Origin of the sequence: Dokdonia pacifica (genome assembly GCF_900188275.1) — a bacterium.
Lineage (GTDB): Bacteria > Bacteroidota > Bacteroidia > Flavobacteriales > Flavobacteriaceae > Dokdonia > Dokdonia pacifica.
Genome location: NZ_FZNY01000002.1, coordinates 403,700 through 461,370 on the forward strand (window position 1 = coordinate 403,700; position 57,671 = coordinate 461,370).

A 57,671-nucleotide genomic window follows, 5' to 3' on the forward strand; every position below is an offset into this window, starting at 1 on the left:
TTTTTCCTAATTGCGCCAATAGATCATTGATACGTAGTAAATCATTTTCTTTAATAGCTTCGGTCAAATCTGTAATAATACCTAGTACTGATCCTGGGTAGAATTGTGTTGGATGTGCGGTTAATACTATACGCACTTTAAACTCCTCTAGGTACTTTTGGAGCGTTTCTAATTTATTATCTGCAACAACTGCTTCCTTTAAACTACGCAAGGTTCCAATTCCGTCCATATTATTCACTTTCGCGAAAGCGGCATCTTCTATTGCATCAAACAATACGACTTGACGTTCTATATATTGAATAAAACGAAATAATAGATTAATTTGACTCTCTGGAGAACGTCTAGCTTGGTATTTTTCAAAAAATGTTTCGACAATAGTTGTTGGGTTATCACCTTTTTCAAATCCTTTTTGACAGGTCTCATGAAACAAGGGCAATAAAGCACCCGTTTTTGTAACAGCATCAAAGGGTAATGTCATAAATATACTATTGTAAATCTGATATTTAGACAGCACATTTTGAGTAAATCGTGTGATTTTGGGTTGAATTGACATAGCTAATGTATTTTTAAAGCAACTTTAAAATTACTAAAGGATGCGCAATTTAAATAGTGAATCTCTTCTTTTTACGAATAATACTTTTATTCGGTTTCTAATTGCTAAAACTTCAAAAAAAAGCGTTTAAAATACATATTCTGTATCCCGTATTTATTCAATAAGCAAGGCTTGCTTTAAGATCGTGACTGGATGTAATGCTATGCGCTTTGTTCCATCTTTAATTTGATGTCTACAACTTGTGCCATTGGCAGCTATAATAACCGTATCATCTGCTTTACGAATTGCAGGAAATAAGGTTTGTTCTCCCATCTGCATACTCACTTCATAATGTTCTTTTTCATATCCAAAACTACCTGCCATTCCACAACAACCTGAAGGAATAATCGTAGGCGTATAATTCACAGGAAGGTTGAGTATTGCAAATGTATGTTCAACAGATGATAACGCTTTTTGATGGCAATGAGCATGGATTTTAAGTGTTTTCGCTTCCGCGGAAAATTGCTCAGGACTAATATTTCCTAATTTGATTTCTTGATGTAAAAATTCTTCAATTGTATAAGAGTGTTTAGCAAGGCGTTTTGCCCCTTCTATATCATTAGCAAGTCGCAGATATTCATCTCTGAACGTCAATATTGCTGAAGGCTCTATACCAACACAAACTGTATTTTCTGAAACTCGATTTCTTAATTTAGCTACTGTTTTATTTGTAGCTCCTTTCGCATGATCTAAAAACCCTTTTGAAATATAGGCTCGCCCACTTTCTAAACCTTGAATACATTCTACTTCATATCCTAATCTTAAAAGTAATTCGAAGGTATCTTTTCCTATAGATCCATCGATATATTCTGTAAACTCATCTACAAAAAGCAACACTTTCTTTTCTGGTTTCTTCACATTCTTTGCATAAGGTAGAATCTTTGAAGAACTAAAAATCGAATCAGTAAATAAATCTAACTTAGGTAATGATCTTTGTTTTGCTATTTTAAAAATAGGTTTTATTAAAGATGAAAAAATAGGTAATAAACTATTATATAACCATGGCGCTTCTGCGGCAATACGATTTACTTGTGTTGTATTTGTAAAAAGTTTAGTTCGCAAACTAATTGTATGTGACTTTTGATATTGATATTCAAATTCTGCTTTTAATGTTGCCACATCTACATTACTAGGACATTCGCTAGCACAAGCTTTACAACTCACACAGAGATCAAATACTTCTTTGAGTTCTTCATGATCAAAAGGGTTTGATTTTTCTGATGTTGTTAAAAACTCTCGTAAAGCATTGGCTCTTGCTCTTGTGGTATCTTTTTCATTACGAGTGGCTCTATAACTAGGACACATCGTTCCGCCAGCACTGGGAAGCTTACGGCAATCCCCACTTCCATTACATTTTTCTGCAGATCGTAAAATACCTTCTTGATCATCAAAATTAAAAAGTGTTGTTATTTCAGGTTCTTCTCTATCTATTTCATAACGTAAAGACGTATCCATAGGTAGTGGATCAATGATTTTACCTTTATTAAATATAGACTGTGGATCAAATGTGTATTTGATTTTCCTTAGGAGTTCATAGTTCTTTTCTCCTATCATATAGGCAATAAACTCAGAGCGTACAATACCATCACCATGTTCTCCACTCATAGAGCCTTGATAGCTTTTGACTAGTTTGGCAACATCTGTTGTAATTTTTCTAAATAAAACAACATCTTCAGCTTTTTTTAAATTTAAGATAGGTCGCAAATGCAACTCTCCTGCTCCTGCATGTGCATAATAGACTGCTTCTTGTTCATAATCATCCATGATTTCTGTAAAGTCATCTATATAAGCTGCTAAATCTTCAAGTGCAACTGCAGTATCCTCTATACAAGCCACTGCCTTTCGATCACCTATAATGTTTCCCAATAAGCCCAAACCAGCTTTACGAAGTTCCATCGCTTGGTCTATTTGCTTCCCTTCTAATATTGGGTAGGCATAAGAAAGACCAGAAGCTTCGATATCATTTACTAAAGCATTTGCTTGTAGCCGAGCTTTTTCAATAGTGGTATCTCGAACTTCTAGGGTAAGAATAGCAGCAGGATCTCCTTCTATAAAAAATCTATTCTTTAATTGTGTTCTATTATTTTTTGTGCAGTCTAGAATTACCTTATCCATCATCTCACACGTATATAAGTCATGATTCATGGTAAGTGAGACTGCTTTTAGACATTCTTGAAGGGTTTCAAAATGAGCGGCAACAAGAACTCCATGAGCTGGAGGTAATTCATCTAACTGAAGTGTAATCTCTGTGGTAAATGCAAGTGTCCCTTCACTACCTGCCAATAAAGAGCAGAGATTAAATAGGCTTCCATCTTCTGTAAATGGTTGTTGATGTATAAGCGCATCTATAGCATACCCTGTATTGCGTCTATGTATTTCGGGTTTAGGAAATTCTTCACGAATTTGGTGTTGTATTTCAGGTACTGAAAGTGTTTCTTTTAGTGTTTTATAGATACTCCCTTCTAGAGTGGTTAATTGGCATTTTTCGCGAAAACGGGTGTCAGATAAAGATTCAAATACCACTTCACTCCCATCACTGAGAACTGTTTTTAATCGAATCACTTTATCTCGGGTTACTCCATATTTTATAGAAGTAGTTCCTGAGGAATTGTTACCAACCATTCCTCCTATCATACATCTATTTGCTGTAGAGGTATTGGGTCCAAAAAATAATCCGTGTGGTTTTAAATATTCATTTAATTGATCTCGTATTACTCCTGGTTGTACGGTTACTTGTTGTTTTGCTACATCTAGATGAATAATATCTGTAAAATGTTTAGAAACATCTACTACAATACCATCTCCTACACATTGTCCAGCCAGAGAGGTTCCCGCGGTACGAGGAATGAGGGTAATATTATTTTTTGAGGCAAAAAGAACCAAACGCTGTATATCTCTCGTATCTCTTGGGTACGCTACTGCTTGAGGAACTTTTCTATATACCGATGCGTCTGTTGCATACATATGCAAATGCAACGCGTCTGTATGAAGTTCTCCTGAAAGTTGGCGCGATAATTGTTTAAAGAGAATATCCATATAATCAAAAATACATCAAAATTTTATGGTGTATCCTACGTTATATGAAGAAGACAAACTAATATCAATTTAAAACTCAACTTTATGAAGAAGACGCTTTTTAGTTTCTTATTATTTTTAGGATTTGCAGCTATGGTTCAAGCTCAAGAAATTTCTCCCAATGCCATAGGTATTCGCGTAGGAGATAACGATGGATTTGGAACAGAGGTTAATTATCAACGTGCATTAGGAGATAGTAATCGTTTAGAATTAGGACTTGGATGGCGTAGTGCTACCAATTTTGATGCGATACGTCTTACTGGACTATACCAATGGGTATGGAATCTGGATGGTAACTTTAATTGGTATGCTGGTGTAGGAGCCGCAGTTGGATCTTTTGATTTTGAAGATCGTTTTGTAGGAAATAGAGATTTAGATGAGCTTTTTGTGAATGCTGCAGGAACGATTGGTATAGAATACAATTTTGATATTCCCTTATTACTATCATTGGATTTTAGACCTGAAATAGGAATACTTAATGATATAGATGATAGCTTAGAGTTTGATATTGCGCTTAGTATTCGATATCAATTTTAATTAGAAAAAATGTATAAAAAACCGAGGCATATGTCTCGGTTTTTTTATGTGTTTTATAACTAGAGAATTAAACTTTCCCTACTAATACCTTTTCATACAACTCTTCATACAATGGTACGATATTTTGTATATCAAACTTTCTTGCTTCTCGCTTGGCATTCTTTTTAAATGTATTTAGTGTATCATCATCTTGTAGGATACGGATCGCATTTTGTGCCATATCTGCTATATTTCCAACGTTAGAAAGATATCCAGTAACGCCATCTATATTTACTTCTGGAATTCCTCCTGCTTTACTAGAAACCACAGGAACTTCATTTACCATTGCTTCTAATGCTGCTAATCCAAAACTCTCTGCTTCAGAAGGCAATAAGAAAAGATCTGAGAAGCACAATATCTTATCAATCTCATTACTATTACCTAGAAAACGAACTTTATCTTCTATCCCTAGTTCTTTCACTCGTTGCTCTGCTCCTTCTCTTTCAGGTCCTTCTCCCACCATCAGTAATTTTGCAGGTAATTCTAGTTGTACTCTATAAAAGACTTCGATAACGTCTTGAATACGTTTTACTTTTCTAAAATTACTTATATGGGTAATAATACGTTCATCTTCATTTGCCATCAATTCTCTTTGGCAATCAGTAAAGCCATTATTAGAACCATCTACATCAATAAAGTTAGGAACTACATCTATATGTCTTGTAATGTCAAAAAGACGCAATGTGTCTTGTTTTAGACTTTCAGAAACCGAAGTTACTACATCACTTTTATTGATACTAAAGCTTACGGCTGGGCGATAAAAAGGATGACTTCCAACCAGTGTAATATCCGTACCATGTAAGGTCGTTACCATAGGGATATGAATTCCTTCTTCTTTAAGCATTTCCTTGGCCATATACCCTGCATAAGCATGTGGTATTGCATAATGCACATGCAAGATATCAATACCTTGTTTTTTTATGATGCGCACCAATTTACTAGAAAGTGCTAGTTCATATGGTTGGTAATGAAATAATGGATAGTCAGGCACATTTACTTCATGAAAATGAATTTTCTCATTTAGCAATGCTAACCTTACAGGTTGTTTATAGGTGATAAAGTGGACTTCATGTCCTCTTTTTGAGAGCGCTATTCCTAATTCTGTAGCGACAACGCCACTACCTCCAAACGTAGGATAACAAACTATAGCAATTTTCATGTAGTCTTCTTTTTTTGCTTTCGCGAAAGCGTACTAGTCAATAATAGATTCATAAATCGCCTCTTGAATTCTAGTACGTAATCCCGACATGACTAATTTACGATTTTCCATTGTAGGAAAAGTGCGATTTGATAAAAATACGTACACAAGATCTTGTTCTGGATCTGCCCATGTATAGGTTCCTGTAAATCCGCTATGTCCAAAACTGGTCATCGAAACACAACCACAGGTAGGACCGCTTCCTGATAATTGAGGTTTATCAAAACCTACGCCTCGTCGCACATTCTTATCACAATACGTACAGGTATTAAATTCTTCTATGGTTTCTTTAGAGATATATCGTTTCCCTCCATAATATCCATTTTGGAGGTACATCTGCATGAGTTTCGCAACATCATTAGCATTACTAAAGAGTCCCGCATGTCCTCCAATGTTACTTTGCATTGCTGCTCCCATATCATGTACGTATCCTTGTACTCTTTGATTACGCCAATACGTATCATTTTCTGAAGGCACAATCGATTTTTTAGAGAAACGATCTAATGGCTTATAACCAGTTCTATTAGCGCCTAATGAACTATAAAAACGTTCTGATGTAAGTTTATTTAGATCTTTCCCATAGTAATCTTCTAAAAACTTCTTTATTAAATAGTATGGTAAATCACTATACTTATAAGAAAGACGTTCTCTTAAATCACTTTCTCCAATGCGTTTTATGATAGAATCTGTATAGTCACTTCTCAAGTATAACTCATCTGCTACTTTAATATTAAAATCTTTTGAATACGCTTTTCTATAGTACTCTTGAGAAGGTTTTTTTGTAACCGTATCCAAAGTAGCTAGATAAAAAGGAATCCATGCTTTAAAACGTGCATAATGCGATAATGCTTTACGTAAGGTGATATTAGATTTATTAGTTCCTTTTAATTCTGGAATCAATTCTCCTAAGGTATCGTCTAGCGTGATTGATCCTTGGCTTCGTAATTCCATTAGTAATGGTAAAGAAGCTAAAATTTTAGTCATAGATGCAACATCATACACATCATCAGGACGTACGCGTCGTTTTTTATTATACGTATGATATCCAAAACTCTTATTGTAAATTACTTTCCCTTTACGAGCAATCAGTACTTGTGCTCCAGGCATCATAGCTTGTGTAATACCAGAACGAACCAAAGCATCTACTTTCTTATTCAAACTATCTGAGCTTATTCCTACTTCTTCGGGGATTCCATAAGAGAGTCTACGTAAAGTTCCAGATTCAAATCCTGAACCTGCTTTTGTTTCTTTTAAAGAAACTGGAAGTTTTCCTTTACTAGGAATTGCTCCAAAAATAAGTTGTGCGCTTTTCTCTTGTGAAATCTTACTATTTTGATAACTATGTACAATGGCTTCTATATTGGTAGTAGACAATAAGTCTAACATTGCGTATGGACGCACAAAAAGGTCCAATACCACATCATTAGTACGTGCTATTTCATACAGCCACGTTTTCTCTTTGTCTGTAAAGGCATAAGATTTCCATGGATTGGCATTAGATCTATGAAATCCAACAATCACATAATTATATTTTTTAAGTTTTGTGATCATTTCATCTAGTGTATTTGCTTTTACATGAGACACATTGGTATATTTACGCATCTCTTTTAAGAAGTGATTACCGGAATCATCTCCTAAGGATACATACGCTATTTTCTTATTATCTAGATTCTTAACAGGAAGAATTGATTTTCCGTTTTTTGTAATGGTAAGCGCATTCTCTATAGCAGCACTATAAACGATATCATCTACTGTTGTATTTAAATCTGCCACTAAGTTTTCTGTTTCTACTGGCTTATAATTAGAAAGGCCTACCTTATATTTTGCATACAGAATCTTTTTTACAGAATGTGCCAAACGCTCTTCTGTGATCTCATTACTTTCAAGTGCTGCCTTAATTTTTAAGGCGGCCGACGGTACATCATTACTTATAAGAAGAATGTCATTTCCTGCTTTAAAAGCTGCAAGATCTATTTCGCCTGGTTCTTTAAAATTAGAAGCGCCTTTCATATTAAGGGCATCTGTAAAGATCAAACCGTGAAATTGCAAACTATCTTTCAAAACACTTGTCACCACAGTGGGTGAGATAGAAGTAGGATATCCATCTTCTGGAACAAGGTTAGGGACATTTAAATGTGCTACCATTACACTCGCAACTCCTGCTTCTATAATGGGTTTATAAGGATACATCTCTATATTTTTGAGACGATCTAAAGTAAAGTCTAATGTGGGTAGCGTTTTATGACTGTCTTGATCTGTATCTCCATGGCCAGGAAAGTGTTTTGCACTTCCTAAAACACCTGTACTGTGCATACCTTCTAAAAAGGCTATTGCTTTCTCGGTAACATTTACCTTATCTTCTCCAAAAGATCTGTTTCCTATAATTGGATTTGCTGGGTTTACATTAATATCTACAACAGGCCCAAAATTAATATGCACTCCTAATCGCTTACAATGCTCTCCTACGCGCGCTCCTACATCTTTAACAATACGGTTATCTTGTATAGCACCTAAGGTCATATTCCAAGGAAAAGCATAAGTACTATCTAATCGCATAGACAACCCCCATTCTGCGTCCATTCCAATTAATAATGGTGTTTTAGCTAACTCTTGAAACTCATTATTCAATTTGGCTTGTCGCATGGGACCACCTTTAGAAAAAATAATCCCTCCTATGTGTTGTTCTTTGATAAGAGCGCGAATCTTATCTACTTTTGCTTTTGGGTCACTAGAAAAAACATCTACCATAAACAACTGCCCAATACGTTGCTCTACTGTCATTGCAGTATACACGCTATCTACCCATGTACGTTGGGCTTCGATATCATTTGTATAAAGAGGATATGATTGTTGCGCTATAGCAACAAAAGGGATGTACAAAAAACTAAGTAAGAAAAGGTATTTCCTAAACTGCATATATCAAGAACTATTAAAAACGACTCATTAATTACTACTCGCCTCTTTAAAAACAATAATAATGCCATTAAGAAGTAAGTTGGGTGTCATACAAACTGAGTGTTAAAACACAGCTTGTATTACGAATTTACTAAGATTGTATACGCTTTCGCGAAAGCGTATAAAAAGTTAACAAAATATTATTAACCATAGATTATAGCGTCAAATGTGTTAAAAAAGTATTTCTGCAGGTAATAATTATATTGATTTAAATCATTGATGACAAAAGAGATCAAAAAATGTACCCCATAAAAAAGAACGACTTCTTGTGAGAGGTCGTTCTTTTTTATAATAGGCATTTCGGTTTGCATTACAATTGACTAGGATGATAGCCTATTTGCTGAAACCAATCCCAATTATCCCAATAGCATGTAATCTCTTCTATCAATCCTTGATCATTGATGTTTACTATAAATAAATGCTCCACATTATAGTACTTGCCTTTACTCGGAATCCCTAAGATTTCTTTGTCTTGCGTACCGCTTATGAAAACCTGAACTATAGCATTTCCTTGATTATCTATAGAAATATTTTTAATATCATTTGACAGATCTGGAAAAGAATTGATCAATGCAGAAGCGACTCCTTGCCATGTGTTTCCTTCAGTTCCTTTTATTTTTCCTTTTCCATTTTCTCCTAATGGTATATATCTAAACGTTCCTTTTTCACTTGCTAAAGCAACAGCTGCATCAATATCTTGATTTTTATATGCGTTAAAAAATGCTGTTGCAATCGTTTCTCTTTCTTCAATATCTATACTAGATGCTAATACAATTGTTTTTTGAGCAGCTGAAACAGAAGATTGTGGGTTTTGTCCGGTAACTAAATTTCCATCTACAACGACAAAGTTAGACCAATCTTCTTCTTTAATATAAATAGCTCCTTCTTCGATTAAAGCATCCTCCAATAAGAATGGAACTACATCACTCAAACCAACAGCATCTTCTTCTGTATTAGTAAAAGAAGTAAGTCGTTTTCCTTTTGAAAAAGGATTTCCATTTGTAGTTTTCACTCCTTTTAAAGCTACAACTCCATGACACACCAAACCAATAGGCTTCTCTTTTTTATTAAAATCAAGTATCAATCTAGCGATAGTATCATTATCACCTAAATCCCACATTGGACCATGACCTCCTGGAAAAAATAAAATATCATATTCTGATGGATTTATCTCAGTGATACTTTTAGTATTTCTAATAGAAGCTAGTGCGTTTTGATCTTTTGTGAATCTTCTAGTAAATGCTGTTTGCCATTCTTCTAATTCACTTTTAGGGTCTAATGGAACATCTCCTCCTTTTACAGAAACAATAGTCACTGAAGCTCCTTGATCTACATATTGATAATAAGGTCCCGCTAATTCTTCTAGCCAAACTCCAGTCTTTTCTCCTGTGTTACCTAATTGATTATGAGACGTTGTTACGATAAGTACATTTAAATTTTTCATCTTTTTGAATGTTTTATGATTAATTACATGGCAAAGATGCGATAGGACTGTACGTAAGATCGTTGACGTATGTTATGAAAAAATATTGATGTATGTTAAGATCATCCCTTAACGATGGTCTTTCTTATCCTAGATAGGCTTTCTGGCTTAACACCTAAATAGTTTGCTATCATATAATTAGGTATTCTTTGTTCTAGATTTGGATATGCGGTGAGAAAATCTAAATAGCGTTCACTAGTAGATTTATCTAAGGAAGATAATATTCTATTTTGAAGGGCTACAAAAGCAGAAGTGAGTTTTATCCTAAAAAAACGATCAAATTTCGGAATGTCAAGAAATAGATTTTCTAAGTCTTGTTTTTCTATTCCATATACTATAGACTCTTCAATACAATCTATATTTAATGTTGCTTTTCCTTCTTCAAAAAAAGCTTTAAAATCACTTATCCACCAATTTTCTTTTGCAAATTGAATAATATGCTCATCTCCATTATCATCAATTTCATAAGCTTTTAAACATCCTTTTGCTACAAAGTATTCATACGAAACAGTATCACCTTCTTGAATAAGGAATTGTCTTTTTCTTAATTTTTTACGAACAAGGACAGAGGTGAAACGTTCTATTTCTGTAGGATCTAATTGGATAACCTCTTCAATATGTTTTAAAATTTCCTCAAACATTCTTGATCTATAGTATCCAAAATAATTTTACTTTCTTAAAAAACGACTGTGCCAACTTTCAATGGCTGGTACTTCCCAATGATGAAGATATTCTTCTAGATTAGTCACTAGGTTATTAAAAACTACTGTTTTTTTACCTATTGCTCCATCCTTAGCCATTTTCTTGAAATCAACAAGAGGTTTGTAATGAATACGATCATTTTGATAATACGTGACATTCATTTTATCTAGTAAATCAACACCAAGATCTTCCTGTATTGCTTGAATAAAACGAACTTGACTATCTATGGAACATCCACTAGCAGATGCTTGTGATTGATCTAATGCAATAATGATAAATCTATTATATTTTATCTCAAACCCTGCTTGAAGACTAGCGCCATGGGCTGTCCAAGAGGTGAGAAATGTAGTAAGATCTTTACGTAACTGTGTTACTTGATCTTCTGTAAATTTCGTGTCACTTTGATATATCCATACTCTAGATTGAGTAGGAAGTGTATTAAAATCTGCTAGCATATACTAGAGTGTTTCTATTTTAAAACAGACTAAATGAATCGTACTTAAAATAACGATATAGAAGTCTGATTATGACAATTACGATAACAAGCCCACCAGGGATAGAAATAAAATCGATGATAGAAAATCTTTTTTTTCTATTGGAAGGTTTCATATAAATTTATTAAAGTTATAATTCGTCTGCAGAAGCAATCATTTCTGCAACATCTAATACTTCAATACTATCTTCTTTTTCCTTATTCTTCACACCATCTGTCATCATTGTATTACAAAAAGGACAACCTGCTGCGATAATATCTGGTTTTACTTCTAAAGCCTGCTCTGTACGCTCTACATTTACATCTTTATTACCAGGTTCTGGTTCTTTAAACATTTGTGCTCCTCCAGCTCCACAACAAAGGCCATTCGTTTTACATTTACGCATTTCTACAAGTTCCACTTCTAGTTTACGTAATAAATCACGCGGTGCTTCATAGACATTATTTGCTCTACCTAAATAACATGGATCGTGAAAAGTGATTCGTTTTCCTTTAAACTTACCTCCTTCTACTTTGAGACGACCATCTTCTAGTAATGATTTTAAAAACTGTGTATGATGTACTACTTCATAATTTCCCCCTAATGAAGGATATTCATTCTTGATGGTATTAAAACAATGTGGGCATGCTGTTACAATTTTCTTAACTTCATATCCATTAAGAACCTCGATATTCATAACAGCTTGCATTTGGAAAAGAAACTCATTTCCAGCTCGTTTAGCTGGGTCTCCCGTACAACTTTCTTCTGCTCCTAATACTGCAAAATCAACATTGGCTTTATTTAAAATACGAGCAAATGCTTTTGTTATTTTTTTTGCTCTATCATCAAAACTACCTGAACATCCAACCCAAAATAAAACTTCTGGTTGTTTGCCTTGAGCCATATATTCGGCCATGGTAGGTACTCTTAGTGGTTCACTCATAGTGTGTGTTTCTGCTTTAACGCTTCGCTCTCCTTGTGGTTGTAAAACTGCTTGCCGGCAGGCAGGTCTCACAAGTTTGATTTCGCGAAAGCGAAATTATTATCATTTAATCTTCAAAAACTTGAATGGTAACTTCTTTGTCTACTAATTCTGTAAATTTCCCTTTGTATCTAGTCGCTTTTACTAAATGGTTATCTATCCAATGGTAATTTCCTCCTCTAGGTTTTCCCATTAATAGACTGTGATATTTAAATCCGTGTTGTTTTAACCACGTTTCTGTATATCCTCTATGTTCTTCTGTACGAGAAGTAAAAAAGCAAATAATATGTCCTTGATCGTACCAGTTATTTAATGTTTTTAAAGCATCTGGATATACTTGTGCTGTAAGCATACGTTCTGGCTCTTCATTAGGAATATCGTCACAAATAGTTCCGTCTATATCTATGAGATAATTTTTCATTCCTTCTGGCAACACTGGACTTACGTGTTCTCCATCTTCTAACTTTTCACTTAATAATTTTTCTACGTCTTCCTTTTTCATCTCTTAGATTAATTGTTATTGATTGTTATTGATTGATTGAAAATCTTTTTTACTTATTCGTATATAATGAGCCTGTACGTGGACTCCTGTTTTTTTCAAATTAGGATTATTAAGATCCATTCTTGTTCGGAATAATGCTTCTTCAGATAGTGCTAATACTTGTTTTTGAGAACAATAATCACAGGTTATCTTTTGTACTTTTACCGAATCTATTTGTTGTTGTTTATTAAAATATACTCTTGTATAGACTTTAAATTGCAAACTATCTTTTCTCCAACTACGTTGTGCGCTCACTATAAAAGGAAAGCATAAAAAAAATAGTATGACAATTTGTTTAGCTTTCATTTATCCAATTGGCTCTATCCATTTGATTAAATGGCCATGGAGCCCCGTTATTTTCTATATTAGTCATCGCATTATTAAGATCACTAGGTGCTGCACTTTCTTCCATTACCATATAGCGACGCATATCTAAAATAATGCTTAATGGATCAATTCCAATAGGGCACGCTTCTACGCAAGCATTACAGGTTGTACACGCCCATAATTCTTCTTTACTTATATGATCATCTAAAAGTTGTTTTCCATCTGGTTGAAAGGTTCCATTCTGATCTATATTTTTACTTACTGTCTCCAAACGATCACGTGTATCCATCATAATCTTACGTGGAGATAATTTTTTTCCTGTTTGATTTGCTGGACATTCACTTGTACAGCGACCACATTCTGTACAACTATAAGAGTTCATAAGTTGTACCCAGTTTAGATCTAGTACATCACTAGCTCCAAATTTTTCAGGATCACCCTCTTCTTCTGCAGGTGCTGCAAATGGATCTGCATTAGGATCCATCATTAGCATTACTTCCTTGGTTACTGAATCAAGATTATTAAACTCTCCTTTAGGTTTAAGTTTTGCATACCATGTATTAGGAAAAGCTAATAAAATATGTAAATGTTTAGAATAGTATAGATAATTTAAGAATACTAAAATTCCTACAATATGTACCCACCATGCACTACGTTCAATAATAATAAGTGATGATGCTGACATCCCTTCAAATAAAGGAGCTATATATTGACTAATAGGAAAAGCACCTACTAAACCTCCTTGAGATGCATAATGGTCTGCTCCTATCGTTTGTAATTGTAAATCGGCAGCATTCATGACTAAGAAAAGTGTCATTAATACCATTTCAAAATAAAGGATTAGGTTTCCATCCATTTTAGGCCATCCTTTCATTTCTGGATTTAAGAAACGTTTTAGGCGTATTACATTACGACGAATCCAGAATATAATGACAGATACAAATACTAGAAATGCTAATATTTCAAAACTACCAATTAAGAAATCATAAAATCCTCCTAAGAAACCAAAGATCCTATGTGTTCCGAAAAGACCATCTATAATAATCTCTAATACTTCTATATTAATAATAATAAACCCAACATATACAACAACATGCAGTATTCCAGAAACTGGACGTTTTACCATTTTGTATTGCCCTAAAGCAATTTTCGCCATATTACGCCAACGTAATGGTTTATTATCTGTTCTATCAATGTCTTTTCCAAGTTTGATATTACGAAATAACTTCTTGATGTTTTTTGTAAAAAAACCAATCCCTAGAACAAGGATTATTAAAAATAGAATGTTAGGTATGTATTGCATAATCGTTAGTTAGTATTCCACCTAACGTAACGAATCTTTAGGCGGATTATACTCCTTTGGTTTTTTGCCAAACAGAGAGAAATGTACATATCGTTTAGGATTTAATCGCATATCCTCTAACAATAATTCCATCTGCTTAGTGGTACGCTCCAAATTTACATAAACTTGATCATCCTGCAAAAGCTTTCCAGCCGTTCCTTGTCCAGATTTAAGATTATTTGCGATTCCTTCAAAATCTGCCGCCAAGTTTTCAAAATTTGATACTAAAGCACCTATATCTACTTGAGAAAGTGAATCAGATAGCTTTACAAAATTGGTTGAAATCTCTTCAAAATTAGAAATTGTACCATTTAGCTTCTCTTTATTCTCTGCTAAAAGCCCATTTACAGATTGTGATGTCGTTTTTAATTCTCTAGAAATAGCAGAAAAATTTGCAATGGCATCTTTTAAATCCTTCTGTGTATTTTTGTCTAACACTGTATTTACAGATTTCACAAGAGAGTCTGTATCATTAATTGCAGATTCAATAACAGCTTGTAATGGCTCTAAACGCTCAGTAACAAGCTCCATAATACCATTGTCAATTTCTGAAGGAAGTATATCGCCATCTTTAGCTAATGGTCCATCATAACTAGGAACAATAGCAAGGTTTTTACCACTTATAAAACCAATACCATATACTTTTGCGATACTTTTATTAGAAAACTCAAAATCACTTACTACATCAAAGTGGACTTTTAGCTTCCCAGTTTTATCAGCAAACTTAATAGAAATCACTTTCCCAACGGTTAATCCATTTATAGTGACATTAGCTCCAGGTGTAAGACCTTCTACATTGTCATATAAGGCATAAAAATTTCTGTTTTTATCTAATAAATTCTGGCCTTTAAGATAGTTATAGCCTCCAATAACAATCACCAATGCAATGATTGCTAGTATTCCCGTTCTGACTTCTTTAGAAATTTTAAGCATATAGTGTTTTATACAAGAAACAAATGTAGGAATTTAATAAGTACTCTAGCTTTAAGAAACTATTAATTTAACACTTGCTTTAATGGAACTTGAATATTATTCTTCTCAAATGAAACTATAAATGCTGTAGAATACCCTTTTGCTTTAGCCTCTTCTAATTTTCTTTTTATTTCTGTATAATTTGAAGTAGCGCCATAAAAGTATTTATAAATCCCTCCCTTTTTCAACCTTGAAATATCTCGCAATCCTTTAAAATTATAAGGTTTTGTTTCTAATTTTCGTCCGCTAGCCGCTAGTTGTACTTTAAACGTAACTCCCTCAACAATTTTGTCGGGTTCTTCATTTTTAACTTCAGTAACAATAGTCTCTCCATTTGCTATGGCCTCGTTATCTATGTAACTAAACACTTTCAATTTATAGGCGTTTACCGCAGATGCAATTGATTTTGCAAGGGATTGTTGTCCTTTGGAAGAGTTAAGGTATTTCCTTTCCTTCGTATTTGTTATAAAGCCTGTTTCAACAAGTATACTTGGCATCACCGTCTGATGTAATACAATAAACCCTGCTTGCTTTACACTTCTATCTTTGCGTTTTAGCTTTTCTCTAAAATTATCTTGTACAAGTGAGGCTAAAAATACGCTCTGATCTAAAAATTCTTCTTGCATTAATTCTAGGCCTATAGCTGACTCGGGAGAATTCAAATCGTATTGAGCATATGTTTCTTCATAGTTCTCTTCTAAAAAAACCACAGCGTTTTCTGCCTTAGCCACATTAAGATTGGTTGCATTACGATGTAATCCTAAGACATATGTTTCGGCTCCATATGCTTGTGAGGTATGTGCATTACAGTGTACTGATATGAATAAATCTGCTTCGGCTTTATTTGCAATTTTACCTCTTTCGTGTAAATCTATAAAGATATCTGTCTTTCGTGTATATATCACTTCTATATCTTTATTCTTCTCAAGCTCTTTTCCTAATGCTAATACAATTTTAAGAGCAATATCTTTTTCTGGAGATCCAACTTTAGCAGGTTTTCCATGATCTTTACCTCCATGACCAGCATCAAGTACTACTTTGAACTTTTTTTTAGAGGGTGTTTGTGTTAAAGAAGTCGCATTTACATTAACAAAACTCAAGAGTAGCGTTAAATAAATACTAAATGAAATCAAATTACGCATCCTTTTTATCAAAATCTAATCTTTTAAGCGTTAGTTAGCCGTATTATTACATAGAATATACTTTATCTAACGTAAATTGTTTACTGGTTATTTTCAAAATTACAAGATTTGGGTTTCAACCCGAAAAATATATGTAATTTTGGCACTTTAAATGATGCTTGTTACACAAAAATAGGATTAATCGCATTGCAAACAAAAACTGTACACCTTTCTTTACTCATTTGCCTTTTCTTGCTTTGTCCATTTTTAATGACAGCACAGGAGTTCCCATCCAACAATAATGCCATACCTGCAACTAAGAATGATTCTATTGATGCAAAGGCAATTGAACAGGATCTGGGTGCGCTTTCGCGAAAGCAAACCCTTAAAGACACCACATTTACTGTAAGGGATACAGTACGTACCGACTCTGTAAAAGTTAAAAAAGAACCTCTTACCGATAAAGTAGCCTACAAAGCAACCGATTATGAGCGTATAAGCAGAAGTAAGAAAAAAATATTCTTATACAACGAAGCAGAAGTAATCTATGAGGATATACAAATAAATGCTGGAGAGATCATTCTAGATTATCAAAAGAATACTGTATTTGCAAAAGGGATTAAAGATTCTAGCGGGGTTTATACACAAGCTCCTGTTTTTAAACAAGGCCTCAATGAGGTCATGCCTGATTCTATCATATTTAATTTTGACTCAGAGAAAGCATTAATTTATGGTTCTAGAGTAGAAGGTGCAGGAGGACAAGAAATCAATTTAAAATCTGAAATTAGTAAGCGTGTAAATGACTCTGTGGTTTTTATGAGTAATGTAAAAATTACAACTAGTAAGAATCTGGATGATCCAGAATACTATTTTTATGCACGTAAAGTAAAATTTGTCCCAGGACAAAAACTCGTTACGGGACTTACTAATATGTACATTGCTGATGTCCCCACTCCTATTGGATTACCATTTGCTTTCTTTCCGTTAGACAAACAACAAAGTGTTTCTGGATTTATTATCCCTAGCCCTGGAGAAACGAGACAAAGAGGATATTTCTTGCAAAATGGAGGGTATTATTTTGCACTTAGCGATTATTACAATCTTGCTATTACTGGAGATTACTATACCAATGGAAGTTATGCATTACGAGCTGACTCCGATTATAGACTACGTTATAAATTTAATGGTAGATTAAGTTTTAATTTTGAGAAAATCTTAGCGAGTGAACGAGGGCTTCCAGACTTCTCCGAGAGAAATACGTATAATATACGATGGAATCATAGTCAAGATTCGAAGGCTAGTCCAAATAGTAGATTTTCGGCTTCTGTAAACTTGGGAAGTAGTGATTTCTTTCAACAGTCACTTAACCAAAGTAATACAGGTAATTTCTTGACAAATAACTTTAGTTCTTCGGTATCGTATTCTCGTACATTTCCTGGAAAAACTCCTGTCAATGTTACTGTAGCTGCAACACACTCTCAAAACTCGCAAACAGAAGTAATTAACCTTACGCTTCCATCTGCTCAAGTAAATGTAGATCGTATATTTCCATTTGCACCGAAAAGTGGTTCTAAGAAAGGAATCATACAAAACATCAACTTTAATTACTCTTTAAGAGCTAATAATCAATATGTAACTACAGACAGTCTGTTCTTTACATCAGAGATGTTTAGAGATGGTCGTTCAAGTATACAACAAACTATTCCTATTTCTACCAATTTCAAAATTGCAAAATTTATAAGCGCAACTTTAGGAGCTAATTATACAGAAAACACTGTTTTCAGAACCATTGATCAATCCTATGATGAAGACCTTGGAGAAGTAGTAAGAGATACCATCAATGGGATTGATTCTTACAGAACCTACGGTACAAGCGCTAGTTTAGGAACAACTATTTATGGTATTTTCCCATTTAAAGAGGGAGGGAAAATAGAATCTATACGGCACGTTGTACGCCCTAATATAGGGATTAGTTATACGCCTGCTTTTGATCAGTTTTTCGATACATTCTTACGTCCTGATCCTAATGACCCCACTGCTACAGACCTTACAGATGAAGTAGAGTTTTCTCGTTTTGAAGGAAGTTTACTAGGTGCTCCAAGCAATCGAGAAAGTGCTGCTGTATCTCTAGGTTTAAGTAATGTTGTAGAAGCAAAAGTCAGGGATAAAGACACTGCTGCGACCGAAGAGTATAAAAAAATTACCCTATTACGAAATCTAAACTTTAGAACTTCCTATAATATTACAGCAGATAGTTTAAGATTAGCTCCTATCTCTGTGAGTGGTGCTATTCCAATAATTGAGAACAAATTAGAAATTAACTTTAGTGCTTCTTTAGACATATATGCTTTAAATAGCAATAATAGGCGTATTAATAGGCTTAATATCAATAATGGCGGAAGTCTTTTTAGGGTTACCGGAGCACGTGCAAATTTTGGATATAACTTTTCTAGTAGAGATTTTGGCAATGGTAAAGACAGGAATACAAATCGATCCCAAAATCAAACATTTGCTGCTGGGGGAAGACCCGATAACCTATTTGGTGGCGGTGTAGATATTACTGGAAATAGTAATGGACTCCCAGAAGATGATGAAGATCAAGAAGAACAAGAGGTCGAGTTTTATAACTTTAAAATCCCTTGGAATTTAAGAGTCTCCTACGAGGTAAGTTATGTAAATAGTGCTAGACAAAATGATATTGGTTCTCACTCTCTTGTTTTTAGTGGAGATGTAGAACTAGGAAAGCGCTGGACCGTTGGTGGGTCTTCTGGATATGACCTAGCCAATCCTGGATTTACATTTACCTCATTGCAATTTGGTAGAGATTTAGAAAGTTGGAACTTACGTTTTAACTGGGTACCGTTTAGTACGAGATCATCATGGAATTTCTTTATAGGAATTAAAGGAAACCTACTCAGTGATATTAAGTATGATAAGCGTAGAGCTCCAGATGAGCGTCTGTAATTTAGTATCTTTACGATAATAAAACCTTATCCAAACAACTACAATACATACATTAATTATAAAAATTCCGCTTACGCGAAATAGTACTATGAAAAAAATAATTTCTACACCTAATGCACCTGCTCCTATTGGACCATATAATCAAGCTGTACTATCCGGAAACACTTTATATACTTCTGGACAAATTGCTATAGATCCAAAAACTGGAGCGCTTTATAAAGGCCCTATCAAAGGAGAAACAACACTCGTAATGCAAAATCTAGAGGCTGTTCTAGCTGCAGCAGATATGACATTTGAAAATGTTGTGAAAGCAACCATTTTTGTCAATAAAATGAATGATTTTGCTGCTATTAATGAAGTATACGGATCATATTTTGATGATGATACGGCACCCGCTAGAGAAACTGTAGAAGTAGCAAACCTTCCTAAATACGTAAATGTAGAGATTTCTGTAATTGCTATTAAGTAAGGTAAAAACTACCTATCTCATTTTGAGTGAAAAATACTTATAAACTTTCTCAATACAACAAAAGAGAAATTTTAAAATAAAATTGACACTAAAAAATCCCACTCTATTTTCAAGAATGGGATTTTTTTTAACACCTAGTATAAATACAAAAATGCATTTATTTCTTAATTACATACTATTAGTAAAGAATATGATCTTTATGATGCAATACAAGTCCATCTATAGGACGTTTTAATATTTTTCCTTCTCTTAATCCGTACGTGTCTAATAACATCCTAAGTTCCTTTTTGAGATAGAATGCAATAGATCCTACAAAATGAATAGGCACTTCTTTAGCATCTGGATATTGAAAAATTTGATTTTCAATAAATAAAGAGAGTCCTTTTTTAATCAATTCTTGACAATATGAATGATCTTTATTTTCAATTAAAAAGCGCGCAAAAGTTGCTAAATATGTATTTGGATTTGGATTCTTATAAAGGTGGTTTTTAATATTCTCAGAACTTAAATCATATGCATTTTCAAATTTAGTAGACAAATCTGTAGGGATATTATTAAACTTATAATCCCTTAATAATTGTCTTCCAAAATAATTCCCACTTGCATCATCCATGAGGATGTAACCTAAAGAAATTACTTTTTGCTCGATTTCTTTTCCATTAAAATAACTACAGTTAGACCCTGTTCCTAAAATACATACAATAGCTTTTTCAGCTTGTTCTGTATCTGTAGTAGCGTATAAAGCGGCATAGGTATCTTCCTTTATGATAATCTCATGAGCTTCTTTAAAAAAGTCTTCAAAAACTTCTTTAATTAGTTTACGAGGTTTTGCTACACCACACCCGGCTCCATAAAAATAAAGGCGACTTACCTCATTTCTATGCTTATATAATTCAAAATTATTAACTATACGCTCTGTTAATATCTCTTGTGATAATACTTGCGGATTCAGTCCTAACGTTTGTGTTTGGAATAGCATAGTACCCTCATCACTAAGAGCAATCCAATCAGTTTTGGTAGATCCACTATCAACTACTAAAATCATATAGTTTGAGTACTTATTCAGATCGTTTTCCTATATGGATCTTTATAATCCATATAGGAAAACATTCATCATTTATAGTTCATTTACTTTTTCGGCCAAGTCAACAAGTTTATTAGAATATCCAAACTCATTATCATACCAAGAAACTAATTTGAAAAAAGTTGAACTTAACTCAATAGAAGCATCTGCATCAAAAATACTTGTACGGTCGTCACTTACAAAATCTTGAGAAACAACCCCTTCATCTGTATAACCCACAATACCTTTAAGTGCTCCATCTGCTACATCTTTAAAAGCTGCTTTAATTTCTTCTAATGATGTTTCTTTTACTGTACTTACAGTTAAGTCTACAACAGAAACATCTGCTGTAGGCACTCTAAATGCCATCCCTGTTAATTTCCCATCTACCTCAGGAATTACTTTTCCTACTGCTTTTGCAGCTCCTGTAGAGGTAGGAATAATATTATTGATTGCTGCTCTACCTAAACGATAGTTCTTTTTAGAAGGTCCATCTACAGTAAGTTGTGTAGATGTAGCTGCATGGATGGTAGTCATTAATCCTTCTTTAATACCCCAATTGTCATTCACCACTTTTGCTATAGGTGCTAAACAGTTTGTTGTACAAGAAGCATTAGATACAATAGTATGTGCTGCTGTAAGTTTTTCATCATTTACTCCCATTACAAACATAGGTGCATCTTTTGATGGTGCAGAGATTACTACTTTTTTAGCTCCAGACTGTATATGATAATCAGCTGTTTCTAATGTTGTGAAAATTCCTGTACATTCTGCAACTACTGTTGCTCCTACTTCATCCCATTTTAAGTTTTTAGGATCACGTTCTGCTGTAACACGAATTGTTTTTCCATCAACGATAAGATTTCCGTCTTTTACAGAAACATCTCCGTCAAAACGTCCATGTACAGAATCATATTTTAATAGATATGCTAAATGCTCTACATCTAGTAAATCGTTAATAGCAACTACATCAACGTTATCACGTTTTACTGTCGCTCTGAAAACGATACGGCCTATACGACCAAATCCATTAATTCCTAATTTTAAATTTCCCATGTGTTTGTATTAAATTATGTGGTCATGATATCTGACACACGTATCAATTCTTTATTAATTTTTGATTCTCCTTTTATTGCTTTTTCAAGCGGAGTAAGTTCCATCGTATCATGTATGGTTCCTACCATGTAATTACTTTTTCCCTCTAGAAGAGACTCTACTGCTTTTACTCCCATTCTACTAGCGAGAACACGGTCAAAACAAGTAGGTGAACCTCCACGTTGCATATGCCCTAAAACAGATACACGTACATCATATTCATCAAGGTTTTGATCTACATAATCTTTAAGCTCAAAAACGCTTTTCCCTATTTTATCACCTTCAGCTACAACAACAATACTAGATGATTTTCCACTCTTCTTACTACGTTCTAAAGACTCTACAAGTCTATCAATTCCCATATCTTCTTCAGGTATCAGAATTTCTTCTGCTCCAGCACCTACACCTGCATTTAAAGCAATATGTCCTACATCACGCCCCATTACCTCAACAAAGAATAATCGGTCATGTGAATGTGCGGTATCACGTATTTTATCTATCGCTTCAACTGCAGTATTTAAAGCGGTATCATATCCTAAAGTTCTGTCTGTACCATTAATATCATTATCAATAGTCCCAGGAATTCCCATTACTGGAAAATTATATTCAGTATTGAAAACAAGGCCTCCTGTAAATGTTCCATCACCACCTATGAGAACGATTGCATCAATTCCATTTTCACGTAATTGATCATAGGCTATTTTACGACCTTCTTTGGTCATAAAACGTTTACTTCTTGCTGATTTAAGAAATGTGCCTCCTTTATTTATAACGCCTCTTACACTACGTGCATCTAGTGCTACAAAATCACCATCAATAAGTCCTTCATATCCTCTATAAACTCCTACACATGAAATTTTATGATAGGCACAAGTACGTGCTACAGATCGAATAGCAGCATTCATTCCAGGGGAGTCCCCACCCGATGTTAAAACTGCTATTTTCTTAATGTTTTGGCTCATATATTAGCAAATAAAAAATAAATTTAGGAAACTTAACCTAGATTATTCAAGTATTTCGTGCTGATTTTTGACTATTTACAATCTCAAACGTTTTCGTTTAACAACTTTTTTTAAGTTGCCCGTTATTGAAGTAAAAAAAAGTGTGAAAAGAAGGTAAAATGGCATTATTTGCTTTCGCGAAAGCGTACATTTTAAGGATATCTATATAGAGAAGGTACTATTTTAATAATTTATCAAAATAGTAAAAAATTGAAATCGTATTTGAAACAAAATAAATGGAACGTTAGTTTTTAAAAGTCACACCATCTGGAGCAATTTTTTCTGTAGTTGCTTCTTGCTCTTTTAAACTTTCTATGGCTTCTTTTGATTTTCCTTTAAAAATCTTTCTAATAAGTTCTTTAAAGGAATTAAAATCTACGGCATAAGATAGACCAGCTCCTTGCGTATAGCCTTCTGTCTCTCCTATAAATTGAATATCAGTTTGTCTATTAAATACTTTAGCACGTAAAGCACCATTTTCACTCAATAAGAAATCAATCTCTACATCTCCTACGATGACGCTTTCACTTATACCTCCAGTAGGTACTCCAACTTTCCCATTAATAAGAACTCGATTTGTAATTTGCGTAGAAAGTGTAATCCCAACACGTCCTGCCGATTGTAGGTCTGGTGTATTATCTGCTTGTACTAAATCTAATCCTACATCAAAAATACTGTCATCATCACTAAATAGAATGTCTGAGAGTACAGATGATGTTGTTTCCAATAAATTATTTACAGCTCCTGCAGTAGATATGGATGCATTACTCAAGAAAACACCTTGAGATACTAAAGAAATTGCATTAAGCTCTCTTGCATTCTTATCACTAAGACGGTATTCAAGCTCAGAAACAACGGTACTGGTTGCTGCTGGGAATTCTATATCAAATGTAATATCTGGTTTTAAGAGTTCCCCATCTAGATTGATAACAACATCTACAGGTATTTTACGGTTTACAGAGGGGTTTTCTAATAAGATACTAGGATTTGCTTCTGCTTTATAAACAGCGCTTATATCTAGTAATGCTCCTGCAGGATCACCTTCCCAACGTATATTTCCATCAGGTCTGAACTTAAATTCTTTTTGAAAAAGTCCTTTGTATTTAAAGTTGAAAGTCCCTTCATAAGCAATGAAGTCTCCATACATATCAAACTTCCCATTAGTATCCAATTGTATTAAGAGTGTTCCGCCTCCCCTACCTTTTAAGGTACTTCCATTTTCTTTATCGACTACAATCTCTATAAGAGCATCTGCATCTACATCTAGATCAAAATTTACAGAGAGTCCTTTTATTTCAGTTAGTTCTGATACAACGCCATTTAATTTTGCTTTCTTTTCTTCTGGTGTTACGAAGTGTATATATGAACTATCTCCAATAGATTCAGAATCATCTATAGGAACATTAAATACAGTTCCTTCTTCTGTTTCTGCAAAAACATCAATAACCAAATTATCTATAGGTCCTTTAATCATTGCTTCTCCAGAGATAAAAGCAGTTCCAAAGTATAGAGACTCCAGATCTTCTTTAGTATCTAACACTACTAGCCTATCTGTACTAATTCCTAAATCAAGCTTCCAATCACTAAACGCATTATGTGAAATCGAACCATTTAAGGCGCCAAGTGTTTCGTATTTTACATCTTCAAGTTGAATGGCATTAAAGATGAACTTTTGTTTTTCTAATGTAACACTAGAAACACCTCTAAAATCATAATCTGTATTTAGATATGGTATTTTAAGACCTCCATCTAATATGGTTAAATCACCATTTATATCTGGGCTTTTATAATTCCCTGTAATTTTTGCATTCCCATCTACAAAGCCACGTATTCTTGTAATAACGCCTTCTCCTAAAGGATCAAAAGGCGCTAAGTCAAAATTTGTGAGTTCTACATCTAAGTCTATGGTTGCATCACTACCATCGCCTACTATAATATTTCCATTTGCTACCAAAGGAGATCCTTCTTGATTTTCTAATTTAGATTTAATCTCATATGCAGATAATGATGTATTCCCTTGTACGGTTAAATCAAATTTTCCTAATAGATACTCATTAACCGTAAACTGATCTATTGCTACTGTAGAATTAGGATAATAGGCTCCTTCTTTTTGAAGAAGGTCTAATTTTCCATTTACTCTCCCCTGAAGATCTAAACTATCTATTGAAGGGGTGATTTTTGCTAGATCTACATTGGTAAATTGTGCTTTAATATCTTTATAGGTACTATCCTTTACAACGCCTTTAAGATCGATACGTTCATCTTTATGACTTAAGACAATAGTTTGAATATCTACATCATTAAAGTTATTATCAAAAACAATACGATTACGATTGTTATTTTCTTTATTAATAAACCAAGGATTATCCTTAAAAACTACTTGAGATTTCTTAAAACCTACCACAGAGTTTCCATCTTCATTAATTGTATGATATAATGATAAATCGTATTGATCATCATTACGCGTACCTCCTCTAAATTCAGATTTCATAAATAATGTATCCTTAAGCGTTACATTAATAAGGTTAAAATCTGAAACAGCATAAAAACCAGCATCTATACTATCGGCAGCGATATAGGTATTAAATAATGGGTTTTTATTATCTACCTTTACTTCTATGGCTTCTGCCATATTTCCAAAGGCTGCTATTCTTGGTGATTTAAATGTGAGTTTAAATTCAGAATCATCAGAGACAACACTTCCCTTTATAATTGTTTCTGGTTCAAATTCTATTTCTGGAATAAAGACTTCTACAATTTTATTATTGATCGTAAAATCAAAATCCATAAATTGATTTTCTGTCAATACCTCTGGTTGATAGTTTGTATACAGACTACCTAGTGCATTTCTAAATAAAGGGACAACTTCATTAAACTTAAAAATACCGCTTACAGAGCCATCTATAATATCTGAAGAGTTGATCGCTATAGTACGAATGTTCTTTTTATCAAATACTGAAGTAATATCAAAGTCTTTAAAATAATAAGTGTCATTCTTATTTTGATATACGGCATCATAAAACGAAAGCTTTCCAAAGGCGTCTTCAATCCCTGTCCCTTTCATGTCCATGATCACGTTTCCTTTAAGAACAGAAACGCTATCATTTACAAAATTAAGATTCACAAGATTTGCATACTCAATATCTGCTTCAAAATCATAACTATTAATACTCTTTGAAACATCTATAAGTCCATCTACTCTTGCTTTCAGGTTAGGATCATTCATAATGAGTTCACCATTAAAAACGGGGCTCTTTAAATCTCCATAAACACTAATATCTTTATAGGTATAATCATTATAAGTAAGACTATATACAATTCCAGAAAGTTTTGTGTCGAGATATTCTTGAATAAATCCTTTTCCATTTACATCAAGATCCATAGATGTTCTGCCTACTCTTGGATCATTAATAAACTTACCTAAATTAAAGTTTTCTAGGTCTATGTTTCCAGTATATGTAGCGACATCTGTATTTTGATAATCTGTTAATAATAAATCAACGTATCCATCTCCAAGTGCTGAAGTAACAACCCCTTCGGTATCAATAATAGTTGTTGTTATTGTTGTAAAACCGATTAACTCTATAGTACCAAGTTTTGCCATTTGTGCCGGCAATGTAGAAAGTACATTAGGCAATAAAGATTTCAGATCAAAATAGGTAGTTTGTACTTCTCTGTAATTACCTTCTATACTAAAATCATCTCCATCTATAAGGTTAGTAAACTGAATATCTCCATCTATGACAGAGTTTTTTAAACCTCTTACCTCTAGACCAGTTGTTTTAAAGTCATTAAGAAATCCTGTTACATTTCCTTTCAAAGTAAAGGTCTTATCTCTTGCAAAACCACTATAAAATGGTGCTATATCGTTAGTGGAGATATTCGCTTTCGCGAAAGCGGCCTCAATATCGACTTTATTAATAAAATCAGACATTTTATCTCCCGAAGTATCTAATGCGATCGTACCCTCTATCTCTGAAGATTCAGTTTTTAATATAAAATCTTTAAGATTTATAGCACTTGTATCATAATGAAAATCTCCTTCTAAGGAAGATATCCCATAACCTCTTTTTGCTTTGAATGCAAGGTGATCTATATGTGTATCTATAACATCATCTACCAATTCAAAATCATCAAGTCTTGCTTCTAAACCCGTATAATCAATCACTACTTGATTTTCTAAATCTTCATCAATATATCTAAAAACAGCATCTTCCAATGTAATTTTAGAAGAGGTCATTACAAAAGGAGGCGCATCAGGATTTGGGTTTTCAGGAACAAACTTCTTTGAAAAAATAGAAATATTATCACTCTGTTCTCCCGCATAAAATTTTAAATAAAATTTGGCGCCATCTAGTGCTATACTTCCTAATTCAAGATTGCCGTCTATTACTTTTTTTGCACTTAAAACACTTGTAGCTAGAGAGCGTGTATAGATAAGGGTATCTTGGTGATGGTCTTCAATATAAATATCTTTGAGATTAAGATCACCATTCCACTTAAGCCCTACTTTATCTACGTGAATGGAGGTACCGTATTTTTTATTTACTTTATTAGTAATAATAGAAGCTACCTTAGATTGTACAGCTGGTATTGAGAAGATCAATAACAAAACTGCAAAGAATAGCAATAGATAAACTATTGTACGTACTACTATTTTTTTAAATTTCTTGATACGGCTTATTGTTTTAACTTTGTTTTTTTATTTACAATATGTGTGCCTAATATGACTACGAACTCGACAAATTGTTATTTACTTGCTATTGAATCTTCTTGTGATGATACGGCTGCTGCTATATTGCACAACGATAAAGTACTCTCTAATGTTGTAGCTACACAGGAAATACACGAACAATATGGGGGAGTTGTTCCTGAACTTGCCTCTAGAGCACATCAACAAAATATTGTACCTGTTGTAACAGCTGCTTTACGAAAGGCAAATATCGACAAAAAAGAGCTAAGTGCCATAGCATTTACAAGCGGACCTGGCCTATTAGGTTCCTTATTAGTTGGAACCTCATTTGCCAAATCACTAGCATTAGGTTTGAACATACCCCTAATTGATGTTAACCACATGCAGGCACATATTTTAGCTCATTTTATAGATGAAGATGGATATGAAAAACCATCATTTCCTTTTTTAGCGATGACCATTTCAGGAGGACACACACAGATTGTACGAGTAGATAGCTACTTTCAGATGTCTGTAATAGGAGAAACTATAGATGATGCAGTAGGAGAAGCATTTGATAAAAGTGCAAAACTATTAGGTCTTCCCTACCCTGGCGGGCCTTTGATAGATAAATGGGCTGCAAAAGGAAACCCAAAAACTTTTCCATTTACAAGACCAAAAGTAGAAGGCCTAAACTTTAGCTTTAGCGGATTAAAAACTCAGATCATGTATTTTATGCAAAAGCAAATACAACAAAATCCTAATTTTATTGAAGAAAACATCGCTGATATATGTGCCTCTATACAATACACTATTGTTGGGATTTTAATGGATAAAATTAAGAAAGCAGTAAAACAGACAGGTATTACTCAAGTTGCTATAGGCGGAGGTGTTTCTGCAAATAAAGGAATACGACATGCACTTAAAGAAGCAGAAAAAAATATGGGTTGGAAAACCTATTTACCAAAATTTGAATATACAACCGATAATGCAGCCATGATAGGAATTGTAGGGTATTTAAAATACAGAGAAGAATTAGTGGAGAAGAATAATTATGTAGATACAGGGGTTCAGGCACAATCACGTCTTAAAATATAAGTATGCAATTATTTTACAGTGCATCCATCACACAGGAATCTGATCTATATACATTCCCTAGAGAAGAAAGTAAACACATTATACGTGTATTGCGTAAACAAACGGGAGATGAAATTACTTTAACAAACGGTAAGGGTTACTTGTTTAAAGGTAAAATTATTGATAACAATCCTAATAAGTGTACAATTCAGTTGCATAGTGCACAATTCCAAGAGCCATTACCCTATAAACTACATATCGCTATAGCTCCCACTAAACTAAATGATCGCTTTGAATGGTTTTTAGAAAAATCAACCGAAATAGGCATTACAGAAATTACACCTATTATTTGTGATCATAGCGAACGTAAACAAATAAAGGAAGAGCGCTTTAATAAAATCTTACAGAGCGCCATGAAACAATCGCTCCAAGTACACTTACCTATATTACATCCTGCAATTAGTTTTAAAGACTTCATTAAATCGCAACCTCAAGCATCATTTTCAGGTATTGCTCATTGTGAAGAAGGAGAAAAATCACCTCTTACTAAAGAGATTACGGCCTCAAAAGACATTTTAATCCTTATAGGACCTGAAGGAGATTTTTCGCCAGAAGAAATCAGAAATGCATTAGCGTCTAACTATACACAAATCACACTTGGTACGAGTAGACTTCGTACAGAAACAGCTGGAATTGTAGCATGTCATAGTATTGCTTTTTTACACCAGTAAGCTCCCTACACAAACAAAATACATCAAATCCGTAACAAAAAAGGATATTTTTCTTACAAAATATGCCATTTTATTTTGTGAATGTTATTTATAGTTGTTTATTTACGGCCTTATTCCCCTAAACAGGAAAAAAGGCCCAACTTACTGGTAGTAAATTAACTAGATGAAATTAAGGAATTTTATCAAATTCGTTGTGCCTTACGTCCCCGCTTTTATTAGCATATTGGGATGCATACTCATTATATATGGGCTCCACAATTGGGTCCCTAAAGAGACGCTCTCCAAAGATAAAGTTGATACCATTCTACTCATATTATGTATCATCAGTATTTTACTTGTGATCGTACTCTTTGTATTTATACTTAACAAAACCAACCAAATACGTTTTAGCAGCAATACATTAAGTACTGAGTTAAATGCTTTAACTCAAAAAATGCATCATTTTAGAAATATCATAGATATATTAGTTCGCTCAGAAGTATGGAATACAGGACTTAAAGAATACATTGACAAAGAGTTCGGAGATCTTAACTTCTTTACTATGAAAGAGTTTTACAAAGGACGTTCTAAACTTGCATTAGAGTATATAGAAGAAAATAATAGATACGGAGATTCTGAAAATCTGTACTTAGAAGCAAAATCACTTTTACTAGATGACCCTTCCAAAAGTAAAGTAGATACATTTTCAAACCCAAGAACATACTCACCTCGTATCCTTAGAAAATGGGTAGAACATAAATGTGGATCAGGAATCTGGTATTATTTTGGTTACAAATATGCCTCTTATAAAGATGAATTAGATGTAAATCGTATCTATGAACGACATCAAGAAAAAATTCTAAGTTATGCTGTGCAACTAGATACCCATCGTTATCAAGATATGGGATTTAGTGAAGATTTACTTTCAAAGTTGGGAGAACAAATGTCTGAAGAAATTATCCCTAGACTGTTTAGTATCACCATACAATCGCAACAGCGTATACCTAAAATTATAAACTTCGCATTTATTTTACTTGCGCTACTTACAATGCTAGGAGTTTTTCTTCCTATAGGAATTTTACTATTCCAACTACCATTATTCTTTAGCTATGTATCCATAGGGTTTGTATGTAGCATCCTTCTATTTATGACACTTTCCATCTATCCATTTGTCATAAAAGAAATAAATACAGGGCGTTAATTTTCTGTGGCACATAGATACGTATAAGATTAACAATACATAAACGTATCAACCTTTCTAATCTGCTGGCAAATAAGTAACTTTGCAACTTTTGGTAAATTTATGGCACAAACAGAAGAAATCATTGAAGTTTACGGCGCTAGGGCACACAATCTCAAAAATATTGATGTGATTATCCCTAGGGAGAAACTCGTTGTGATTACAGGACTTTCTGGAAGTGGTAAAAGTTCTTTAGCTTTTGATACCATCTATGCAGAAGGACAGCGAAGATATATTGAGACATTCTCTGCCTATGCTCGACAATTTTTAGGAGGACTTGAACGTCCAGATGTCGATAAAATTCAAGGATTATCTCCAGTGATTGCTATAGAACAAAAAACAACAAGTAAAAGTCCAAGATCAACTGTAGGTACAATTACAGAAATTTATGACTTTTTACGTTTACTTTATGCCAGAGCCAGTGATGCCTATAGCTACAATACTGGTGAGAAAATGGTGAGCTATACCGATGATCAAATAAAAGATTTGATTATTAAAAGTTTTGATGGAAAACGTATCAATATCTTAGCTCCTATTGTACGCTCACGTAAAGGGCATTATAGAGAACTCTTTGAACAAATTGCAAAACAAGGTTTTGTTAAAGTACGTATTGACGGTGAAGTAAGAGACATTGTAAAAGGCATGAAGGTAGATCGCTATAAAACACATGATATAGAGATTGTCATTGACCGCCTTGCTATACAATCTGGAACTGATGATGATAAACGCTTACGCGAAAGTATAAACACGGCAATGTATCATGGGGATGATGTACTCATGGTATTAGACCAAGATACTGAAGAAGTACGATATTTTAGTAGAAATTTAATGTGTCCATCTACAGGAATATCCTATCCAAACCCTGAACCAAATAACTTCTCTTTTAACTCTCCCAAAGGGGCATGTCCAAAATGTAATGGTATTGGAGAACTTTATGAAGTCAATGTAGATAAAATCATTCCAGACAAAAAGAAATCCATTCAAAACGGAGGGTTAGAACCTCATGGTCCTCATAAAAACAATTGGATTTTTAAACAATTACAATTCATTGCAGATCGTTTTGATTTTAAACTCACGGATCCTATAGAAAAAATCCCTGAAGAAGCACTGACTTTTATTTTTTATGGAGGCAATGAAAAATTTTCTGTACAATCTAAAGAGCTAGGAGTTACCCGTGATTATAAGATCGACTTTGAAGGCGTAGCAAATTTTATAGAAAACACATTTAACACTAGTGATTCTACATCTTTAAAACGATGGGCAAAGGGATATATGGACAAAATCTCTTGTCCAGAATGTAAAGGTTCTAGATTACGTAAAGAATCATTATTCTTTAAAGTTGAAAACCAAAGCATCTCTGATTTGGCTCATATGGATATTCTAGAGCTACAAGAATGGTTTGATTCCTTGGAGAAAAAACTATCTGAGAAACAAGTTAAAATCGCTTCTGAGATTATTAAAGAAATAAAGACACGCATTCAATTTCTAGTTGATGTAGGACTCACCTATTTATCATTACATCGCAATTCTAAATCGCTTTCTGGTGGAGAAGCTCAGCGTATTCGTCTTGCCACACAAATAGGATCACAATTGGTAGGTGTATTATACATCCTTGATGAACCAAGTATTGGATTACACCAACGAGATAACCAGAAATTAATTAATTCTTTACTCTCTTTACGAGATATTGGAAATTCTGTCATTGTAGTAGAACATGACAAGGACATGATTGAACGTGCAGATCATGTAATTGATATTGGTCCGCGAGCTGGGAAATATGGAGGAGAAATTATAAGCCAAGGAACTCCAGAAGAATTAGTACACCATAGCACACTTACTGCACAGTATCTTAATGGAGAAAAAGAAATTGAAGTTCCTAAAAAGCGTAGAGAAGGTAATGGAAAAACCATAGAACTTAAAGGAGCTACAGGAAACAACTTAAAGAATGTAAACATATCTATTCCATTAGGAAAGATGATTGCCGTAACGGGCGTTTCTGGAAGCGGTAAATCTACGCTTATCAATGAGACTCTCTACCCTATCATGAATGCGCATTACTTTAATGGCGTTAAAAAACCGATGCCTTATAAAAGTATCAAAGGGTTAGAAAATTGTGATAAAGTAATTGATATCAACCAATCACCTATAGGAAGAACACCTCGTTCTAATCCAGCCACATATACAGGAGCTTTTAGCGAAATCAGAGCTCTATTTGCAAAAACCCCAGAAGCACTTATACGTGGATACAAACCTGGTCGTTTCAGTTTTAATGTTGCTGGAGGACGTTGCGAAACCTGTAAAGGAGGTGGCCTGCGAGTGATAGAAATGAATTTCTTACCCGATGTATATGTCGAGTGTGAAACATGTCAAGGAAAACGTTTCAATAGAGAAACATTAGAAATTCGATATAAAGGAAAATCGATTTCTGATGTGTTAGAAATGACCATACGAGAAGCCACAGATTTCTTTGAGCATATTCCAAAAATCTATAGAAAACTCAAGACTATAAAAGATGTAGGTCTCGGATATATTACGCTAGGACAACAATCTACGACACTCTCTGGTGGAGAAGCACAACGTATCAAACTTGCCACAGAACTAAGTAAACGAGATACAGGAAATACTTTTTACATCTTAGACGAACCCACTACAGGTTTGCATTTTGAAGACATACGCGTTCTAATGGAAGTTCTGAATAGACTTGTAAACAAAGGAAATACGATTCTAATTATAGAACATAATTTAGATGTTGTAAAAATGGCTGATTATATTATTGATATAGGATATGAAGGCGGAAAAGGCGGTGGGAAAGTTGTTGCAAAAGGAACACCAGAACAACTCATCAAAAACAAAAAGAGCTATACAGCTCAATTCTTAAAAAAAGAAATGAACCCAATAGTAACTGTATAAAAAGTTACTTTAAAAAATATAGTACAATGACAATGCATAGTGAAACTAGACCTAAAGGTTGGAATGAAATAAAGACAAACGATTCTTGGGCAATATTTAAAATTGTTGGTGAATTTGTAAACGGATTTGAAAAAATGAGTCAGATAGGACCTTGTGTGTCTGTATTTGGAAGTGCTCGTACTAAACCAGAAGATCCTTATTACGAACTTGCCGTAGAAGTATCTAAAAAAATTGCCGAAAATGGCTATGGAGTTATTACCGGCGGTGGACCAGGGATTATGGAGGCTGGAAATAAAGGAGCTCATTTAGCTGGCGGTACATCTGTAGGACTAAACATAGATCTTCCATTTGAGCAACACGACAATCCCTATATAGATAGTGATAAAAGTCTTGATTTTGACTATTTCTTTGTTCGCAAAGTAATGTTTGTGAAATACTCACAAGGATTTGTCGTAATGCCTGGAGGGTTTGGAACTTTAGATGAACTTTTTGAAGCAATCACTCTTATCCAAACTCATAAGATCCAAAAATTCCCAATTATTTTAGTTGGAAAAGATTTCTGGGGTGGTTTATTAGACTGGGTAAAATCTACATTATTAGATAAATATGGAAATATTAGCCCAAAAGATATAGATCTTATTCACCTTGTAGATACTCCAGAAGAAGTAATAGAAGTATTAAATGACTTCTATGAAAAATATCAATTAAGTCCTAACTTCTAGCATATTCAATACTATCTTAAAGTCAACTTTTGTTATAATATATGATGAGATTATACATTATATCAAAGTAAGTTTGTTAATTAGCACGTTTTAAATAAAAATCTTAAGAAGGTATTAACAAAAGTTGGCATTAAATATGTTGCATATAAATCACATAATTTCTTGAATAGTATATTGAAAAAAATCTTCCAAGCCATTTTAGTTTTTTGTTTGCTTTGCACAACAAGTGTAATAGCACAAAACACTATTGGAGTAAACGCGCGTTTATTACCCGAAGAAGATGCTATTGAAATAACACAATCAATTACTTATAAAAACACAACACAAGACACACTTACAACAATATATCTTAATGATTGGGCGCATAGTTTTTCTTCTAAAGAGACCCCATTAGCTGTAAGGTTTGCAGAAGATTTTGAGAAAAAATTCCATTTAGCAAAAGACGAAGAACGTGGCTTTACTGCTATTAAGTCTATATATGATGGTACTTCTTATTTACAATACAAAAGGCTTGACAAAGCACAAGATATTATTGAAGTACCACTTAAAACACCCTTACTACCAAAAGCGTCATATAATTTAAAGCTCACCTATAAAGTTAAATTACCGTATACACGTTTTACAAACTATGGAGTTACCAAGACTAAAGATTACAACCTAAGATATTGGTATATCACTCCAGCCATATATGATGGAGAATGGCAATATTATAGTAACAAAAATCTAGTAGATCGATATTATCCCAACAGTGATATCCAAATCACTTTTTCATTTCCAAAGGAGTATGAAATCATTACAGATTTTGAAACCCGTATTGAGAATACTTCCTATAATACCAAGGAAAAAATAGCAATTCTTAACGGTAAAGACAGAATCAACCCTAGAGTATACCTTACTAAAAACCCTAATTTTGAAAAAATAGAAACAGATTTCTTAACCCTAAACTCCAATATAGATGATCGTATGGTAGGGGATCCTATTCGTGCTCTTATTGTAGATCGTATTGCGGGTTTTATGAAAGAAAATCTAGGGGAATATCCTCACAAGACATTACTCGTCACACAACTTGATTATAAAGAAAATCAAGTATACGGCTTAAACCAATTACCCAATTTTATCCGACCATTCCCAGATGGATTTCAATATGAGATCAAATTAGTAAAAACCATTATTAATAAGTACGTAGATAATACTCTACTCGTTAATCCAAGAATGGACAGATGGATCATCGATGGAATTAAGGTACATCTCATGCAACGCTATATTGATACTTTTTATCCTGATTTAAAAGTAGTAGGTAGCCTTGATAAATATTGGCTAGTACGACAATTCTATCTCTCAAAATTAGAATTTAACGATCAGTACAATCTCCTATACATGAATATAGCGAGACTCAACTTAGATCAGCCATTATCAAAACCCTATGACTCTCTTATCAAGTACAATGTACAAATAGCAAATGCATATAAAAGTGGCGCTGGACTTCGGTATTTAGGTGATTTTTTAGAAGATGATGTTGTTAATAACACCATCAAAGAGTTTTACACGAACTACAACTTAAAACAAGGCGTAAGTCCTAAAGACTTTGAAAATCTTATTAGAAAAAACACATCAAAAGATGTCGATTGGTTTTTTAATGAATATGTAACCACTAGACGTAAGCTTGATTTTAAAATCAAGAATTCTAAGAGAGAGGGAGATTCATTAGTAGTAACCATCAAAAACAAAAGAGATAACCCTGCTCCTATTTCTGTATATGGATTAAAAGATGGAGAAGTTGTATCTAAGACATGGGTAGAAAATATAGAAAAGACAAAATCAATAGCCCTTCCTGCCGATAGTATAGATAGAGTTGTTTTAAATTATGATGAAATTATTCCAGAATATAACCTCAGAGATAGCTATCATAACCCCAAAGGCTTCTTAGGACTCAACAAACCTATTCAATTAAAGTTTTTACAAGATTTTGAAAATCCATCAAAAAATCAGGCATTTATAATTCCAACAGCAGAGTTTAATATTTATGATGGTCTGAGTCCTGGATTAAAATTATATAATAACACGATACTTCGTAAAAATTTCAGATATAAGTTTGAACCTCAATTTGGATTACGATCTAAAGCTATCATTGGTAAAGCATCATTATCGTACACGCATTTTTTAGAAGACAGCAAACTCTTTAGTGTACGCTATGGAGTTTCTGGAAACAGATCATCTTTTGGTCCAGATTTATTCTTTGAGCGTTTTGTACCGTTCTTAAATTTTAGTTTTAAACCAAGAGATTTTAGAGCAAATAGAGGCTCTAATCTATCTACTCGCTTTGTACGCGTGCAAAGAGATGAAGATTTTAGACAAGAATCCCAAGACCCGGACTACTCTGTATTCAACTTACGCTTTTCACACTTTGATAGAGCAATTATCAATACCGTTAGCTATAATGCAGATTTACAAGTGGCAAAAGATTTTACAAAACTATCTGCCACCTTCTTTTACAGACATCTGTATTTAAATAACCGTCAGTTAAACTTACGTTTTTACGCCGGTACCTTTTTAAGAAACAGAACAAGAGATAGTGGAGATTTTTTCAGTTTTGCATTAGACAGACCTACAGATTACCTCTTTGATTTCAATTATTACGGTCGTTCTGAAGACAGTGGTATCTTTAGTCAACAATTTATTTTTGCAGAAGGAGGATTTAAGTCTAGATTACAACCTGCCTTTGCAAACGAGTGGATTACCACGATAAACGCAAGTACTACACTTTGGAAATACATCTATGCCTACGGAGATGTAGGTCTAGTAAAAAACAGAGCACAAACCCTAGAGCCTGTATATGATTCTGGAATTCAAGTAAGCCTACTTGATGATTATTTTGAAATTTTCCTTCCCGTGTATTCAAATTTAGGTTGGGAAATCGCACAACCTAATTACGATCAGAAAATACGTTTTATTGTATCACTAGATATAGATACTTTAATACGCCTTTTTCAACGTAGATGGTATTAAAATTCAACGAGTTGTATTTTTTCTGAGTACGCTTTCGCGAAATCGAACTTGCGAGATTCACGACCATAGGGAGAGTGAAACGATAAAGCGTATACAACCCTACTATTTATTATCATTTTCTTAATGAAAACCCAATATTCTATTTTTTTTTGAAATATTCACAGTCAAATGACGACTATATTAAATTATATTCAAAATCTTAACGTAAAACAGCCTTGCTTTTGAGGGTTGTTTTTCGTAATTTTGCAGAACTTTTCACACAAAACCTATGGCGACAACTAAGACTCAAAATACCAAGTTATCCTTTGAAGATTTTAAAGCATCTGTACTTTCAGATTACAAAATAGCGGTAACGAGTCGTGAATGTAGTTTATTAGGAAGACGTGAAGTACTCACTGGAAAAGCAAAATTTGGAATCTTTGGAGATGGTAAAGAATTACCACAACTAGCTTGGGCTCGTGCATTTAAAAACGGTGATTTTAGGTCTGGATATTATAGAGATCAAACGTTTATGATGGCGATAGACCATCTTACTATAGAACAATTTTTTGCAGGACTCTATGCACATACCGATATAGATTTTGATCCTATGAGTGCTGGAAAGCAAATGGGAGGCCACTTTGCGACACATAGTTTAGATACTAATGGCAACTGGAACAATTTGCTTGAACAGAAAAATTCAAGCGCAGACATCTCTCCTACCGCTGGACAAATGCCAAGATTATTAGGTCTTGCGCAAGCATCAAAAATTTATCGTAATGTAAAGAGTACAGAAAAAGAAAACTTTTCTGATAATGGAAACGAAGTTGCTTGGGGAACTATCGGAAATGCAAGTACTAGTGAAGGGCTCTTTTTTGAAACTATCAATGCTGCTGGAGTACTACAAGTACCCATGGTCATCAATGTATGGGATGATGAGTACGGAATCTCAGTACATGCAAAGCACCAAACTACTAAAGAAAATATTTCTGAAATATTAAGCGGTTTTCAACGTAATGAAAACGAAGCAGGATATGAGATTATACGCGTAAATGGTTGGGATTACCCTGCACTTATAGACGCCTATGAGCGTGCTGGAAAAATTGCTCGTGAAGAACATGTGCCTGTACTTGTACACGTGTTAGAATTAACACAACCTCAAGGACACTCTACCTCTGGATCACATGAGCGTTATAAGAATGAAGAGCGCCTTACTTGGGAAAGAGCACATGATTGTAACCTAAAATTTAAAGAGTGGATTATCAATCAAGGGCTTGCTACCCAGGAAGAACTAGAGATAATAGATAAAGAGATTAAAAAAGAAGTTCGCGATGGTAAGAAAGCTGCTTGGAAAGCCTTTTCATATCCTACACAAACCGAACAACAAAAAGTACTCTCTATACTTCAAGATGTAATCCAAGCTTCTGCAAATGGAAGTTTTATTCAACCATTACATACAGAACTTGCAGAAAATAAAGAACCACTTAAAAGTGATATTTTACGTATTGCTCGTAAAGCATTACACTATGTGATAGGAGAATCATCTGATGCAAAAGCATTATTACAAGATTGGATCACATCATATATAGAAAAATCACAACCCGATTATAGCGCACATTTATATAGTGAAACAGCAAGTAACGCTACTCAAATTGCAGAAGTAGCTCCTATATATACTGCTGAGAGTACTACTGTAGATGGACGTGTGATCTTACGAGAAAACTTTGACAATATCTTTAACACACAACCTAATACGCTGGTCTTTGGAGAAGATGCAGGAACTATAGGTGATGTAAATCAAGGATTAGAAGGACTACAAGAAAAATACGGAGAACTTCGTGTCTCTGATACAGGGATCCGTGAAGCGACCATTATAGGACAAGGAATAGGAATGGCAATGAGAGGCTTACGTCCTATTGCTGAGATACAGTATTTAGACTATTTACTGTATGCTATTCAAATCATGAGTGATGACTTAGCAACACTACGTTACCGTACACACGGACGCCAAAAAGCACCGCTTATTGTTCGTACCAGAGGTCACAGACTAGAAGGTATCTGGCATAGTGGCTCACAAATGGCTGCTGCGATTCATTTATTAAGAGGAATGTATATTCTTACGCCTCGTAATATGACGAAAGCAGCTGGTTTTTATAACACATTACTAGAAAGTGATGAGCCAGCTTTAATCGTAGAATGTCTAAATGGCTACCGTCTTAAAGAACAAATGCCAGAGAATCTAGGCGAGATACGCACCCCAATTGGTGTGGTAGAAACCGTAAAAGAAGGATCTGATATTACCCTACTTTCGTATGGAAGTACACTACGTATTGTACAAGATGTAGCAAAACAATTACTCACTGTAGGTATTAATGCAGAAGTAATTGATGCACAGTCCTTATTACCGTTTGACATCAACCATGATGTAGTCAAAAGTGTACAAAAAACCAATCGTATTTTAGTCATTGATGAAGATATGCCTGGAGGCGCAAGTGCCTATTTATTACAGCACATCTTAGATGATCAAAATGCATATCAATATTTAGATAGTAAACCACAAACATTGACTGCAAAAGCACATAGACCAGCCTATGGAACCGACGGAGATTATTTCTCTAAACCATCTGCTGAGGATATTTTTGAAAAGGTTTATGAAATGATGCATGAGGTAGATCCTGAAACGTATCCTGCATTGAGGTAGTTTGTATACGCTTTCGCGAAAGCGTACCCAGAAACACCACAAAAAAGTCAACACTAATTATTAAATAAGAGCTAAACACTAACGGCTAAAGACTAACGACTACTCTGGATACTCAATACGCAAGTGATAAATATTATTGAGTTTTTTCTTAAGTACTTTCTTCACCTGCTGAATCTCTTTAAAGGTAATATCTGCATTTAAGTATTGTCCATCATCCATTTGCTTTTTGACAATCTTTTCTACAAAAGAATCAATAAGCATAGACGTAGGATTCTTTAAACTTTTACTTGCCGCCTCCACACTATCAGACATCATTAAGATGGCTGTTTCCTTACTAAATGGTAAAGGTCCAGGATATTGAAAATCTGCGATTGATGTCGCTTCATTGGTTTCTTTTTCCTTCATATAGAAGTAATGCACCGTACTTGTACCGTGGTGAGTACGTATAAAATCAATCAAACGATCCGGAAGTTTATTTTTACGTGCTATTTCAATACCGTCTATCACATGATCAATAATAATGCGCGCACTTTCTTTAGGAGAGAGATCATCATGTACATTCACTCCAGTAGCTTGATTTTCTGTAAAATCTGTAGGGTTATTCATTTTCCCAATATCATGATATAAAGCACCTACACGTACAAGCATTGCATTGGCGCCAATCTCATTGGCTGCCGCTTCACATAAATTGGCAACATTCAAACTATGGTGAAAGGTTCCTGGAGCTTTATCTGCTAGTTCTTTTAATAATTTAGAATTGGTATCAGACAGTTCTAACAGAGACACATCACTTACCAATCCAAAAATCTTTTCATAAATATAGATTAGTGGTTGTACAAATAATGTAGCAAGTCCTGCAAGTACAAATAACCCTAAATTTTCCCATTCCAAATTTTCAACACCTCCCTGATGTATACTATTAAAAGCAAAATAAGCGATAATGTAAATCAAGGTAATCTGTCCCACAGAAATAAAGAGATTCGCTCTTTTATAAAGTTCTTGCGTACTTAAAATCGTAACAATTCCGGCAATTACTTGTAAAAAGAAATACTCAAAACTATCAGGCACAATAAAACCAAGTAATAAGATCGTAATCACATGTGTAAATAAGCCTAATCGTGCATCAAAAAAAGCTTTGAGGATTAATGGTAAAATACATAAAGGAACAGCATACACATAGGCAGGTCTGAACTTCACTACCGCTGTAGTAAGTAGTACCATCAAGAGTACATTAAAAAGTATAAAGGTGATCTGTGTATTATTCTCATATACTTTAGGGCGGTAATTTCTAATGAATAGTAACAGCATTACCAATGCCAATACTACCAGAAGAATATACCCCGCTACGATCCAATTATACCGAGAATCACTAAAATTTTGTGTTTCATATTTCGCTTTAAGCGAAAGCATTTTTTGCAACGCCTCCCCTTCTACTAGCTCACCTCTTGTAATGATTCGGCTTCCTTGTGTAACAACTCCTCTTGTGGGTGATAACTGTGACAACTCTTGCGTAATTGCATTTTCGGTAAGCGTAGGATTATAAATGGCATTGGGTAAAATACTATCGTAAAATAATTGCAAGAATAGATTCTTATATTCCGTATACCTACTTTCATCCAATTTACGCTGTAATAATGAAGGCACTTCACTTGCCTCGTAGATTTGTCCTAAGTTTACTTGTGTGACCTCACTCCCCTTTTTAAGATACACTAATCGGCTTGCATCTAGAGCAGGTTTTTCAGTTGTAATACCTGTTTTATATATTTCTGTAAGTAAGTTACGTCCAAAGTTTTTTAGTTGTGTTTCATTGGTGATTAGAGAGTCATTAAACACATTAGAAAAGGATGCGTCATAACGAGAAACCGCATTATTCATCACATTGGTATCGTAATCAAAATATAAAAAGGCTTGCGAGCGTATTTCTTCTCGTTCTTGAGCTAATGCATCTTCACTTTTTAAGATAGCAAAATCCTCATCGGCATAGAGGTTTTCATATGCCCACGGAAATCCTTTTTGAAAATCATATTGGAATTTTCCACTTTTTGGAAAGAAATAAACAATCAACACCGAACTCACAGCAATCAACAATAGCTTATAAAGTAAGTCTTGATTTTTATAAAATGTTTTTACAACAGATGCCATAGTTTTTTCTATACAGAGCTAAAGTACTCTAATTCCGTTTAACCCCCAAAATGAAAGCCCGCTAACCCATAAAGACAAAAAGATAGTTTCTGTACTAAACTCGTTTCAGTAATAAAGAAATAAAACTCTTATCTGACACAAGCATCATTGTATGCTATTTATATACGCTTTTAAGGAAAGAAATGACGAAGAAGTTTATACTAAGCCCGTCGAAGTACGAAAGCATATATAACACTAAACGAAGTGTAAGGTCAGTGATAAAATGCTCACCAAGTTATTAGAAATAATGTTAGTAAATCTAACATATAATGATAAACAGATATGGTAAATTTTAGTACTTTCGCGTAGTGATTTTTTCATATCATAAACACAACCTAGTATGAGTAAAAATGTAGTTATCGTTGCTGCTGCACGTACCCCAATAGGAAGCTTTTTAGGAAGCCTTTCTTCTGTATCTGCCAGCAAGTTAGGAACTGTTGCTATTAAAGGAGCAATGGATAAAATAAATCTAGATCCCGCTTCTGTAAACGAAGTATTAATGGGAAATGTAGTACAAGCTGGTGTAGGACAAGCACCTGCTAGACAAGCTGCTATTGGTGCGGGTATTCCAGACACTGTACCGTGTACCACTATAAATAAAGTATGTGCTTCAGGAATGAAAGCTGTGATGTTAGGCGCACAATCTATTATGCTGGGCGATAATGATATTGTGATTGCTGGTGGGATGGAAAATATGAGCCGTATCCCACATTATGTACACTTACGTAACGGACACAAATTTGGACCACAAACCATGGTAGATGGGATGCAAAAGGATGGCCTTGTAGATGCCTATGATGGCAATGCAATGGGTGTTTGTGCAGACCAATGTGCTACCGAATATGAATTCTCAAGAGAAGACCAAGATGCTTATGCAATCCAATCTTATGAACGTAGTGCTGCTGCTTGGGAAGCTGGAAAATTTGATGATGAAGTCGTTCCTGTTGCGGTTCCACAACGTCGTGGAGATGATGTGATTGTAAGCAAGGATGAAGAGTACACTAATGTACGTATGGATAAGATTCCTAACCTACGTCCTGCTTTTACAAAAGATGGAACAGTAACCGCTGCCAATGCATCTACTATTAATGATGGTGCAGGTGCTGTGGTATTAATGAGTGAAGACAAAGCAAAAGAATTAGGCCTTGCTCCTCTTTGTGTAATTAAAGGATTTGCAGATGCTGCACATGAGCCAGAATGGTTTACAACAGCACCTTCTAAAGCTTTACCAAAAGCGCTAGCTAAAGCTGGAGTTACACAAGATGATGTAGACTTCTTTGAGTTTAATGAAGCCTTTTCTGTAGTAGGTCTTGCTAATATGAAAATATTAGGACTTACCGATAAAAATGTAAATGTAAATGGTGGTGCCGTCTCTTTAGGACATCCTTTAGGGTGTAGTGGTGTACGTATCTTAATTACATTACTCAATGTATTAAAACAAAACAATGGAAAGCTAGGAGCTGCTGCGATATGTAATGGTGGTGGTGGTGCTTCTGCCATCGTAATAGAAAATCTATAGTACGACTCCACTTCCTATATGAAATACGGCATATGTCATTTAAGTAGCGTCCCTATGCGATTAGAAACCTCTGATCGTAGTGAGCTCGTAAATCAACTTCTATACGGAGAAGTCTTTAAGGTTCCTGAAAAAAGGAAATCTTGGAGTCGTATCCGTTTGGCACATGACAATTATGTAGGATGGATCGATAATAAACAGTATCAAGAGATCAGTGAAGAGGAGTACGCTTTCGCGAAAGCACAAACCCCTTCACTCATCTCTGACCCTGTACAGTTTGTATCGGATGCACACGGGCAATTACAAACCGTACTGCTAGGAACATCTGTACATACACTTTCGCTTTTAAAAAGCACCTATGATGGACCAAGTACTTCTGGAAAGAAAGACAAAGGCCTTCTCATAGAAACAGCACTGCAATATTTAAATACACCTTATTTATGGGGTGGTCGCACACCTTTTGGTATTGACTGTTCTGGATTTACACAAATGGTCTATCGCTTAAATGGCCATCGATTACTTAGAGATGCATCAGAGCAAGCAACACAAGGAGAAGCTCTTAGTTTTATAGAAGAAAGTGAACCAGGAGATCTTGCCTTTTTCGATAATGATGAAGGTGCGATTGTACACGTAGGTTTAATCATGGAAGACAATTATATCATTCATGCCCATGGCGAAGTACGTATAGATCGTTTAGATCATTCTGGTATCTATAATGTACACCAAAAGAAACACACTCATAAACTTCGTGTGATTAAGAAGGTGGTTTGATTCCCGTCATATAAACGTCATTTTTCCGCTTTCGCGAAAAGATATTAGGAACTAAAACCCGTATACAACACCATGTATAGTTAATTGTTCGAGTTTTTTGCTATCCATAGGAAAACTCTCTAAATCTCCTTCAGGTTCGTTCCCTTTTGCTATCTTTAGTCGTAGAGCAATTAACCATACACAAACATGTTATGCGTAATTAAAAACTAACGATAATGAAAGTACACTGTAAGCTATTTTTTTTACTCTTCCTGACAGTTTTTAGTGCGAAATCATTTTCACAGAAAATGATTGAATACTACGAACCCGTAAAAAATGATAGCCTAAGAGTTGGAATAGGAGAAACTGACTTTTTGCCTTTTATTCAAAAAGGTTATACGCTAATGCTTCCAGAAAATAAAGAAATAAAAGGTGTTCTTATTTTCCTCGAAGATTCAAAGTATGACGAAAAGAACAGGAGTTCAAAGCAAATGTACACTCAAGCATCTGAAAATGGTTTTGCGGTTTTATCTGTTTCAACCGAGATTCCTCTTGATTTTTACTTTTCTAAATCATCTATGATTTCTACCCATACTATAATTAAAGAAGTCTTTGAGAAACATAATTTACCAAATGAGAACATTTTCTTTTTAGGAGCTAGTTTAGTTGGACATAGAGCAATGCGGTATATAAAATTTATGAAAGAAAGTGATTTCAAATTTCAACTTAATATAAAAGGTATTGTCGCTTGTAATTTTACAATGGATTTTACAAGAAAATGGTATCAACATAAACGTGATATAAGACTTAACCAAATTGATCTTTGGGAACCAACATTCATAAACTATCTACTGGAAACGTACTTAGAAGGAACACCAAAAACTAATCCAGAGAATTATCACAACTTCTCATCGTATAGTTACTCAGATGAGAAGAATGAAAATATCAAGATTTACAAAGATTATGGGATAAGAGCATATATAGAACCTGCAATAAAATATAAGCTCACAAAACAACTAAGAACTTTATACGAGAATAATTCGATAGATATCGTTGGTTTTTTAGCTGAATTGAACTTAGCAGGAAATGAAAATACCGAATTGATTGTACTACAACCCGACGACAATCCATCAACCAACAAGAGTGCTCAATCAACTTGGAATGCAATACAAAAAGATGAACTTATGGATTGGATTCTAAAACAAACAAAAAAATAACTACGTATAACAACTGACAGTATATAGTTAAATTTAAAAGTAACGAAGTCATCATTACAGATGGTAGTTGTTCTTGGAATGGAGATTATTACCTTAAAAAGAACTGAGCTTAATAACTGAAAGATAACAAGACAATCATAATTCTTCTAGTTTAACAAAATCTACTGTCTTTCTATAATTATCGGGAGAAACACCTACTTTCTTTTTAAAAAACCCGCTAAAATAAAATTCATCATCATAACCAAGATTAGTTGCAATTTGTTTCGAAGGCTTTGAGATGAAACAAATGACTATGAAATGGATGTTTTTTACTAAAGCATGGACAATTATCAAGAAAGTCTTACTAATAAATTATCTCAAGCTTGTGAATGTTTGCTAAATTAGTTGTTTGAACAAGTAACTAACTATACATAAAACCGTTCTACCAATAAAAAGAATCACTTGATATTTGAGACTCACATATTAGAAAATCCATTAATCAATTATATTGAATCGATCTTTTATTTTAAAGGATTCAAACCAGAGCATTCTATTGAACGTGTTGTACCAACAGGGCATCTCTTTATCATATTTGAACTAGATGGATTAGAGAGACATACATTTGATAACAAAAGTCTACAACCTAATGGGAATTATTCTAAGACTTGGGTTTCTGGAATACACAAAAAATATATTTCTATTTCAGCTCATCAAGATTCCGAAATGTTTATCATTCAATTTAAAACCAATGGAGCAAGTCCTTTTTTCGACATTCCGATCAGCGAATTAAACAATAAAGTAATTTCTGCTGAAAAATTATTTGGAAATGGAATTCTAGAAGTAAGAAATCAAATTTTAAAAACTGAACGTACTTCTGAAAAATTTAAAATTGCAGAAAACTGGCTTTTAAATAAGTTTAATGAAAATAACGCAGCGCCAAAAGAAATTCAATCTATTCTTGAGGAAATACAATCTAAACCAATTTCAGATAGCAGTGCAATCATTGCTTTATACCCAAACTCACAAAAACATCTTATACATCAGTTTAAAAAATACTTTGGATTAACTCCAAAAGTCTTACATAGGATTTTTAGATTTAATGAAATTCTTAAACAGATTCATAATAAACAGCAGTTAAAATGGACAGACATTGCATATGAATTTGGATATGCTGACCAATCGCACTTTATAAAGGAATTTAAAGAATTTTCAGGCTTCAACCCTCAAGAGTTTATCAATGCAGACCACCATAAAAATGAACCGAATTTCTTTCCGTTAGACAACGAAGGTTAATTTTTTACTATTAAGTCAATATCAAACTTCTTACTTTGCCGTTTATAAATACTAACAATATGAAAAATATACTATTTCAAATTTTATTTGTTTGTATTCCATTTTTATCAATTGCACAAACAACGAAAGAAAATAGGGTCACTTCTGTTGTTGATTCTTCACACGTTAACAATATGGTTTTAAAACAATCATTTGTAGTCAACGTCGCATTAGATTCTGTGTGGAACGCTTATACTACAAAAATAGGTTGGGAAAGTTGGGCTACTTCCATTGCAGATATTGATTTTAAAATAAATGGAGTTATAAAAACAAATTATAACAAGAATGGTAAAATTGGAGATGATTCGACCATTACATTACACGTGATAAATTATATCCCAAAACGAATGTTAACGCTTCAAGCCGAACTCAATAAAAACTTTCCTGAATTTATGAAGGAAGATGAAAAAGACTTATTTAATATGGTTCTTTTTGAAAAAGTTACACCTTCAAAAACAAAAGTTATCTCTTATGGTATAGGATATAAGAACAATGAAAAATACAAATCTTTGATGAAGTTTTTTATTCAAGGAAATGAACAATCGTATCATAACCTCATCTCCTATCTAGAAACAGGGAAACCTAGCGTAAACTATTAAAATATGGAAAAAGCATTACAAACAATGATTAACAATATGCCAGAAAAAACTGGTAAATCATTAGATGAATGGAAATCATTACTAAAAACTAAATCGTTTACTAAACATTCTGAAGCTGTTAATTACCTTAAAAAACAGCATAACGTAACTCATGGTTTTGCAAATACTATTGTTACTTTATCTAAAGAAGAAGGAACAACATCGCTAGATCTGGTTAAGAATCAATACAAAGGCAAAGAAAATTTATTTTCAATCTATGAAGCTCTAATTTCTATTGTCCAAGATTTTGGTGAAGACGTACGAGTCACACCAAAGAAAACTGAAGTAAGTTTAGATAGAAAACGAAAATTTGCTGTTATAAAACCAGCAACCAAATTGAGAATAGATTTGGGATTAAAACTTAAAGATGAGCCTATTACAGAACGTCTTGAAAATTCTGGACCTTTTGGAACAATGTGTACACATAGGGTACGCCTATCAGATATAAATCAAATAGATGCTGAATTAAAAGAATGGCTCAAAATGGCCTATCAAAAAGCTGAATAAGTACTGACTACAATCATGTTTATAAGATGAGAAAACCATGAACTATAGAATTTTATAAAAACAGAAATGGAAAATTTGAATAAATATGTTTCGATTTATAAAGATCAGCTAAAAAAAGGGGATATATTAATTGCATATAATGAATTGGTGAAATTTGTTATGAAATTAAGATCGGAATGTATTAAAAAGTTTTCCGATCAATACTCATTTGCCGGAATTCTTCACGGATATATGGACTACACGTATTTCTATTATTCCAACGAATTTTTAAAAAGTAAAAAGTTAAAATTTGGACTTGTATTAAATCACTTGGAAATGAGATTTGAAATTTGGCTTTTGGGGAATACAAAATCTGTTCAAAAGAAATATTGGGAATTGATGAAATCTACAAAATGGAATAAGGACATAACAGAAATGCCTCAATATTCAATTCTTGAAACTATAATATTAGAAAATCCCGATTTTAACAATCTGAACGCACTCTCTAAACAAATAGAAACTAAAATGTTTCAAGTTACAGAGGAGATAGTAGACTATCTAAAACATTAAATTGATTAAATAAAAATAGAAAAGTCTATACGCAACAAAATGATAACTAATAAGAATGAACTATCTAATTAAAAATATAATCAAACAATATCAAGACGTACAAAATGGTAGCTTATGGATCGGGAGTACATTTTCTAGTAAATTAAACAATATAGATCATAATAAAGTTTTTGAAAGACCCATAGTTGGTTTGCATAGTATTGCGGAGATAATTTCTCACTTAACCTTATGGAGAAAAGAAACAATTTTAAAAATCCAAATTGGAAAAGGTAGTAAGACTGATGATTGTGAGGAGAATTGGCTGCCAAATGACAAATTGAAGTTAATCGGTTGGCAGAAAATCAAATCGGAATATGATAAAACACTACTGGAGCTAATTGATTTATTAGAATCAAAAGAGGATAGTTTTTTAAATGAAGTATATTATGACACCGATTTTAAAGGTAACTATGCATATAGTTTTGTTATTAATGGAATGCTTCATCACGATATTTATCATTTAGGACAACTTGGAATCATCATAAAATATTTAAATAAAAATGATGAAGAACAATAGGATATTCCCTATGATTTATCATTTCTAAAATCTATTTAGATTCGTAATCTTTCACTAATTTAGTTCTTCTCAGTATTACTGCATTCAAAAAAATATTGAGCATGATACAAAAATTACAATAAGACCTTGATCCATAAAAGATATGTTAGAAAAAGTAAAGCGATATGCCGAAGAAAAGCACAGAAGTGTTAATCATAAATATGATCATCATGATTATGAATATCATTTAAATATGGTTTATCAAGTTGCTAAAAAGTTTATCCACTTAATTGACGAGAAAGAACAAGAAGATGTACTTGCTGCATGTTGGGTTCACGATATCATAGAAGATGCTAGAGAAACATATAATGATGTTAAAAATGCCACTAATGAAACAATTGCTGAACTCGCCTATGCTTTAACTAACGAAAAAGGAAGAACTAGAGCTGAACGTGCAAATGACAACTATTATAAAGGAATTAAAGCTACTAAAAACGCTTCTTTTATCAAATTTTGTGATCGAATTGCAAATGCCCAATATTCAAAACAAAATGGTTCTAGAATGTTTCAAAAATATAAAGATGAAAATGTGCATTTTGTTTCGAAAATTTATGTCCCAGAATGTGAAGAAATAGCCCTGTATTTAAATGAGGTTTTTACTAAGAACTAAATTTTTATAACTGATTTATATACAAAGATATGTTTATAAAGATTCTGTAGAGAAATTAGATATCAAATAGAATGATATAAAATGAAGTATAAGACACTTATATTGGATTTTGATGGAACTATAGCCGACACTAAAGAAAGTATTATACAAACTATGACGTTTGTTGCTGATAGCTTAAATATCAAAGATATTGATGAAGCACTAATAGAAAGTTTGATAGGATTACCTCTAAAAACGACATTTGAAAAAGCTTTTGATCTGGATGAAACAATGATTCAAAAAGCAACTTTAATGTATCGTAAACATTATGATGAAATTGCTATAGATACCATTTCGCTTTTTGACAATGTAAAAGATACTTTAATATGCTTCCATCATAAAGGTATACACTTAACAGTTGCCTCTAGTAAAGGAAAAAAAGCGCTTATTAAAATACTTCAAAAACAAAATATCTATGAGATCTTTTCTTTTGTAGGAGGAGAAGAAGATACAGTAAACAAAAAACCCTCTCCAGATATTGTTAATTATATAATGACTACATACAACTACCATCCCAATGAATGTTTAGTGATAGGTGATACTATTTTTGATATTGAAATGGGACAAAGAGCTCATGTAGATACTTGCGGTGTTACCTACGGAAATAACACAAGAGGAATGTTAGAAAAACTAAACCCAAATTATATTATTGATGACTTTAAAAATCTAATGAAGATCGTAATGGTATAAATAAACACCATATCAATTCACAAATAACAATACGCTAATTGAAAAAACTGTTTTTACGCATATTTGGGATTCTAATAGTGCTTGCAGGTGGTATTTTTATATTTAAAAATAGCCATCTAAATGTAACATATGAGATTGGACAAGAAATAGACAGTTTTAATAATATTCCTGTGTATTATAATGGAAATGTAGGAAATATAGATGGTCGTCAATTAACAAATGACGGATACAACCTAGGACTTAAATACCAATGTGTAGAGTTTGTAAAACGTTATTATTATGAACATCTTAATCATAAAATGCCAGATAGTTATGGACATGCAAAAGATTTTTTTAATCCAAGTGTCAAGGATGGTAAAATAAATAAACAACGTAATTTACTACAGTACACAAACCTTAGTGTTTCAAAACCTAAAGTAAATGACCTAGTTATCTATTCAGGTAACATATTTAATAAGTTTGGTCATGTTGCTATTGTTACAAAAGTATTAGAAAATGAAATAGAAATAATACAGCAAAATCCAGGTCCGTATAATAATTCAAGAGAAACCTACAAACTGATCTATAGTAATAATAAATGGTATATTGATAATCATCGTATCATAGGTTGGTTACGAAAATGAAAAGTATCTTTATATCTCAATTATCTATAAACAATGGCCATAGAAACAAATACATACGTTGCATTTTTAAGAGGAATCAATGTTGGTGGGCATCATAAGCTTCCTATGGCAGACCTTAAGGTATTATTTACACAATTAGGTTTTCTAAATGTCATTACGATACTAAATTCAGGAAATGTCATTTTTAATGCTTCTTCTCAAGATGCAAAAAGTATAGAAGAAAATATTTCTTTAGCATTAAAAAATAAATTTGGTTTCCCTGTTCCTACTAGTGTAAGAAAGGCTATTCAAATACAAGACGTATATCAAAACAATCCATTTAAAGGTATAGAAATAACAAAAGAAATAAGACTATATATATCTTTTTTAAGAGAAGATGTTATGACAGACCTAAGATTACCTTGGATAAGTGAAGATGAAGCCTATCAAATCATTGAAAAAAGAGATACAACTATTTTTAGTGTATTAGACTTATCTATTTCTAAAACGACCACAGCAATGAAAATTTTAGAAAACACCTATGGAAAAGATATGACAACTCGTAATTGGAAAACAATAGAACGTATTATAAAGAAGTTATAGTTTGTATATGAAAACAATATTAACAACACTTCTCATTTTTTTGACTATAAATATGTATGCCAAGCATGATGTAAAAGTATATTATGAAAGGAATGATAATGGATATACTATTTATGCAGATAATAATGAATATTGTCCTGTCACTATTCAATTAGAATTCACAGTGACAAATCTTAGCTTAAAAGATCCAAACAACAACTTATATGTCATTCAACCTCGTCAAAAAAAGCAATTAGTAACACAACTAACCGTTACTCAAAAAAATAAAGGATATAAATTGTCATATACATCATGGACAAATTATGGAGATGCTACTAAAAATACATACGATCATGATTATGCCTATGACCTTCCTTATGCAAAAGGACAGTCTTTTAAAGTACACCAAGGATATAATGGCACCTTTTCTCACTATAACAAAAATGCATTAGATTTTGATATGTCAATAGGTTCGGCTATCCATGCGGTAAGGAACGGTGTTGTCATTAAAATTGTAACGCAACATCACCAAAATTGTGGAACTAAAGAATGTAAAAAATATAATAATCATATCATCATTTATCATTCTGATGGAACTTTTGCAGAGTATACCCATCTAAAACAAAATGGAGTCACTGTTGCTTTAGGTGATATCATTAAACAAGGACAATTGATAGGCTATAGCGGAAATACTGGTTGGAGTACTGGACCACATCTTCACTTAGAAGTCTTTTTACAAAAAATGCGAAAAAGAGAAACGATACAAACCAAATTCAAAATCAATGACAATACTGAGACTGTATTTCTTAAAGAAAAGAATAGCTATAAAAAATAAGGCATAAAAAAACCAGCAATAAATTGCTGGTTTTAAAGATTATTTAGAAAAATAAAATATTAGTTTCCTTCTTCTAATATTTCAATTTTTGCTTTCATAGTATCAGCCTTAGAAGTCTCCCCTAATTGTTGATAAATACCATATAGTGTACGAGCTAACTCTAATGAACGTGCAGTTCCTTTATCGTCAGAACGATATTGTAACGCCTTTTCTAAGTAAGGAGCAGCATCTCTATATACATTCTGGCGCTTTTCTTTTAGCTTGTCATATTTTGCATAATCAGCATTAGAAGTTCCCAGACTATTCATTTCATCTACAATTGCTCTCTCGTCCTCTAAAATAAGCGCCCCTATATTATTATAAGCTGCAGAATATTCTTGATTTAAAGAGATTGCCTTTTCATAATACTTTCTAGCTTCTTCACTATTTCCTAGCTTGTCCTCTCCTACTCCAAGATTATAATAAAGTTCTGGATTATTAGGATCTTTTTCAATTACTTCCTTAATAGTTTCTTTATACTTATCCATTTGATTCATTTCTAAGTATATATTAGCTTCAGAACGTATTAATAAAAGGTCGTCAGGATTTTCGGCACGTGCAGAAGTCATAGCTTCTAATGCTTGTTCATTTTTACCTTGAGACATATAAATTAATGCAATATTCTTTGCAATCTCACCACGCTTAGATTCACTTTTCTTCTCTGTAGGATTGATATGCGTTTTCCCTAAAACTAAAAGATCTCTTTCTTGTTTTGATGGAATACTCTCTTCTTCATTTGTCTCTACAGATGTAGCGTAATAAAGAGTTTCTATCCCTGAAAATTTAAGTTCGGTTAATTGATTATAATATTTTAAAGCACTATCATAATCTTTCCCATTTACAGAATTAGAGGCTGCATAATATAAATATATAGTATCTTTTTTACTATAGGTATATGCATCTGCAAGCTTTGTAGATGCACTTGTATAGTTTTGTGTATTTTGATCTTCAATAGCAGAATTTACCATTGCTACAACTACATTAGAGATACCTGCCTCAGCTTCGGCATTATATTTAGTATCCTTCAACTCATTATATGTTGCTGCTGCCACTTTAAGATCTGCGGCGTTTTTATTATCAACACCTAAGTATGCTTGTGCTTTTGCGAGTAGAAAGCTTTGCTTCGTTTTATCGTCCATAGATCCTATTAGTGCTTCTGCTGCTCCAACAAGATTTTTTGCTTCGCCATAGCTTCCGCCTTTAATAGCTTTTTGAATGGCTTTTACCTCTTTCTTTTGAGCAAATGCTGAAACACCAAAAGCTAGGGCTATTACAAATAAAAATTTAGTTTTCATTATCTATTATTTAATATTAAGGGGTTACAAAATTAATTAAAATTTGTTCAACCCCATTATTTATTCTTCTTCTTCAGAAGTATTTGTGTTTGGAGTTGAATCAGTTTGTCCTTCTGTTGCTTGTGTAGCTTCAGGAGTACCTTCTAAATCATCTTCATCTATTTCGTCTTCATCGTGTTTTACTTTAGCTACAGCCGCAATAGAGTCATTACCTTTTAAATTAATGAGTTTCACACCTTGTGTTGCTCTACCCATTACTCGTAAAGATGCAACTTCCATACGAATCGCGATACCAGATTTATTAATAATCATAAGATCATCTTCATCAGTTACATTTTTAATAGCAACTAACTCTCCTGTCTTATCTGTAACAGAAATGGTCTTTACTCCTTTTCCTCCACGATTTGTAATTCGGTAATCTTCTAGACTACTACGTTTACCATATCCTTTTTCTGAAACTACAAGAATATTACTTTCTACATCATTTACAGAAACCATTCCTACAACTTCATCATTCTCACTTGCAAGAGTTATGCCACGAACACCAGAAGCACCTCTACCCATAGGCCTAGTCTTACTTTCTTCAAAGCGAATTGCCTTACCAGATTTTACTGCAAGCATCACTTGACTTTCTCCATTAGTAAGCTTTGCAGATAGTAATTCGTCCCCTTCTTTAATAGTAATAGCATTAATACCATTAGTTCTAGGACGAGAATACTGCTCTAGTGACGTTTTCTTTACTTGACCTTTTTTAGTAGCCATGATAATGTAATTACTATTCACGTACTCTTCATCTTTCAAATCATTTGTAGTTACAAACGCTTTTACTTTATCATCCTGTTCTATATTAATAAGGTTTTGTATAGCACGTCCTTTAGAAGTTTTGCTTCCTTCTGGTATTTCAAAAACACGCATCCAGAAACATTTCCCTTTTTGAGTAAAGAACAACATATATTGATGGTTTGTTCCTACAAAAAGATGCTCTAAGAAATCCTCATTACGAGTAGTAGATGCTTTTTGTCCAACACCTCCCCTGTTTTGAGTTTTATATTCTGTAAGAGATGTACGTTTGATATATCCTGCATGAGAAATCGTGATGACCACCTTTTCATCAGGAATTAAATCTGTAATACTTACATCACCTCCTGCATATTCTATTACAGAGCGACGCTCATCACCATATTTACTTTGTACCTCTAGAAGCTCTTCTTTAATGATACTCATACGACGATCCTTATTGGCAAGAATGTCTTTAAGATCTTCTATTGTTTTCATAATTTCTTCATACTCTGCTCTTAACTTGTCTTGTTCCAGACCTGTTAATTGGCGAAGTCGCATTTCAACAATCGCTTTTGCTTGTATTTCAGAAAGCTTAAACCGTTCTATAAGATTTGCTCTTGCTTCATCTGCATTTGAACTTGCACGTATGATCGCAATTACTTCATCAATATTATCTGATGCAATAATTAACCCTTCAAGGATATGTGCTCTATCTTCTGCCTTCTTAAGCTCGTACTTTGTTCTACGTACAACAACCTCATGACGATGCTCCACAAAATGGTGGATCATATCCTTAAGGTTAAGCATTTCTGGCCTTCCATTTACAAGTGCAATATTATTTACACTAAAAGAAGATTGTAAAGCTGTATACTTATATAGTTTGTTTAAAACAATATTTGGAATACCGTCTCTTTTTAATACGTACACAATACGCATTCCATTTCTATCGGATTCATCACGTATCGCAGAAATACCATCGATTTTTTTATCGTTGATCATATCTGCGGTTTTCTTAATCATATCAGCTTTATTAACCTGATATGGTATTTCTGTAACGATAATACACTCACGACCTTTTACTTCTTCGATCGTAGCTTTACCACGCATTACAATACGTCCACGCCCAGTTTTAAAAGCTTCTCGTACGCCATCATACCCATATATAGTCCCTCCTGTAGGAAAATCTGGAGCTTTTACATGTTGCATCAGCTCATCTATATCTATATCGTTATTATCAATATAGGCTACAGTTCCATTAACAACTTCTGTTAAGTTGTGTGGAGGCATATTTGTTGCCATACCTACTGCAATACCAGAGGCACCATTAATAAGAAGACCAGGAACTCTAGTAGGTAGTACTTTTGGTTCTTGTAGCGTATCATCAAAGTTAAGCTGATGATCTACCGTATCTTTATCAATATCTGCTAGCATATCTTCCGATATCTTACGCATACGTGCTTCTGTATAACGCATTGCCGCTGGACTATCACCATCTACAGAGCCAAAATTCCCTTGGCCATCAATAAGCATGTATCGCAAACTCCATTCTTGAGCCATACGAACCATGGCATCGTATACAGAAGTATCTCCATGTGGGTGATACTTTCCTAATACTTCCCCTACAATTCTTGCAGATTTTTTATGAGCACCACTTGCACGAATACCTAATTCATGCATTCCATAGAGAACTCTACGGTGTACAGGTTTTAGACCGTCTCGTACATCGGGTAATGCACGTGACACAATGACCGACATCGAATAATCGATGTACGCTGACTTCATTTCATCTTCAATATTAATTGGGATCAATTTTTCTCCTCCTGCCATATATAGATTGATTAAATTTTTATGTCAATTTTACTAGCTAGCAATATACCTATTTTAAAAGGTTTTTATGGGTATACGCTTTCGCGAAAGCGTATTTTTTATTAACAATATTTAACAGCCAATTTTTAATAACTACCACACAATACGCTTGGCAAACTGTCAGTTATTTTGTCTATTAGCTACTAAGTATCTTAAGCGGAATGATTTTTGAAACAGAATGCTTAAATTTACAATGAACGAAAAGGAGATATAAATTATGGATGATAATTTTTCACCTAGAGTAAAAGACGTGATTGCATATAGTAAAGAGGAAGCTTTACGACTAGGCCACGACTTTATAGGAACAGAACATTTATTACTTGGACTACTAAGAGATGGTAGTGGCAAGGCTATTAATATATTAAGTGCTTTAAATATAGATTTAGAACACCTGCGTCGTAAAGTAGAAATCTTAAGTCCTGCAAATCCAAATAGTGGTTTACAGGGTAACGATAAAAAGAATTTACACTTAACAAGACAGGCTGAGCGTGCTTTAAAAACTACATTTTTAGAAGCAAAATTGTTTCAAAGCTCTTCTATTAATACGGCACATTTATTATTGTGTATACTAAGAAACGAAAACGATCCTACAACAAAGTTATTAAATAGACTTAAGGTAGATTATGATAACGTAAAAGACCAATTTAAACTTATGATGGCAAACGAAGAGGAAGATTATATAGAGCCTATAAAATCTGAATTTAGTGATGAACAAGAATCTAGTAATGAAGGAGAAAAAGAAAACCCTTTTGGAAATGCAGCTGCTTCAAAAGGAACTAAGAAAAGTAAAACTCCTGTTCTAGATAATTTTGGAAGAGATCTTACTGCTATGGCAGAAGAAGGAAAACTAGATCCAGTTGTAGGGAGAACTAAAGAAATAGAACGTGTGTCTCAAATTTTGAGTAGACGTAAAAAAAATAACCCACTGCTTATTGGAGAGCCTGGTGTAGGTAAATCTGCTATTGCAGAAGGTCTTGCATTGCGTATTGTACAACGAAAAGTTTCTCGTATTCTTTTTGACAAAAGAGTAGTGACTCTTGATCTTGCTAGTTTAGTAGCAGGAACAAAATACAGAGGGCAGTTTGAAGAGCGTATGAAAGCGGTTATGAATGAACTTGAAA

45 protein-coding genes (2 of these 45 running past the window's edge) are annotated in these 57,671 nt (G+C 33.6%); 24 read left to right on the forward strand and 21 right to left on the reverse strand.

Annotated features, from left to right (window positions below):
* Positions 1-553, reverse strand: the start of a protein-coding gene (locus tag CHB80_RS09045) for a phosphoenolpyruvate carboxylase (RefSeq protein ID WP_089371121.1). It extends 2,027 nt beyond the left edge of the window; only the first 553 of its 2,580 coding nucleotides appear in the window; it begins with the start codon at positions 551-553; its stop codon lies off the left edge, out of view.
* A 153-nt stretch (positions 554-706) separates the two neighbouring features.
* Positions 707-3,628 carry an FAD-binding and (Fe-S)-binding domain-containing protein gene (locus CHB80_RS09050; protein WP_089371122.1) on the reverse strand — a complete coding sequence of 974 codons (2,922 nt, stop codon included), beginning with the start codon at positions 3,626-3,628 and terminating at the stop codon, positions 707-709.
* A gap of 84 nt (positions 3,629-3,712) precedes the next feature.
* Between CHB80_RS09050 and CHB80_RS09055 the strand changes: the two genes are divergently transcribed.
* Entirely contained in the window at positions 3,713-4,204 is a 492-nt protein-coding gene (locus CHB80_RS09055) for a hypothetical protein (RefSeq protein WP_089371123.1), read from the forward strand.
* Positions 4,205-4,271: 67 nt separating this feature from the next.
* On the opposite strand, the gene bshA is transcribed toward CHB80_RS09055, so the two are convergent.
* The 11 genes from bshA to CHB80_RS09110 form a co-directional block, all read right to left on the reverse strand.
* A complete protein-coding gene (gene bshA / locus CHB80_RS09060; RefSeq protein WP_089371124.1) occupies positions 4,272-5,402 on the reverse strand; it encodes an N-acetyl-alpha-D-glucosaminyl L-malate synthase BshA in 1,131 nt (376 codons plus the stop codon).
* A gap of 33 nt (positions 5,403-5,435) precedes the next feature.
* Positions 5,436-8,357: a glycoside hydrolase family 3 N-terminal domain-containing protein gene (locus CHB80_RS09065; RefSeq protein ID WP_089371125.1), complete on the reverse strand. Its 2,922-nt coding sequence runs from the start codon at positions 8,355-8,357 to the stop codon at positions 5,436-5,438.
* 349 nt (positions 8,358-8,706) lie between these two features.
* Positions 8,707-9,840, reverse strand: a complete 1,134-nt coding sequence (locus CHB80_RS09070) for a DJ-1/PfpI family protein (RefSeq protein ID WP_089371126.1) — start codon at positions 9,838-9,840, stop codon at positions 8,707-8,709.
* Between the two features lie 101 nt (positions 9,841-9,941).
* On the reverse strand, positions 9,942-10,520 hold the full coding sequence (locus CHB80_RS09075) for a Crp/Fnr family transcriptional regulator (protein ID WP_089371127.1): 579 nt from the start codon (positions 10,518-10,520) through the stop codon (positions 9,942-9,944).
* A gap of 27 nt (positions 10,521-10,547) precedes the next feature.
* The gene (locus tag CHB80_RS09080; protein ID WP_089371128.1) at positions 10,548-11,036 is read right to left on the reverse strand and encodes an ABC transporter ATPase; all 489 of its coding nucleotides are present in this window, start codon (positions 11,034-11,036) and stop codon (positions 10,548-10,550) included.
* Positions 11,037-11,205: 169 nt separating this feature from the next.
* Positions 11,206-11,997 (reverse strand): (Fe-S)-binding protein, encoded by a 792-nt coding sequence (locus tag CHB80_RS09085; RefSeq protein WP_089371332.1) that lies wholly within the window; start codon positions 11,995-11,997, stop codon positions 11,206-11,208.
* Positions 11,998-12,103: 106 nt separating this feature from the next.
* On the reverse strand, positions 12,104-12,538 hold the full coding sequence (locus CHB80_RS09090) for an LNS2 domain-containing protein (protein WP_089371129.1): 435 nt from the start codon (positions 12,536-12,538) through the stop codon (positions 12,104-12,106).
* 15 nt (positions 12,539-12,553) lie between these two features.
* Entirely contained in the window at positions 12,554-12,883 is a 330-nt protein-coding gene (locus tag CHB80_RS09095; protein ID WP_089371130.1) for a hypothetical protein, read from the reverse strand.
* Positions 12,873-14,207 carry a (Fe-S)-binding protein gene (locus CHB80_RS09100; protein ID WP_089371131.1) on the reverse strand — a complete coding sequence of 445 codons (1,335 nt, stop codon included), beginning with the start codon at positions 14,205-14,207 and terminating at the stop codon, positions 12,873-12,875. The genes CHB80_RS09095 and CHB80_RS09100 overlap by 11 nt, the downstream gene beginning before the upstream one ends.
* Positions 14,208-14,228: 21 nt before the next feature.
* Positions 14,229-15,179: an MlaD family protein gene (locus tag CHB80_RS09105; protein ID WP_089371132.1), complete on the reverse strand. Its 951-nt coding sequence runs from the start codon at positions 15,177-15,179 to the stop codon at positions 14,229-14,231.
* Positions 15,180-15,241: 62 nt separating this feature from the next.
* On the reverse strand, positions 15,242-16,360 hold the full coding sequence (locus CHB80_RS09110; protein ID WP_089371133.1) for an N-acetylmuramoyl-L-alanine amidase family protein: 1,119 nt from the start codon (positions 16,358-16,360) through the stop codon (positions 15,242-15,244).
* A gap of 108 nt (positions 16,361-16,468) precedes the next feature.
* Here CHB80_RS09110 and CHB80_RS09115 point away from each other — a divergent pair, with 108 nt between their 5' ends.
* Together CHB80_RS09115 and CHB80_RS09120 are read left to right on the forward strand one after the other, a co-directional pair.
* Positions 16,469-19,303 (forward strand): putative LPS assembly protein LptD, encoded by a 2,835-nt coding sequence (locus CHB80_RS09115; protein WP_244905568.1) that lies wholly within the window; start codon positions 16,469-16,471, stop codon positions 19,301-19,303.
* An 88-nt stretch (positions 19,304-19,391) separates the two neighbouring features.
* The gene (locus CHB80_RS09120; protein WP_089371134.1) at positions 19,392-19,772 is read left to right on the forward strand and encodes a Rid family detoxifying hydrolase; all 381 of its coding nucleotides are present in this window, start codon (positions 19,392-19,394) and stop codon (positions 19,770-19,772) included.
* Between the two features lie 178 nt (positions 19,773-19,950).
* Here CHB80_RS09120 and CHB80_RS09125 read toward each other — a convergent pair whose 3' ends face one another.
* The 4 genes from CHB80_RS09125 to CHB80_RS09140 all read right to left on the reverse strand — a co-directional run bounded on the left by CHB80_RS09125 (position 19,951) and on the right by CHB80_RS09140 (position 27,537).
* Positions 19,951-20,817 (reverse strand): N-acetylglucosamine kinase, encoded by an 867-nt coding sequence (locus CHB80_RS09125; protein WP_089371135.1) that lies wholly within the window; start codon positions 20,815-20,817, stop codon positions 19,951-19,953.
* A gap of 72 nt (positions 20,818-20,889) precedes the next feature.
* Positions 20,890-21,891 (reverse strand): type I glyceraldehyde-3-phosphate dehydrogenase, encoded by a 1,002-nt coding sequence (gap, locus tag CHB80_RS09130; RefSeq protein ID WP_089371136.1) that lies wholly within the window; start codon positions 21,889-21,891, stop codon positions 20,890-20,892.
* Positions 21,892-21,905: 14 nt separating this feature from the next.
* Complete coding sequence (pfkA, locus tag CHB80_RS09135) at positions 21,906-22,892, reverse strand: 6-phosphofructokinase (RefSeq protein ID WP_089371137.1); 987 nt, start codon at positions 22,890-22,892, stop codon at positions 21,906-21,908.
* 283 nt (positions 22,893-23,175) lie between these two features.
* Positions 23,176-27,537: a translocation/assembly module TamB domain-containing protein gene (locus CHB80_RS09140; protein WP_229746854.1), complete on the reverse strand. Its 4,362-nt coding sequence runs from the start codon at positions 27,535-27,537 to the stop codon at positions 23,176-23,178.
* 120 nt (positions 27,538-27,657) lie between these two features.
* On the opposite strand from CHB80_RS09140, the gene tsaD reads away from it, so the two are divergent.
* The 7 genes from tsaD (at position 27,658) to CHB80_RS09175 (ending at position 39,948) form a co-directional block, all read left to right on the forward strand.
* Positions 27,658-28,701 (forward strand): tRNA (adenosine(37)-N6)-threonylcarbamoyltransferase complex transferase subunit TsaD, encoded by a 1,044-nt coding sequence (tsaD, locus tag CHB80_RS09145; protein WP_089371139.1) that lies wholly within the window; start codon positions 27,658-27,660, stop codon positions 28,699-28,701.
* 2 nt (positions 28,702-28,703) lie between these two features.
* Positions 28,704-29,411, forward strand: a complete 708-nt coding sequence (locus CHB80_RS09150) for a 16S rRNA (uracil(1498)-N(3))-methyltransferase (RefSeq protein ID WP_089371140.1) — start codon at positions 28,704-28,706, stop codon at positions 29,409-29,411.
* A 433-nt stretch (positions 29,412-29,844) separates the two neighbouring features.
* On the forward strand, positions 29,845-30,591 hold the full coding sequence (locus tag CHB80_RS09155; RefSeq protein WP_143337085.1) for a hypothetical protein: 747 nt from the start codon (positions 29,845-29,847) through the stop codon (positions 30,589-30,591).
* Between the two features lie 102 nt (positions 30,592-30,693).
* Positions 30,694-33,540, forward strand: coding sequence for an excinuclease ABC subunit UvrA (uvrA, locus tag CHB80_RS09160; RefSeq protein ID WP_089371142.1), 2,847 nt, complete (start codon positions 30,694-30,696; stop codon positions 33,538-33,540).
* Between the two features lie 32 nt (positions 33,541-33,572).
* Positions 33,573-34,262 carry an LOG family protein gene (locus tag CHB80_RS09165; protein ID WP_089371334.1) on the forward strand — a complete coding sequence of 230 codons (690 nt, stop codon included), beginning with the start codon at positions 33,573-33,575 and terminating at the stop codon, positions 34,260-34,262.
* 210 nt (positions 34,263-34,472) lie between these two features.
* Entirely contained in the window at positions 34,473-37,268 is a 2,796-nt protein-coding gene (locus CHB80_RS09170) for a gluzincin family metallopeptidase (protein WP_244905569.1), read from the forward strand.
* Positions 37,269-37,536: 268 nt separating this feature from the next.
* Positions 37,537-39,948 carry an alpha-ketoacid dehydrogenase subunit alpha/beta gene (locus CHB80_RS09175; protein WP_089371144.1) on the forward strand — a complete coding sequence of 804 codons (2,412 nt, stop codon included), beginning with the start codon at positions 37,537-37,539 and terminating at the stop codon, positions 39,946-39,948.
* A gap of 99 nt (positions 39,949-40,047) precedes the next feature.
* Here the strand turns inward: CHB80_RS09175 and CHB80_RS09180 are convergent, their stop codons facing one another.
* Entirely contained in the window at positions 40,048-42,090 is a 2,043-nt protein-coding gene (locus CHB80_RS09180; RefSeq protein WP_089371145.1) for an HD family phosphohydrolase, read from the reverse strand.
* Between the two features lie 379 nt (positions 42,091-42,469).
* Between CHB80_RS09180 and CHB80_RS09185 the strand changes: the two genes are divergently transcribed.
* From CHB80_RS09185 to CHB80_RS09195, 3 genes are all read left to right on the forward strand, one after another.
* Positions 42,470-43,648, forward strand: coding sequence for an acetyl-CoA C-acyltransferase (locus CHB80_RS09185; protein WP_089371146.1), 1,179 nt, complete (start codon positions 42,470-42,472; stop codon positions 43,646-43,648).
* A gap of 18 nt (positions 43,649-43,666) precedes the next feature.
* A complete protein-coding gene (locus tag CHB80_RS09190) occupies positions 43,667-44,416 on the forward strand; it encodes a C40 family peptidase (protein WP_089371147.1) in 750 nt (249 codons plus the stop codon).
* Between the two features lie 287 nt (positions 44,417-44,703).
* Entirely contained in the window at positions 44,704-45,612 is a 909-nt protein-coding gene (locus CHB80_RS09195; RefSeq protein WP_229746853.1) for a hypothetical protein, read from the forward strand.
* 135 nt (positions 45,613-45,747) lie between these two features.
* On the opposite strand, the gene CHB80_RS09200 is transcribed toward CHB80_RS09195, so the two are convergent.
* A complete protein-coding gene (locus tag CHB80_RS09200; RefSeq protein ID WP_089371149.1) occupies positions 45,748-45,945 on the reverse strand; it encodes an AraC family transcriptional regulator in 198 nt (65 codons plus the stop codon).
* A gap of 108 nt (positions 45,946-46,053) precedes the next feature.
* On the opposite strand from CHB80_RS09200, the gene CHB80_RS09205 reads away from it, so the two are divergent.
* From CHB80_RS09205 to CHB80_RS09250, 10 genes are all read left to right on the forward strand, one after another.
* Positions 46,054-46,884, forward strand: a complete 831-nt coding sequence (locus CHB80_RS09205; protein ID WP_229746852.1) for a helix-turn-helix domain-containing protein — start codon at positions 46,054-46,056, stop codon at positions 46,882-46,884.
* Between the two features lie 59 nt (positions 46,885-46,943).
* Positions 46,944-47,522, forward strand: a complete 579-nt coding sequence (locus tag CHB80_RS09210) for an SRPBCC domain-containing protein (protein WP_089371150.1) — start codon at positions 46,944-46,946, stop codon at positions 47,520-47,522.
* Positions 47,523-47,525: 3 nt separating this feature from the next.
* A complete protein-coding gene (locus CHB80_RS09215) occupies positions 47,526-48,068 on the forward strand; it encodes a DUF4287 domain-containing protein (protein WP_089371151.1) in 543 nt (180 codons plus the stop codon).
* A 66-nt stretch (positions 48,069-48,134) separates the two neighbouring features.
* Complete coding sequence (locus CHB80_RS09220; RefSeq protein WP_089371152.1) at positions 48,135-48,617, forward strand: DUF7000 family protein; 483 nt, start codon at positions 48,135-48,137, stop codon at positions 48,615-48,617.
* Positions 48,618-48,672: 55 nt separating this feature from the next.
* Positions 48,673-49,173 carry a DinB family protein gene (locus CHB80_RS09225; RefSeq protein ID WP_089371153.1) on the forward strand — a complete coding sequence of 167 codons (501 nt, stop codon included), beginning with the start codon at positions 48,673-48,675 and terminating at the stop codon, positions 49,171-49,173.
* Between the two features lie 142 nt (positions 49,174-49,315).
* Positions 49,316-49,822 carry an HD domain-containing protein gene (locus CHB80_RS09230; RefSeq protein ID WP_089371154.1) on the forward strand — a complete coding sequence of 169 codons (507 nt, stop codon included), beginning with the start codon at positions 49,316-49,318 and terminating at the stop codon, positions 49,820-49,822.
* Positions 49,823-49,903: 81 nt separating this feature from the next.
* A complete protein-coding gene (locus CHB80_RS09235; protein ID WP_089371155.1) occupies positions 49,904-50,551 on the forward strand; it encodes an HAD family hydrolase in 648 nt (215 codons plus the stop codon).
* A 38-nt stretch (positions 50,552-50,589) separates the two neighbouring features.
* Entirely contained in the window at positions 50,590-51,174 is a 585-nt protein-coding gene (locus tag CHB80_RS09240; protein ID WP_089371156.1) for a CHAP domain-containing protein, read from the forward strand.
* A 33-nt stretch (positions 51,175-51,207) separates the two neighbouring features.
* Positions 51,208-51,756, forward strand: a complete 549-nt coding sequence (locus CHB80_RS09245) for a DUF1697 domain-containing protein (RefSeq protein ID WP_089371157.1) — start codon at positions 51,208-51,210, stop codon at positions 51,754-51,756.
* 7 nt (positions 51,757-51,763) lie between these two features.
* Positions 51,764-52,570, forward strand: coding sequence for a M23 family metallopeptidase (locus CHB80_RS09250; RefSeq protein WP_089371158.1), 807 nt, complete (start codon positions 51,764-51,766; stop codon positions 52,568-52,570).
* 59 nt (positions 52,571-52,629) lie between these two features.
* Here the strand turns inward: CHB80_RS09250 and CHB80_RS09255 are convergent, their stop codons facing one another.
* Both CHB80_RS09255 and gyrA read right to left on the reverse strand, forming a co-directional pair.
* A complete protein-coding gene (locus tag CHB80_RS09255) occupies positions 52,630-53,904 on the reverse strand; it encodes a tetratricopeptide repeat protein (RefSeq protein ID WP_089371159.1) in 1,275 nt (424 codons plus the stop codon).
* A 60-nt stretch (positions 53,905-53,964) separates the two neighbouring features.
* Entirely contained in the window at positions 53,965-56,511 is a 2,547-nt protein-coding gene (gene gyrA / locus CHB80_RS09260) for a DNA gyrase subunit A (RefSeq protein ID WP_089371160.1), read from the reverse strand.
* Positions 56,512-56,767: 256 nt separating this feature from the next.
* Here gyrA and CHB80_RS09265 point away from each other — a divergent pair, with 256 nt between their 5' ends.
* A protein-coding gene (locus CHB80_RS09265) for an ATP-dependent Clp protease ATP-binding subunit (RefSeq protein ID WP_089371161.1) crosses the window boundary here: on the forward strand, positions 56,768-57,671 show its 5' end (the start). It continues 1,646 nt past the right edge of the window; only the first 904 of its 2,550 coding nucleotides appear in the window; the start codon lies at positions 56,768-56,770; the stop codon falls past the right edge of the window.

Coding starts and splice junctions, on each gene's coding strand:
- CHB80_RS09095 (WP_089371130.1), bottom strand. CDS start 12,883: ATGAAAGCTAAACAAATTGTCATACTATTTTTTTTATGCTTTCCTTTT.
- CHB80_RS09195 (WP_229746853.1), top strand. CDS start 44,704: ATGATTGAATACTACGAACCCGTAAAAAATGATAGCCTAAGAGTTGGA.
- gyrA (WP_089371160.1), bottom strand. CDS start 56,511: ATGGCAGGAGGAGAAAAATTGATCCCAATTAATATTGAAGATGAAATG.
- CHB80_RS09190 (WP_089371147.1), top strand. CDS start 43,667: ATGAAATACGGCATATGTCATTTAAGTAGCGTCCCTATGCGATTAGAA.
- CHB80_RS09250 (WP_089371158.1), top strand. CDS start 51,764: ATGAAAACAATATTAACAACACTTCTCATTTTTTTGACTATAAATATG.
- CHB80_RS09150 (WP_089371140.1), top strand. CDS start 28,704: ATGCAATTATTTTACAGTGCATCCATCACACAGGAATCTGATCTATAT.
- CHB80_RS09245 (WP_089371157.1), top strand. CDS start 51,208: ATGGCCATAGAAACAAATACATACGTTGCATTTTTAAGAGGAATCAAT.
- bshA (WP_089371124.1), bottom strand. CDS start 5,402: ATGAAAATTGCTATAGTTTGTTATCCTACGTTTGGAGGTAGTGGCGTT.
- CHB80_RS09230 (WP_089371154.1), top strand. CDS start 49,316: ATGTTAGAAAAAGTAAAGCGATATGCCGAAGAAAAGCACAGAAGTGTT.
- CHB80_RS09105 (WP_089371132.1), bottom strand. CDS start 15,179: ATGCTTAAAATTTCTAAAGAAGTCAGAACGGGAATACTAGCAATCATT.
- CHB80_RS09180 (WP_089371145.1), bottom strand. CDS start 42,090: ATGGCATCTGTTGTAAAAACATTTTATAAAAATCAAGACTTACTTTAT.
- gap (WP_089371136.1), bottom strand. CDS start 21,891: ATGGGAAATTTAAAATTAGGAATTAATGGATTTGGTCGTATAGGCCGT.
- CHB80_RS09080 (WP_089371128.1), bottom strand. CDS start 11,036: ATGCTAGCAGATTTTAATACACTTCCTACTCAATCTAGAGTATGGATA.
- CHB80_RS09210 (WP_089371150.1), top strand. CDS start 46,944: ATGAAAAATATACTATTTCAAATTTTATTTGTTTGTATTCCATTTTTA.
- CHB80_RS09110 (WP_089371133.1), bottom strand. CDS start 16,360: ATGCGTAATTTGATTTCATTTAGTATTTATTTAACGCTACTCTTGAGT.
- CHB80_RS09085 (WP_089371332.1), bottom strand. CDS start 11,997: ATGAGTGAACCACTAAGAGTACCTACCATGGCCGAATATATGGCTCAA.
- CHB80_RS09185 (WP_089371146.1), top strand. CDS start 42,470: ATGAGTAAAAATGTAGTTATCGTTGCTGCTGCACGTACCCCAATAGGA.
- CHB80_RS09255 (WP_089371159.1), bottom strand. CDS start 53,904: ATGAAAACTAAATTTTTATTTGTAATAGCCCTAGCTTTTGGTGTTTCA.
- CHB80_RS09125 (WP_089371135.1), bottom strand. CDS start 20,817: ATGATTTTAGTAGTTGATAGTGGATCTACCAAAACTGATTGGATTGCT.
- CHB80_RS09225 (WP_089371153.1), top strand. CDS start 48,673: ATGAACTATCTAATTAAAAATATAATCAAACAATATCAAGACGTACAA.
- CHB80_RS09065 (WP_089371125.1), bottom strand. CDS start 8,357: ATGCAGTTTAGGAAATACCTTTTCTTACTTAGTTTTTTGTACATCCCT.
- CHB80_RS09155 (WP_143337085.1), top strand. CDS start 29,845: ATGCATCATTTTAGAAATATCATAGATATATTAGTTCGCTCAGAAGTA.
- CHB80_RS09100 (WP_089371131.1), bottom strand. CDS start 14,207: ATGCAATACATACCTAACATTCTATTTTTAATAATCCTTGTTCTAGGG.
- tsaD (WP_089371139.1), top strand. CDS start 27,658: ATGACTACGAACTCGACAAATTGTTATTTACTTGCTATTGAATCTTCT.
- pfkA (WP_089371137.1), bottom strand. CDS start 22,892: ATGAGCCAAAACATTAAGAAAATAGCAGTTTTAACATCGGGTGGGGAC.
- CHB80_RS09120 (WP_089371134.1), top strand. CDS start 19,392: ATGAAAAAAATAATTTCTACACCTAATGCACCTGCTCCTATTGGACCA.
- CHB80_RS09175 (WP_089371144.1), top strand. CDS start 37,537: ATGGCGACAACTAAGACTCAAAATACCAAGTTATCCTTTGAAGATTTT.
- CHB80_RS09235 (WP_089371155.1), top strand. CDS start 49,904: ATGAAGTATAAGACACTTATATTGGATTTTGATGGAACTATAGCCGAC.
- CHB80_RS09050 (WP_089371122.1), bottom strand. CDS start 3,628: ATGGATATTCTCTTTAAACAATTATCGCGCCAACTTTCAGGAGAACTT.
- CHB80_RS09090 (WP_089371129.1), bottom strand. CDS start 12,538: ATGAAAAAGGAAGACGTAGAAAAATTATTAAGTGAAAAGTTAGAAGAT.
- CHB80_RS09220 (WP_089371152.1), top strand. CDS start 48,135: ATGGAAAATTTGAATAAATATGTTTCGATTTATAAAGATCAGCTAAAA.
- CHB80_RS09070 (WP_089371126.1), bottom strand. CDS start 9,840: ATGAAAAATTTAAATGTACTTATCGTAACAACGTCTCATAATCAATTA.
- CHB80_RS09055 (WP_089371123.1), top strand. CDS start 3,713: ATGAAGAAGACGCTTTTTAGTTTCTTATTATTTTTAGGATTTGCAGCT.
- CHB80_RS09215 (WP_089371151.1), top strand. CDS start 47,526: ATGGAAAAAGCATTACAAACAATGATTAACAATATGCCAGAAAAAACT.
- CHB80_RS09165 (WP_089371334.1), top strand. CDS start 33,573: ATGCATAGTGAAACTAGACCTAAAGGTTGGAATGAAATAAAGACAAAC.
- CHB80_RS09075 (WP_089371127.1), bottom strand. CDS start 10,520: ATGTTTGAGGAAATTTTAAAACATATTGAAGAGGTTATCCAATTAGAT.
- uvrA (WP_089371142.1), top strand. CDS start 30,694: ATGGCACAAACAGAAGAAATCATTGAAGTTTACGGCGCTAGGGCACAC.